General features: G+C 58.9%; 56 protein-coding genes and 5 tRNA genes (1 of these 61 running past the window's edge). 28 read left to right on the top strand and 33 right to left on the bottom strand.

Features of this window, described 5'->3' with window-relative positions:
- Positions 1-1,257: the 3' portion of a uracil-xanthine permease family protein gene (locus ACOX7T_RS02765; protein ID WP_433439676.1), read on the top strand. Its footprint begins 99 nt before the window's first position; 1,257 of the gene's 1,356 nt are visible here — the last part of the coding sequence; its start codon lies beyond the left edge, outside the window; the stop codon is at positions 1,255-1,257.
- Positions 1,258-1,321: 64 nt separating this feature from the next.
- Here the strand turns inward: ACOX7T_RS02765 and ACOX7T_RS02760 are convergent, their stop codons facing one another.
- The 6 genes from ACOX7T_RS02760 to ACOX7T_RS02735 all read right to left on the bottom strand — a co-directional run bounded on the left by ACOX7T_RS02760 (position 1,322) and on the right by ACOX7T_RS02735 (position 2,919).
- The gene (locus tag ACOX7T_RS02760; RefSeq protein ID WP_433439674.1) at positions 1,322-2,152 is read right to left on the bottom strand and encodes a TrmH family RNA methyltransferase; all 831 of its coding nucleotides are present in this window, start codon (positions 2,150-2,152) and stop codon (positions 1,322-1,324) included.
- 271 nt (positions 2,153-2,423) lie between these two features.
- Positions 2,424-2,497: transfer RNA gene (locus ACOX7T_RS02755), tRNA-Cys, on the bottom strand.
- Positions 2,498-2,546: 49 nt separating this feature from the next.
- Positions 2,547-2,622 (bottom strand) — tRNA-Gly (locus tag ACOX7T_RS02750).
- A gap of 42 nt (positions 2,623-2,664) precedes the next feature.
- Positions 2,665-2,740 (bottom strand) — tRNA-Phe (locus ACOX7T_RS02745).
- A gap of 3 nt (positions 2,741-2,743) precedes the next feature.
- A tRNA-Asp gene (locus tag ACOX7T_RS02740) sits at positions 2,744-2,820 on the bottom strand.
- 23 nt (positions 2,821-2,843) lie between these two features.
- A tRNA-Val gene (locus tag ACOX7T_RS02735) sits at positions 2,844-2,919 on the bottom strand.
- A gap of 429 nt (positions 2,920-3,348) precedes the next feature.
- Here ACOX7T_RS02735 and ACOX7T_RS02730 point away from each other — a divergent pair.
- The gene (locus tag ACOX7T_RS02730) at positions 3,349-5,136 is read left to right on the top strand and encodes a Na/Pi cotransporter family protein (protein WP_433439672.1); all 1,788 of its coding nucleotides are present in this window, start codon (positions 3,349-3,351) and stop codon (positions 5,134-5,136) included.
- Between the two features lie 111 nt (positions 5,137-5,247).
- On the opposite strand, the gene ACOX7T_RS02725 is transcribed toward ACOX7T_RS02730, so the two are convergent.
- Complete coding sequence (locus ACOX7T_RS02725; protein WP_433439670.1) at positions 5,248-6,051, bottom strand: hypothetical protein; 804 nt, start codon at positions 6,049-6,051, stop codon at positions 5,248-5,250.
- A gap of 327 nt (positions 6,052-6,378) precedes the next feature.
- Between ACOX7T_RS02725 and ACOX7T_RS02720 the strand changes: the two genes are divergently transcribed.
- Complete coding sequence (locus ACOX7T_RS02720; RefSeq protein WP_433439668.1) at positions 6,379-7,659, top strand: polysaccharide deacetylase family protein; 1,281 nt, start codon at positions 6,379-6,381, stop codon at positions 7,657-7,659.
- A 93-nt stretch (positions 7,660-7,752) separates the two neighbouring features.
- Here the strand turns inward: ACOX7T_RS02720 and ACOX7T_RS02715 are convergent, their stop codons facing one another.
- From ACOX7T_RS02715 to ACOX7T_RS02695, 5 genes are all read right to left on the bottom strand, one after another.
- Positions 7,753-8,223: a CD1247 N-terminal domain-containing protein gene (locus tag ACOX7T_RS02715; RefSeq protein WP_433439666.1), complete on the bottom strand. Its 471-nt coding sequence runs from the start codon at positions 8,221-8,223 to the stop codon at positions 7,753-7,755.
- A gap of 93 nt (positions 8,224-8,316) precedes the next feature.
- Complete coding sequence (gene efp, locus ACOX7T_RS02710; RefSeq protein ID WP_006574863.1) at positions 8,317-8,880, bottom strand: elongation factor P; 564 nt, start codon at positions 8,878-8,880, stop codon at positions 8,317-8,319.
- Positions 8,881-9,003: 123 nt separating this feature from the next.
- Positions 9,004-10,068, bottom strand: coding sequence for a M24 family metallopeptidase (locus ACOX7T_RS02705; protein ID WP_433439664.1), 1,065 nt, complete (start codon positions 10,066-10,068; stop codon positions 9,004-9,006).
- Between the two features lie 272 nt (positions 10,069-10,340).
- Entirely contained in the window at positions 10,341-11,189 is an 849-nt protein-coding gene (locus ACOX7T_RS02700; RefSeq protein WP_433439662.1) for a TIM barrel protein, read from the bottom strand.
- The gene (locus tag ACOX7T_RS02695; protein ID WP_433439660.1) at positions 11,186-11,707 is read right to left on the bottom strand and encodes a YqeG family HAD IIIA-type phosphatase; all 522 of its coding nucleotides are present in this window, start codon (positions 11,705-11,707) and stop codon (positions 11,186-11,188) included. The genes ACOX7T_RS02700 and ACOX7T_RS02695 overlap by 4 nt, the downstream gene beginning before the upstream one ends.
- 160 nt (positions 11,708-11,867) lie before the next feature.
- On the opposite strand from ACOX7T_RS02695, the gene ACOX7T_RS02690 reads away from it, so the two are divergent.
- Entirely contained in the window at positions 11,868-12,644 is a 777-nt protein-coding gene (locus ACOX7T_RS02690) for a hypothetical protein (RefSeq protein WP_433439658.1), read from the top strand.
- A gap of 95 nt (positions 12,645-12,739) precedes the next feature.
- Positions 12,740-14,098 carry an 8-oxoguanine deaminase gene (locus ACOX7T_RS02685; protein WP_433439656.1) on the top strand — a complete coding sequence of 453 codons (1,359 nt, stop codon included), beginning with the start codon at positions 12,740-12,742 and terminating at the stop codon, positions 14,096-14,098.
- 60 nt (positions 14,099-14,158) lie between these two features.
- On the opposite strand, the gene ACOX7T_RS02680 is transcribed toward ACOX7T_RS02685, so the two are convergent.
- The 3 genes from ACOX7T_RS02680 to ACOX7T_RS02670 all read right to left on the bottom strand — a co-directional run bounded on the left by ACOX7T_RS02680 (position 14,159) and on the right by ACOX7T_RS02670 (position 16,455).
- Complete coding sequence (locus ACOX7T_RS02680; RefSeq protein WP_433439654.1) at positions 14,159-15,358, bottom strand: DUF4179 domain-containing protein; 1,200 nt, start codon at positions 15,356-15,358, stop codon at positions 14,159-14,161.
- Positions 15,339-15,836 carry an RNA polymerase sigma factor gene (locus ACOX7T_RS02675; protein ID WP_433439652.1) on the bottom strand — a complete coding sequence of 166 codons (498 nt, stop codon included), beginning with the start codon at positions 15,834-15,836 and terminating at the stop codon, positions 15,339-15,341. The genes ACOX7T_RS02680 and ACOX7T_RS02675 overlap by 20 nt, the downstream gene beginning before the upstream one ends.
- A gap of 154 nt (positions 15,837-15,990) precedes the next feature.
- Positions 15,991-16,455 (bottom strand): DUF2798 domain-containing protein, encoded by a 465-nt coding sequence (locus tag ACOX7T_RS02670; RefSeq protein WP_433439650.1) that lies wholly within the window; start codon positions 16,453-16,455, stop codon positions 15,991-15,993.
- 348 nt (positions 16,456-16,803) lie between these two features.
- On the opposite strand from ACOX7T_RS02670, the gene ACOX7T_RS02665 reads away from it, so the two are divergent.
- The 5 genes from ACOX7T_RS02665 (at position 16,804) to ACOX7T_RS02645 (ending at position 22,255) form a co-directional block, all read left to right on the top strand.
- A complete protein-coding gene (locus ACOX7T_RS02665; protein WP_433439649.1) occupies positions 16,804-17,817 on the top strand; it encodes an anion permease in 1,014 nt (337 codons plus the stop codon).
- A gap of 74 nt (positions 17,818-17,891) precedes the next feature.
- The gene (locus ACOX7T_RS02660; protein WP_433439647.1) at positions 17,892-19,046 is read left to right on the top strand and encodes an aldo/keto reductase; all 1,155 of its coding nucleotides are present in this window, start codon (positions 17,892-17,894) and stop codon (positions 19,044-19,046) included.
- A 66-nt stretch (positions 19,047-19,112) separates the two neighbouring features.
- Positions 19,113-19,943: a MerR family transcriptional regulator gene (locus ACOX7T_RS02655; RefSeq protein ID WP_433439645.1), complete on the top strand. Its 831-nt coding sequence runs from the start codon at positions 19,113-19,115 to the stop codon at positions 19,941-19,943.
- 109 nt (positions 19,944-20,052) lie between these two features.
- Positions 20,053-21,972, top strand: coding sequence for an FAD-dependent oxidoreductase (locus tag ACOX7T_RS02650; RefSeq protein ID WP_433439644.1), 1,920 nt, complete (start codon positions 20,053-20,055; stop codon positions 21,970-21,972).
- 118 nt (positions 21,973-22,090) lie between these two features.
- On the top strand, positions 22,091-22,255 hold the full coding sequence (locus tag ACOX7T_RS02645; RefSeq protein WP_433439642.1) for a hypothetical protein: 165 nt from the start codon (positions 22,091-22,093) through the stop codon (positions 22,253-22,255).
- 73 nt (positions 22,256-22,328) lie between these two features.
- Here ACOX7T_RS02645 and ACOX7T_RS02640 read toward each other — a convergent pair whose 3' ends face one another.
- The 3 genes from ACOX7T_RS02640 to ACOX7T_RS02630 all read right to left on the bottom strand — a co-directional run bounded on the left by ACOX7T_RS02640 (position 22,329) and on the right by ACOX7T_RS02630 (position 26,069).
- Positions 22,329-23,840, bottom strand: coding sequence for a PepSY domain-containing protein (locus tag ACOX7T_RS02640; RefSeq protein ID WP_433439640.1), 1,512 nt, complete (start codon positions 23,838-23,840; stop codon positions 22,329-22,331).
- Entirely contained in the window at positions 23,837-24,421 is a 585-nt protein-coding gene (locus tag ACOX7T_RS02635) for an RNA polymerase sigma factor (RefSeq protein WP_433439638.1), read from the bottom strand. Before ACOX7T_RS02635 ends, ACOX7T_RS02640 begins: the two co-directional genes overlap by 4 nt.
- A 283-nt stretch (positions 24,422-24,704) precedes the next feature.
- Positions 24,705-26,069, bottom strand: coding sequence for an MATE family efflux transporter (locus ACOX7T_RS02630; protein WP_433440111.1), 1,365 nt, complete (start codon positions 26,067-26,069; stop codon positions 24,705-24,707).
- A gap of 216 nt (positions 26,070-26,285) precedes the next feature.
- Between ACOX7T_RS02630 and ACOX7T_RS02625 the strand changes: the two genes are divergently transcribed.
- Entirely contained in the window at positions 26,286-26,561 is a 276-nt protein-coding gene (locus ACOX7T_RS02625; RefSeq protein ID WP_433439636.1) for a hypothetical protein, read from the top strand.
- A gap of 64 nt (positions 26,562-26,625) precedes the next feature.
- Here the strand turns inward: ACOX7T_RS02625 and ACOX7T_RS02620 are convergent, their stop codons facing one another.
- The 3 genes from ACOX7T_RS02620 to ACOX7T_RS02610 form a co-directional block, all read right to left on the bottom strand.
- Positions 26,626-27,033: a NifB/NifX family molybdenum-iron cluster-binding protein gene (locus ACOX7T_RS02620; protein ID WP_433439635.1), complete on the bottom strand. Its 408-nt coding sequence runs from the start codon at positions 27,031-27,033 to the stop codon at positions 26,626-26,628.
- Entirely contained in the window at positions 27,030-27,392 is a 363-nt protein-coding gene (locus ACOX7T_RS02615; RefSeq protein ID WP_433439633.1) for a DUF134 domain-containing protein, read from the bottom strand. The genes ACOX7T_RS02620 and ACOX7T_RS02615 overlap by 4 nt, the downstream gene beginning before the upstream one ends.
- A gap of 65 nt (positions 27,393-27,457) precedes the next feature.
- A complete protein-coding gene (locus tag ACOX7T_RS02610) occupies positions 27,458-28,090 on the bottom strand; it encodes a thiamine diphosphokinase (protein WP_433439631.1) in 633 nt (210 codons plus the stop codon).
- A 229-nt stretch (positions 28,091-28,319) separates the two neighbouring features.
- Between ACOX7T_RS02610 and acpP the strand changes: the two genes are divergently transcribed.
- From acpP to catA, 15 genes are all read left to right on the top strand, one after another.
- Positions 28,320-28,550 carry an acyl carrier protein gene (gene acpP, locus ACOX7T_RS02605; protein WP_148319689.1) on the top strand — a complete coding sequence of 77 codons (231 nt, stop codon included), beginning with the start codon at positions 28,320-28,322 and terminating at the stop codon, positions 28,548-28,550.
- 10 nt (positions 28,551-28,560) lie between these two features.
- Positions 28,561-28,986, top strand: coding sequence for an acetyl-CoA carboxylase biotin carboxyl carrier protein (gene accB, locus ACOX7T_RS02600; RefSeq protein WP_433439629.1), 426 nt, complete (start codon positions 28,561-28,563; stop codon positions 28,984-28,986).
- 3 nt (positions 28,987-28,989) lie between these two features.
- Positions 28,990-30,372 (top strand): acetyl-CoA carboxylase biotin carboxylase subunit, encoded by a 1,383-nt coding sequence (accC, locus tag ACOX7T_RS02595; RefSeq protein ID WP_433439627.1) that lies wholly within the window; start codon positions 28,990-28,992, stop codon positions 30,370-30,372.
- Positions 30,369-31,229, top strand: coding sequence for an acetyl-CoA carboxylase, carboxyltransferase subunit beta (accD, locus tag ACOX7T_RS02590; RefSeq protein ID WP_433439625.1), 861 nt, complete (start codon positions 30,369-30,371; stop codon positions 31,227-31,229). Before accC ends, accD begins: the two co-directional genes overlap by 4 nt.
- Positions 31,226-32,047 carry an acetyl-CoA carboxylase carboxyltransferase subunit alpha gene (locus tag ACOX7T_RS02585; protein ID WP_433439623.1) on the top strand — a complete coding sequence of 274 codons (822 nt, stop codon included), beginning with the start codon at positions 31,226-31,228 and terminating at the stop codon, positions 32,045-32,047. The genes accD and ACOX7T_RS02585 overlap by 4 nt, the downstream gene beginning before the upstream one ends.
- A complete protein-coding gene (locus tag ACOX7T_RS02580; protein ID WP_433439621.1) occupies positions 32,044-33,003 on the top strand; it encodes a beta-ketoacyl-ACP synthase III in 960 nt (319 codons plus the stop codon). The genes ACOX7T_RS02585 and ACOX7T_RS02580 overlap by 4 nt, the downstream gene beginning before the upstream one ends.
- A 37-nt stretch (positions 33,004-33,040) precedes the next feature.
- Positions 33,041-33,973, top strand: a complete 933-nt coding sequence (locus ACOX7T_RS02575) for a nitronate monooxygenase (protein ID WP_040647805.1) — start codon at positions 33,041-33,043, stop codon at positions 33,971-33,973.
- Positions 33,970-34,908 (top strand): ACP S-malonyltransferase, encoded by a 939-nt coding sequence (fabD, locus tag ACOX7T_RS02570; RefSeq protein ID WP_433439619.1) that lies wholly within the window; start codon positions 33,970-33,972, stop codon positions 34,906-34,908. The genes ACOX7T_RS02575 and fabD overlap by 4 nt, the downstream gene beginning before the upstream one ends.
- Complete coding sequence (gene fabG, locus ACOX7T_RS02565) at positions 34,908-35,651, top strand: 3-oxoacyl-[acyl-carrier-protein] reductase (RefSeq protein ID WP_433439617.1); 744 nt, start codon at positions 34,908-34,910, stop codon at positions 35,649-35,651. Before fabD ends, fabG begins: the two co-directional genes overlap by 1 nt.
- 37 nt (positions 35,652-35,688) lie before the next feature.
- Complete coding sequence (gene fabF / locus ACOX7T_RS02560) at positions 35,689-36,933, top strand: beta-ketoacyl-ACP synthase II (protein ID WP_433439615.1); 1,245 nt, start codon at positions 35,689-35,691, stop codon at positions 36,931-36,933.
- Entirely contained in the window at positions 36,933-37,370 is a 438-nt protein-coding gene (fabZ, locus tag ACOX7T_RS02555) for a 3-hydroxyacyl-ACP dehydratase FabZ (protein WP_433439613.1), read from the top strand. The genes fabF and fabZ overlap by 1 nt, the downstream gene beginning before the upstream one ends.
- 362 nt (positions 37,371-37,732) lie before the next feature.
- Positions 37,733-38,197 carry a MarR family winged helix-turn-helix transcriptional regulator gene (locus ACOX7T_RS02550; RefSeq protein ID WP_040647801.1) on the top strand — a complete coding sequence of 155 codons (465 nt, stop codon included), beginning with the start codon at positions 37,733-37,735 and terminating at the stop codon, positions 38,195-38,197.
- A gap of 161 nt (positions 38,198-38,358) precedes the next feature.
- The gene (locus tag ACOX7T_RS02545; RefSeq protein WP_433439611.1) at positions 38,359-38,910 is read left to right on the top strand and encodes a helix-turn-helix transcriptional regulator; all 552 of its coding nucleotides are present in this window, start codon (positions 38,359-38,361) and stop codon (positions 38,908-38,910) included.
- Positions 38,907-40,265 carry an NAD(P)H-dependent oxidoreductase gene (locus tag ACOX7T_RS02540; RefSeq protein ID WP_433439609.1) on the top strand — a complete coding sequence of 453 codons (1,359 nt, stop codon included), beginning with the start codon at positions 38,907-38,909 and terminating at the stop codon, positions 40,263-40,265. Before ACOX7T_RS02545 ends, ACOX7T_RS02540 begins: the two co-directional genes overlap by 4 nt.
- Entirely contained in the window at positions 40,262-40,885 is a 624-nt protein-coding gene (catA, locus tag ACOX7T_RS02535; RefSeq protein WP_433439607.1) for a type A chloramphenicol O-acetyltransferase, read from the top strand. Before ACOX7T_RS02540 ends, catA begins: the two co-directional genes overlap by 4 nt.
- Before the next feature lie 79 nt (positions 40,886-40,964).
- On the opposite strand, the gene ACOX7T_RS02530 is transcribed toward catA, so the two are convergent.
- The 10 genes from ACOX7T_RS02530 to ACOX7T_RS02485 form a co-directional block, all read right to left on the bottom strand.
- A complete protein-coding gene (locus ACOX7T_RS02530) occupies positions 40,965-42,458 on the bottom strand; it encodes a recombinase family protein (protein ID WP_433439605.1) in 1,494 nt (497 codons plus the stop codon).
- Between the two features lie 97 nt (positions 42,459-42,555).
- Positions 42,556-42,933 carry a recombinase family protein gene (locus ACOX7T_RS02525; protein ID WP_433439603.1) on the bottom strand — a complete coding sequence of 126 codons (378 nt, stop codon included), beginning with the start codon at positions 42,931-42,933 and terminating at the stop codon, positions 42,556-42,558.
- Complete coding sequence (locus tag ACOX7T_RS02520) at positions 42,920-44,512, bottom strand: recombinase family protein (RefSeq protein WP_433439601.1); 1,593 nt, start codon at positions 44,510-44,512, stop codon at positions 42,920-42,922. The genes ACOX7T_RS02525 and ACOX7T_RS02520 overlap by 14 nt, the downstream gene beginning before the upstream one ends.
- Entirely contained in the window at positions 44,505-46,211 is a 1,707-nt protein-coding gene (locus ACOX7T_RS02515; RefSeq protein WP_433439599.1) for a recombinase family protein, read from the bottom strand. Before ACOX7T_RS02515 ends, ACOX7T_RS02520 begins: the two co-directional genes overlap by 8 nt.
- Positions 46,212-47,861 (bottom strand): recombinase family protein, encoded by a 1,650-nt coding sequence (locus tag ACOX7T_RS02510; protein ID WP_433439598.1) that lies wholly within the window; start codon positions 47,859-47,861, stop codon positions 46,212-46,214.
- 158 nt (positions 47,862-48,019) lie between these two features.
- Positions 48,020-48,283 (bottom strand): DUF6870 family protein, encoded by a 264-nt coding sequence (locus ACOX7T_RS02505; RefSeq protein WP_022512905.1) that lies wholly within the window; start codon positions 48,281-48,283, stop codon positions 48,020-48,022.
- Positions 48,284-48,373: 90 nt separating this feature from the next.
- Complete coding sequence (locus ACOX7T_RS02500; RefSeq protein WP_433439595.1) at positions 48,374-50,632, bottom strand: ATP-dependent DNA helicase; 2,259 nt, start codon at positions 50,630-50,632, stop codon at positions 48,374-48,376.
- Positions 50,633-51,151: 519 nt separating this feature from the next.
- Positions 51,152-51,649, bottom strand: a complete 498-nt coding sequence (locus tag ACOX7T_RS02495; protein ID WP_022512908.1) for a sigma-70 family RNA polymerase sigma factor — start codon at positions 51,647-51,649, stop codon at positions 51,152-51,154.
- Between the two features lie 447 nt (positions 51,650-52,096).
- Positions 52,097-52,783 carry a response regulator transcription factor gene (locus ACOX7T_RS02490; protein WP_433439593.1) on the bottom strand — a complete coding sequence of 229 codons (687 nt, stop codon included), beginning with the start codon at positions 52,781-52,783 and terminating at the stop codon, positions 52,097-52,099.
- 62 nt (positions 52,784-52,845) lie between these two features.
- Positions 52,846-53,109 carry a TIGR04076 family protein gene (locus ACOX7T_RS02485; RefSeq protein WP_022512910.1) on the bottom strand — a complete coding sequence of 88 codons (264 nt, stop codon included), beginning with the start codon at positions 53,107-53,109 and terminating at the stop codon, positions 52,846-52,848.
- Positions 53,110-53,205: 96 nt separating this feature from the next.
- Here ACOX7T_RS02485 and ACOX7T_RS02480 point away from each other — a divergent pair, with 96 nt between their 5' ends.
- Positions 53,206-53,637, top strand: coding sequence for a Crp/Fnr family transcriptional regulator (locus tag ACOX7T_RS02480; RefSeq protein WP_433439591.1), 432 nt, complete (start codon positions 53,206-53,208; stop codon positions 53,635-53,637).
- Positions 53,628-53,867, top strand: a complete 240-nt coding sequence (locus tag ACOX7T_RS02475; RefSeq protein ID WP_433439589.1) for a Crp/Fnr family transcriptional regulator — start codon at positions 53,628-53,630, stop codon at positions 53,865-53,867. Before ACOX7T_RS02480 ends, ACOX7T_RS02475 begins: the two co-directional genes overlap by 10 nt.
- Before the next feature lie 27 nt (positions 53,868-53,894).
- Here ACOX7T_RS02475 and ACOX7T_RS02470 read toward each other — a convergent pair whose 3' ends face one another.
- Both ACOX7T_RS02470 and ACOX7T_RS02465 read right to left on the bottom strand, forming a co-directional pair.
- Positions 53,895-54,383: a hypothetical protein gene (locus tag ACOX7T_RS02470; RefSeq protein ID WP_022512912.1), complete on the bottom strand. Its 489-nt coding sequence runs from the start codon at positions 54,381-54,383 to the stop codon at positions 53,895-53,897.
- 26 nt (positions 54,384-54,409) lie between these two features.
- On the bottom strand, positions 54,410-55,217 hold an 808-nt coding region (locus tag ACOX7T_RS02465), incomplete at its 5' end, for an FprA family A-type flavoprotein (RefSeq protein ID WP_433439587.1).

Genomic DNA, 55,217 nt, shown 5'->3' with positions numbered 1-55,217 from the left:
ATTCTGGTGCCCATCATTGTCAGCAAGCAGTACGGCCTGCCCCTGAGCATCCAGACCACCCTGTTCTTCGCCGGAATCGGCACCCTCTTCTTCCACCTCTGCACCAAGCTGAAGGTCCCCGCCTTCCTGGGCTCCTCCTTCGCCTTCCTGGGCGGCTTTGAGATGGTTGGCAGCCTGAACACCGGCATCTACGCCACCATGTCCGCCTCCGACAAGCTGGCACGGGCCTGCGGCGGCATCGTCATCGCCGGCCTGCTGTACCTGATTCTGGCTCTCATCATCAAGCTGGCCGGCGTGAAGAAGGTCATGCGCTTCCTGCCTCCCGTGGTCACCGGCCCCATCATCGTGTGCATCGGCCTGTCCCTGGCCCCCAGTGCCATCTCCAACGCCTCCACCAACTGGCCCCTGGCCCTTATCGCCCTGGCCATCATTGTGGTGTGCAACATCTGGGGCAAGGGCATGGTGAAGATTATCCCCATCCTGCTGGGCGTTGTGGGCGCCTATCTGGTGGCCCTCATCATGCACATGAGCGGTATGACCAATCCGGACGGCAGCGCCATTCTGGACTTCACCGAGGTGGCCAGCGCCTCCATCCTGGGCCTGCCCCCCTTCCAGCTTGCCAGCTTTGACCTGACCGCCATCCTGGTCATGGCCCCCATCGCCATCGCCACCATGATGGAGCACATCGGCGACATGTCCGCCATCTCCGCCACTGTGGGCGCCCGGTTCATTGAGGACCCCGGCCTCCACCGCACCCTGGTGGGCGACGGCATCGCCACCGCTCTGGCCGGCATGTTCGGCGGTCCCGCCAACACCACCTACGGCGAGAACACCGGCGTACTGGAGCTGTCCAAGGTGTACGACCCCCGGGTCATCCGCATCGCCGCCTGCTTCGCCATCGTCCTCAGCTTCATCCCCAAGGTGGCTGACATCATCGGCTCCCTGCCCGCCTCCATCATCGGCGGCATCTCCTTCATCCTCTACGGCATGATTTCCGCCATCGGCGTGCGCAACATCGTGGAGAACCAGGTGGACTTCACCAAGTCCCGCAACCTGATTATCGCCGCTGTCATCCTGGTGTGCGGCCTGGGCTTCTCCTCCGGCATCACCTTCGTGATGGCTGGCACCTCCATCACCCTCACCGGCCTGGCCATCGCCGCCCTGGCCGGCATCATCCTCAACGCCATCCTCCCCGGCAATGACTATGTCTTCGGCGCCAACCCCGCCGGTGACCAGAACCGGGGCATCCACCAGTAAGCATCCATACATATAAAGAGCGCCCCGGCCGCAGATGCGGCCGGGGCGCTCTTTTTTCATTCTCTTATTCTCTTGCTCTCAGCTGCCAGAAGGCCACAGCACTGGCGGCGGCCACGTTCAGCGAGTCCACGCCGTGGGACATGGGGATGCGCACCGTGTAGTCGCAGTGGGCAATGGTGGTGTGGGACAGGCCGTCCCCCTCGGTGCCCAGCACAATGGCCAGCTTGTCCTCAGCCATGAGGGCCGGGTCGTCAATAGACACCGAGTTGTCGCTCAGGGCCATAGCCGCGGTCTTGAAGCCCAGGGCGTTGAGCCGGGAGAGGCCCTTCTCCGGCCAGTCGGCGGGACTGTCGCCGATGCGGGTCCAGGGAATCTGGAACACAGTGCCCATGCTCACCCGCACTGCCCGGCGGTACAGGGGGTCGCAGCAGGTGGGGGTGACCAGCACGGCGTCCATGTGCAGCGCCGCAGCGGAGCGGAAGATGGCCCCCACATTGGTGGAGTCCACGATGCCCTCCAGCACCGCCACCCGGCGGGCTCCGGCGCACAGCTCCTCCACCGTGGGCAGCACGGGGCGGCGCATGGCGCACAGAATGCCTCGGTTCACCTGATAGCCGGTCAGGGCGGCCAGCAGGTCGTTGTCCCCGGTGTACACCGGGATATCTCCGCAGCGCTCCATGATGTCCCTGCCCTGGCCCTCCAGGTGCTTGCGCTCCATCAGCAGGGACAGGGGCTGATATCCGGCCTCCAGCGCCCGGGCGATGACCTTGGGGCTCTCAGCGATGAAGATTCCCTTCTCCGGCTCCAGCCGGTTGCGCAGCTGGGCCTCTGTCAGCCGGGTAAAGACCTCCAGCTCGGGCAAATCCAGACTGGTGATTTCGATCAGCTTTGCCATTGCGCTTCCCTCCGCAGCTTGCACGTTTCTTTGTCAGCAGTATAAAAGGAAAAATCCCGACCGCTTTCGCAGTCGGGACTTCAAGCCATCCCGACACGACAAATGCCAGCCGGACCGGGGCCCCACACGGTGGGGCGGCGCTTTTGCGCCGTACAAGCGTTTTGGACGAAGGCCAAAACCTTGGCGCAGGGGGCGGCTTCGCCGACCCCGAGCATTCAAATTCCCCAGGTATCCAAAAAGAAACACCAGCCTGTCGGCTGGTGTTTCTTTTTGGAGGCGCCACCCAGACTCGAACTGGGGGTAAAGGTTTTGCAGACCTCTGCCTTACCACTTGGCTATGGCGCCGATTACAGATAACAGGAGCAAATTACTTGCTCCTGTTATCTTCTGTTTCTGGAGCGGGTGACGAGGCTCGAACTCGCTACCTCCACCTTGGCAAGGTGGCGCTCTACCAGATGAGCTACACCCGCGGGGTTATCTCTCTGAACCACTCTATGCAGTTCAGAGAGATTTGGTGCCTCCGGTCGGAATCGAACCAACGACACGGGGATTTTCAGTCCCCTGCTCTACCAACTGAGCTACAGAGGCAAATGGCGACGCGGAAGGGACTTGAACCCTCGACCTCCGGCGTGACAGGCCGGCGTTCTAACCAACTGAACTACCGCGCCATTTGACGTTGGGTCAAGACCCATGGTGGGAACAACAGGGCTCGAACCTGTGACATCATGCTTGTAAGGCATGCGCTCTCCCAGCTGAGCTATGCTCCCCTGTTGGCCGCTTGCGTTTTTGTTTATCTCTCGCTCGCGACGAAGGTTATTATACTAAAGCCCCCCTGAAATGTCAACCCCTAAATTTATCTTTTTTATTCTTCTGTTTTGCCCGCCCCACTTCTGTGCCGATTTTGTTGCGTTTTCTTTTTATAAATCCAATATTTTTCATCTTTTGATTTAAAATGTTTGAAAAATATTTTTCAGTTTCCGACATTTTCCCTTTTATAGTTTCATAAAATTACCTTATTCACCTTATATTCTCTCTTTCCGAAAAAAAGAGGCAAAAAACTTCACTTTTATCGTTTACGAACAAAATAATGAGGTTTATAATCTATAATAGATTGGCTCCTCTGCCGCTTGGCACGGAGCTTCCATTATCTTACGATGTTCTGAATTTATAATCCTATCATATCTGGAGGCAGACTGGTGAGTATTTACGATGTAATCTCCCTTCTGGGCGCTATTGCCACCTTTCTCTTTGGCATGACCACCATGACAAGCGGATTGGAGAAGCTGTCCAGCGGACGGCTGGAATCCATTCTGGAACGGCTGACCAACAACCTGTTCATGAGCGTCCTCATCGGCGCCCTTGTCACCGGCCTGGTTCACAGCTCGGCCGCCACCACCATCATGTGCGTGGGCTTTGTCAACTCCGGTATTATGAAGCTGGAGCAGACAGTGGGTATCATTATGGGCGCCAATATCGGCACCACCATTACAGCCCAGATTCTCCGCCTGGGAGACATCTCCTCGGACAATCTGCTTCTCTCCATGATGCGCCCGGAGTATTTCGGCCCCATTATGGCAGTGGTAGGCATTGTGCTCTATATGTTTATCAAGAGCGGCAAAAAGCGGATTGTAGGCCAGCTGCTGCTGGGTCTGGGCCTGCTGTTTATCAGCATGCACACCATGACCGCCTCTGTGGCGCCGCTCCAGGACGTCCCCGAGTTCCGCAACCTCTTCGTGGCCTTCTCCAATCCCCTGCTGGGCATCCTGGTAGGCGCCCTTGTCACCGCCCTGCTCCAGAGCTCCACCGCCTCGGTGGGTATCCTGCAGGCCCTCACCTCCACCGGCGTCATCACCTTCAACATCGCCTTCCCCATCATTATGGGCCAGAATATCGGCACCTGCATCACCACGCTCATCTCCTCCATCGGCGCCAGCCGCAACGCCAGACGGACGGCCATGCTCCACCTCTACTTTAATGTTATCGGCACTCTGGTCTTCCTGGCAGGTATCTACGGCGCTCAGCTGGCCCTCACTCCGGCGGGCGGCCTCCCCTTCTGGTCGGCCACCATGAACATGGGCGACATCGCCTCCTTCCACACCTTCTTCAATATCGGCTGTACCCTGCTCCTCCTCCCCTTCCATAAGCAGCTGGTCCGCCTGGTGGAGCGCACAGTTCCCGGCGACGAGAGCAACGGCTTTACCATGCTGGATGAGCGTTTCCTGGCCACACCCGCTGTGGCCCTGGATCGGGCCCATGACGCAGTGGTACATATGGGTACGCTGGCCCGGGACAACTACCGTATCTCGGTGTCTCTGCTGAGCCAGTATGACACCAAGAAGGCAGAGCTGCTGCGTGAGAACGAAAACACGCTGGACAAGCTGGAGGGTACGCTGGACAACTACCTGGTCCGCCTGTCCGACCACTCCCTGTCAGCCGCAGAGAGCACCCAGGTCTCCGAGCTGCTCCACACCCTCTCCGATTTTGAACGAATGGGCGATTACTCCGTCAATATCTCCGAGAGTGCCTCCGTCCTCCGGGAGCGCAGCATCTCTTTCTCTCCCACGGCCCAGCGCGAGCTCACCGCCCTCACCGATGCGGTGGGCGAGGCGCTTGACAAGACGCTGGAATGCTACACCAGCCGCTCCAGAGAGCTTGCCCTTGAGGTGGAGCCGCTGGAGGAGGTGGTGGATCTTCTGCGGGATGAGCTGAAGAGCCGTCACATCGAACGCTTCAAGACCGGCGCCTGCACCATTGAGCAGGGTACTCAGTTCCTGGAGCTGCTTATCAATCTGGAGCGTGTGTCCGACCACTGTTCCAACGTGGCGCTGCAAATTCTCCGCCGTACAGCCCCCAAAAACGACCTGGTTCTCACCGATACCCATGCCTATCTCCACCAGCTCCATCACGGCTCCAGCCGGAGCTTTGACGAGCTCTTTTCCGCCTACCGCGCCAAATACCTGGCTCCCATCGACGCGGACAAATAAGCACACTGAGAAGCCCCGGCAGCACGGTTGCTGCCGGGGCTTCTTTCTCCATCCACGCTTTTCTACTTGCAAAAATTAAAAGCCCGGCAGCACATTGCTGCCGGGCTTTTCTTACATGAGCTTCACAGTGTAGTAGACAGCCATGATCAGCACCCACGCCGTAGGCACCGCATAGTAGACCATCTCTCCCACGCTGGTACCGATAATCAGGGAAGCAATCAGGACCAGCGCCATCAGCGCACAGCTGACGTAGATGAGGATATAGTTGGCAGTCTTGGGCAGGAGCCGGACGCTCTTCTCCTTCACAGTCAGCACACCCTGGCCGCGCTGGGCTGCCGCCGCCAGAGCCGCCACAGCAGCCAGGAACACCACCAGCAGAGCCATAATCACATAGGTCCGCATACCAGTACCCAGCGCGAAGCGGATATAGATGCCCAGTACACCGGCCGCACAGGCCGCAGCCACAGCGAAGAACTCGGTCTGGTAGATATAGTATACAAAGGCAAGCACCGCAAACACTACGTTGGCAAAAATCAGGAAATCCACACCGGTGGCGTTAAACTGCCACACGATGGCACTGTATACGCCCAGCATAACCAGGAACGCGCCGATAGCCCACAGGAAGATTCCCTTTTTTCCCTTCTTCCACTGGCTGACCGCCAGGAAGAGCACTGCCGCACCAGCAATAATGCCCGCGAAGGTGATGATCTTCAGCGCAGAGGCAATGCCAACCGCCAGGCTGATACCAAAGCCATCCACCGTAAAATCAATATAATATTTCTGCGTCATCAGCAGCAGGAACTCCAGAACCACCGCTCCTACAATCCAGTAGAGAACTTTGGTAAGCGCGATGTCCTCCTGGCGCTGCTTCTCTGCCTTCAGCCGCTGCTTTTCCAGTCTTTCTCTGCTATCCATTTATCCATCTCCTATGGAAATTCTCCTGCGCCGCCGGCAGGTGCGAGGAACCAATCCTCTGTATTTTACCAGAAAGTTACCTGCTTTGCAACTAGAAAAACCATCCGCCTGCCTGTTTCAAAAAATTTCGTCTTTTTTCTGCCGCTTAAAACTTTTTTTGCGCTTTCTCCGTCTAAGCATTATCTTTTGCACTCCTTCAGAAACCTGAAAAAATTTTAAGGAATTGTAACCCCTTTGTTATCTACTTTTCGATTTTTTTGTCGTATGATAGTAGTCACTGGCAAGGCACTACACACAGAGAACTATCTTGCAGGAGGAACGCTTTCCATGAGAACAAAAATCAACCGCTTTCTCGCGTTGGGGCTGGCTCTGGCCCTGATGCTGCCCCTGGCTGCCTGTAAATCCACCGGCGACGGCGGACAGTCCCAGGCGCCCCAGCCCTCTCAGAGTGAGACCCAGCCTTCCGCTACCCCCACGCCCACACCCACTCCCGAGCCCGTGGACCCCTACGACGCGGTGCGCAACTACTGGAGCGAGGACCAGCTCACCCAGGCCTGGGGTCCCAACCAGCCGGTGGAGCACCTGTTCTTCCACCCCGTCATCGCCTATCCGGAGTACACCTTCTCCAGCGCCATCTCTGAGAAGCGTCAGAAAGGCCTGGACGACTGGATGGTAACGGTGGACGAGTTCAAGAAGATCATTCAGAACGTCTATGACAAGGGCTATATCCTGGTGAACATGGGGGATGTGTGGAGCGAGGTCACCGACGAAAACGGCGTGACCCGGATGCAGCGCAACACCCTCATGCTCCCCGAGGGCAAGAAGCCCCTCATCATCTCCTTTGACGACGTGAATTACTACCAGTACATGCTGGAGGAGGGCTTCACCTCCAAGCTGGTGCTGGGAGACGACGGCCAGATCTGGGCCGAGACCCGGGACCCCTTCACCGGTGAGGTCTCCCTTACCCAGGACCTGGACGCCACTCCCATTCTGGACAACTTCGTCCTGGAGCACCCCGACTTCTCCCTCAACGGCGCCAAAGCCATCTACTCCCTCACTGGCTATGAGGGTATCTTCGGCTACCGCACTCAGAACGACCGGTATATCGCCGCCGACGACCCCGCCCGCCCCGCCTTTGACGCCAAGCGCGCCGCTGAGATTGAAGCGGTCAAGCCCATCATCGAGCGTCTGAAGGAGACCGGCTGGACCTTCGGCTCTCACACCTGGGGCCACTGTAATCTGGACACCTGGTCCCTGGAGAAGATCCAGATTGACACTGAGCGCTGGGCTGAGGAGGTTGGCAGCCTGGTTGGCCCCACCAACATCCTCTTCTACCCCCACGGCGCCCGCCCCGACGGCAACGACTGGCACAAGACCGGCCCCAAGTTCCAGTACCTCCAGAGCCAGGGATTCCGCATCTTCGCCAGCGTGGGCACCAACTCCTTCTCCTATATCAAGGATGACATCTCCGCCGTCATCTGCGACCGGCTCCATCCCGACGGAACCACCCTCCGCTGGGCCCGCAGCCGCTACCTCCAGTTCTACGACGCTCAGGAGATCATCGACCTGTCCGTCCGCCCCGACCGTGGCTACGATTTCAGCAAGTAACACACAGCGGGACCTGCTTTGTGTAGGTCCCGCTTTTTTTAGAGCACGCAAAAAAGCCCGGAGCATTTTGCTCCGGGCTTTTGTTGTTGGATTTTACTCCTCGTCGCCGTGGTCGTGATCGTGGTCGCAGCCACAGCCGCAGCCGCAGTCATCATCCTCGCAGTCGCCCACGTCGATGACAAACTTGCCCTTGCAGTTGGGGCACTCCACGGTGCCGGCCTCCAGCACGGCCTCGTCGATGACCAGGGAGTCGCCGCAGTTGGGGCACTCGACCTCGAAGAAGTCGTCGTCGCCGCAGCAGTCGCACTCGTCCTCATCGTCGTCCTCATCCTCGTCGTCCTCGTCGTAGACAACCTTCTCCACGTCGGAGAGATCGTCGGAAATGGCGTCGATCTCCTCGCCCATGGCCTCCATGTTGTCCTCCATGTCCTCGATGGACAGGCCGACCTCTTCCAAGATGCCGATCATCACGCTGATGAGCTTGCCCTCCTTGGACTCCTCGGTGTCCAGCTTCATGCCCTCAGCCAGGCCCTTCAGGTACGCGACCTTCTCAGAAATCGTCATGTTAATCTCCTTTCACACTCATCCTCTTGGGACCGTTCGAAAGTGGATCGTTCTCATGGCTCACCCGTGCGGCACTGTGCCGCCAGGTATTGCTCAGGCCTTGCAGCGCTCCAGGTACTCGCCGGTGCGGGTGTCGATCTTGATGCGGTCGCCGGGGTTGATGAACAGGGGCACCTTGATCTCCGTGCCGGTCTCCAGGGTGGCGGGCTTGGTCACGTTGGTGGCGGTGTCGCCGCGGAAGCCGGGATCGGTCTCGGTGACCTCCAGCTCCACGAACGTGGGGGGCTCCACGGAGAAGATCTTGCCCTTGTAGGAGTTGATCTTGCAGGACATGTTCTCCTTCACGAAGCGGAAGTTGTCGCCCAGTACGTGGCCGTCGATGGGCACCAGATCATAGGTCTCGGGGTCCATGAAGTAGTAGAGATCGCCGTCGTTGTAGCTGTACTCCATGTCCTTGCGCTCCACGAAGGCCTCCTCGAACTTGGCGGTGGGGTTGAAGGAGGTCTCGGTCACGCCGCCGGTGATGACGTTCTTCATCTTGGTGCGGACAAAGGCCGCGCCCTTGCCGGGCTTCACGTGCTGGAACTCGACCACCTGCATAACCTGGCCGTCCATCTCAAAGGTCATGCCGTTACGAAAATCGCTTGCACTAATCATGGGTATCGTCCTCCAAAAATTGGTATCTTGTGGGGGTTCACATATTATCAAGTCATTTTACCGTATTCTGCCCGCTTTTGCAAGAGCTTTTCCCCTTCGCGGGCAGAATTTTAAGGAAACTGCTCAGAGTACGATGAGATCCTTGGGGGCTTTGGTGATATTGATGCAGCCGTCCTCGGTCATAATGGCCACGTCCTCGATGCGCACGCCGAAACGGCCGGGGAGGTAGATGCCGGGCTCTGCGGACACGGCAGCGCCCACAGGCATGAGGGACTCGTCCCGGGTGTTGGCGTTGGGGGACTCATGGATCTCAATGCCCACGCTGTGGCCGTAGCCGTGGCCGAAGTAGGCGCCGTAGCCGGCGTCCTCGATGACCTTGCGGGCTGCGGCATCGATGCTCTTGCCGGGGACCCCCGCCTTGGAGGCGGCCAGACCGGCCAGCTGGGCCTGGAGCACCACGTTGTACACCTTCCGCATCTCCTCAGTGGGCTCGCCCAGGGCCACGGTACGGGTCATGTCGGAGCAGTAGCCGTTGTAGATGCAGCCGAAGTCCATGGTGATGAACTCACCGTTCTCCACCTTCTTGTCGCTGGGCACGCCGTGGGGCAGGCTGCCGTTGGGGCCGGACACCACGATGGGGTCAAAGGACATCTTCTGGGCGCCGAAGCGGAGCATGTCGTACTCCAGCTTGGCGGCAATCTCCTTCTCCGTGACGCCGGGCTTGATGAACTTGAGAATCTCGTCAAAGGCCCGCTCGGCAATCCGCTGGGCCTGCACCATGGCGTCGATCTCCTCCTGGTCCTTGGCAGCCCGCAGGCCGTTGACCAGGCCCTGGGCGGGCACCAGCTCCACCTGGAGGGCGTTGTCCAGGTACCGGTACTGGGCCACGGTCATATAGCCGTCCTCAAAGCCCAGCTTGTGGATGCCCAGCTCGTCGATGGCCTGCTGGAGGAGGGCGGGATAGTTCCGCTCCCGGTTGGTCATGGTGATCACCGCGCCGGTGACGGTCTTCTCCGCCGCCTCAATGTAGCGGGAGTCGGTGAAATAGCGGCACTCGCCGGCGGTCACCACCACATAGCCCTCGCCGTGGAAGCCGATGCCGTAGTACTCGCCCGGGGCGCTGGAGAGCAGCATGGCGTCGATTCCATATTCGGGCAGCTTGGCCCCGATCTGTTTCAGATGGTTCATCACAATCTACTTCCTTCTCTATAAGTTGGCGGCTGAATCCTCATGGAGGAGCCGTCCGTATGGCGGCGTTACAGCGCCGCCTGATACAGCTTTTTCATGGTTATGGCGTTTCGCCCCAGCGGACCACGGTCCGCCGGGGACCCCATTCCATTTTCATCTGCCTGGGCGGAATAAATCCGCCCGGCATCAAGGTTTTTTCTCCGAAAAAACGCTTGTACGGCGCAAAAGCGCCGCCCCGCTGTGCGGGGCCCCTGTGAAAGTACACAGGGCAGTCAGCCCTGCGCCGCCTGATACAGCTTTTTCATGGTCACCGCGTCCTCGGCCTGTGTTCCGGCCGATTCGCAGATAAAGGTGGGATTCCAGCCCCGGCGTGCAATCTCGGCCATCAGGGGCGCCGGGTCGGGGCCGAACTCGTCCTGGTCAAAGGTCAGGTGCATCTTCTCTCCGCCATTGGGGGTGAACTGAATCTTGGAGAAGTGGCTGTGGAAGTGGGACGCCCGCTCCTCGCCCAGCACCTCAACCACCCGGTCCAGCATGCGGACACAGGCCTCATGGCCCTCCAGCTCCCCCAGGGTGCGGGCGTACAGGTGGCCGAAGTCGATGCAAGGCGTGAGCCGCTCATCCAGCGTGCACAGCTCCAGCACCTCGTCCAGGTCCCCCAGCTGGTTGATCTTGCCCATGGTCTCAGGGCAGAGGGTGATATGGCCAAAGCCCTCGCCGTCCACGGCGGAGACAATTTCCTTGAGGGAGTTCAGGGCGATGTCCTGGGCCTCCCGGCGGGTGCGCTTCATCAGCGCCCCGGAGTGGATGACCACCCGGGTGGCCCCCATCCAATCCGCCGCACGGCAGGCAGCAATGATATAGCCCGTGGTCTTTTTCAGACTCTCCGGGTCGGGGTTGGCCAGGTTGATGAAGTAGGGCGCGTGGAGGGACAGCGCTACGCTGTTTGCCGCGGCGGCGGCGCCCAGCTTCCGGGCCGTCTCCTCCCCCACGTTGACTCCCTTGCCGCACTGGTACTCATAGGCGTCCAACCCCAGAGTGCTGAGCCAGCGTGGGGCGTCCACCGAGGATTTATAAGGGAATGATTCCGCGTTTCCCGCGGGTCCGAATTTTGCGCTCATAATGCTCTCCTGTTGTTTCGTCTTCCCAGGGCACGGAAGGGCTCCTCCACCGCGTAGCGGAGGTAGCGCCCCGGGTTGCCCGCCAGCTCAATGGGCTCCACCATCAGGGCCTTCACCCCGGAACGCCGGGCCCCCAGGATATCGGTAAAAATCTGGTCTCCCACCATGGCGGTCTGATCCGGCTTCCGGCCCATGCGCTCCATGGCTCTGAAGTACCCCGCCGTGCCCGGCTTGCCCGAATGGCCCTGATAGGGGATGTCAAGGGCCTGGGCAAAATGGCTGGCCCGGGTGGGCTTGCGGCTGTTGGACAGGAGGTAGAGCTCCACCCCCGCCGCCTCCAGCGCTGTCTTCCAGTCCCGCAGTGCCTGATCCGGCTCCGGCTGGCCGTACTTGGCCAGGGTGTTATCCAGATCCGCCAGGAGAAGGGTGATACCCGCCTGCCTCAGGGCGGCGGGTTCGATGTCGTAAATGCTTTGATACACCCGGTCGGGTATCAGGGAAAAAGGCAAACCGTTCACCTCGTTTATTTGCTATGCAAAAGCATAATGCACCGCAGAACTCTGCCTGTTTTCGCGGCGCACGCTCGGCGCATAAAGTTCTGCTTCTGAGCCTTAGGATGTCCGCATAGACTGCATTATAACATTTCGGCAAAACATGGACAAGGGGGTACCATCCATTATGCGTTCCAAAACCCAACTGATTCTCACCGTTCCGCCCGCTGACAGCCGTGCCGCTTCCCGGCTGGGGCTGCCTCTGGCACACACAGCCTACCGGGTAGGCGGCGGCCCCCATCTCTTCCGCGCCAATATGCCGGTGGCGGTCCGGGGCGGGCTGATGGTCATTGACGATGCGGGCTTTGACGGCCTGGGCCAGGCCCTGCCCTTCTGCCACGAGGTCATGCGGGAGTGCTCCGCCCGGGGCTTTGACGGGGTCATCTGCTCCTTCCGTTCCCGGCCCCTCACGGTACTGGGGCAGATTGTCTCCCAGCTGGGGGAGCTGATGCACAAGCGGGGCTGGCCGCTGTACGTCCCCGAGGCCTACGCCCGGTTCTCTGACACGGCCCGGGTGCTCATCCCCACCGCTCTGTCGGGTGGCTCCCTCCGCCAGCGGCTGACCGAGGCGGCGGCGGAGTACGGCCCGGGCCGGGTAGCCCTGGACGTGGAGCTGGTGCGGCAGGACTTCTTTCTCCCCTCCCCCACCGGCCAGGGCGTGCCCATGACCAGGGAGGAACTGGAGAAAAAAATTGAGGAGCTGAGTCCGTCGGTGTTCTTCTCCAACGAGCTGTGCGCCCACTACTTCACCTACATGTCCCCCAAGACCGGCGCACACTTCGTCCTCTTTGACGACGCGGGGAGCATCCGCAAAAAGCTCCAGCTTGCCCGCAGCCTGGACATCGGCTACGCCGTCCTCTCCTACCCGGACACCTCCGATCTGCTGCTCCAGATTCTCGCCTGACCGCCCCCTGCGGCTTGCCTTCCGACACGCCCCATGGTATGATGAATTCAAGGGGATTTTCCCCATTCTATTCTCAAAAAAGGGGGCGCCGCTCCATGTCCACCCTGCTCATCCGCAACGCGCGCTATATCGTCTCCTGCGATGACTACGACACCCTCCACGAGAATGTCAACCTCTTCATCCGGGACGGCGTGGTAGAGTACATCGGACCCAAGCTGTGCCATGCCGAGGCCACCATAGACGCCTCCCGCATGGCGGTCTATCCCGGCCTTATCAACACCCACCACCACCTGTACCAGATTTTCTCCCGCAACCTGCCCGAGGTCCAGCGGATGGAGCTGTTTCCCTGGCTGGTCACCCTGTACGAGGTGTGGAAGAACCTGGACGAGGACGTGGTGTACCACTCCTCCCTCACCGGCATGGGGGAGCTGCTCAAAAACGGGTGCACCACCTGCTTTGACCACCACTATGTGTTCCCCGACAGGGCCGGGGATCTGATTGCTGCCCAGTTCCGGGCGGCGGACACCCTGGGCATGCGGTTCCACGCCTCCCGGGGCTCCATGGACCTGTCCAAGAAGGACGGCGGCCTGCCGCCCGACAGCGTGGTCCAGTCCATCGACGCCATTCTGGCCGACTCGGAGCGGCTGGTGAAGGTGTGGCACGACAACAGCCGCTATTCCATGCACCGGGTGGCTCTGGCCCCCTGCTCCCCCTTCTCCGTGACCGGCGACCTGCTCCGGGAGAGCGCCAGGCTGGCCCGCAGCCTGGGTGTGCGGCTCCACACCCACCTGGCCGAAACCAAGGACGAGGAGAAGTTTACCCTGGAGAAGTTCGGCATGCGCCCCCTGGCCTACATGGAGTCCCTGGGCTGGCTGGGCAACGATGTGTGGTACGCCCATGGCATCCACTTCAACGACGATGAGCTCCGTCTCCTGGCCGAGACGGGCACCGGCGTGGCCCACTGCCCCATCTCCAACATGAAACTCGCCTCCGGCGTCTGCCGCCTCCACGAGATGCTGGACATGGGTGTGCCGGCGGGTCTGGCGGTGGACGGCTCCGCCTCCAACGACGGTTCCAATCTGCTGGAGGAGATGCGGGTGGCCTACCTGCTCCAGCGGCTGACCTACAGCCAGAAGGCCCCCACCGGGTACGACATCCTCAAGCTGGCCACCCGGGGCTCCGCCGCCCTGCTGGGCCGGGACGACATCGGCTGTCTGGCCACCGGCATGGCCGCCGACCTGTTCCTGGTGAACCTGGACCGGATTGAGCTGGTGGCCGCCCAGTTGGACCCCAGATCCATGCTGGCCACAGTCGGCCTCAAGGGTCCGGTGGACTACACGGTTGTCAACGGCAGGGCCGTGGTACAGAACGGCCAGCTGGTCACTGTGGACGAGGCCGAGGAGGCCGCCGCCGCCAACGCCTGCGCCGGGCGCTACCTGGGCCGGGTACTGTAAGCACAGGAAAATACAGCGCGCCCGGGAACCCTAAGGTTCCCGGGCGCGCTTCATTTTATCTCAGCCTGCCTGGCTGGCTGCCTCCGGCTCCTCTGCTGTGTTGCCGCCGGTGTTCCAGGTCCGGTTGACCTGGTTCCAGTAGGTGTCGTTCCAGAAGGTGCCGGGGGTGAACTGGAAATACACTACCTTGCCGGGGGTAGATGTGTCGTCGTTGTCCCCCACGAACACAATGTCCGCAATTTCCGCCACGTCAATGACCTGCTCCAGCTCCAGGTACAGGTGGTCCGCCCGGAAGAAGGTGTCGCCGTTCTCGTCCAGGAAGCGGTCCATTCTGCCCGTCGCCTTCTCCGGGAATGCAGCCTGCACCTTGGTGCCGTCAGACAGCAGGATGTATACGCTCTGTCCGTCATAGGTCTGGCTGTCAGAGAGAATCAGGTCCATGGTAATGGAGATGGGGGACACGGTCAGGTTCTCCACCACGGCCATGGTGGTGCCCCCCAGCTTCACGGCGCTTCGGCCGCTGAAGGCGTAGTATTCAGTGGCGCTCTTAAAGGGGATGACCACGTCAATGTCCAGCCCCTCCGCAACGGTCACCGCCTGGCCGTCCACCCACATGCCCAGCTCGCTGATGCCCCGGAGCATGCAGTAGGCCGCGCTGTCGGAAAAACCCCGCTCCGTGGACAGGGTGAAGAGCAGCTCCACCCGGTTGTCCGTGGGGTCGTCGTCCGCCAGGTACTCAATGCCGTAGGCCCAGCCGGAAGGCGGGTTTGCGGATTCGGTACAGTCCTCGTCGGCGTAGAAGGCGCAGGCATACCCGGTCTCGCCGTTGAACCAGCACCGGTTCTTCCCCTCCTCCGCCTGGTCAGGCACCGGCACCACGGTGCCCTCGGGGGCGGCAAACTCCAGGCGCAGGTAGAGCCGCTCCTGGTCGGCCACCACCTCCTTTATGGTGATGGACGCGCCGGAGCCGTTCTGGTCCTCAAAGACCTGGTCCAGAATCCGGGCGCCCAGCTGTTCCTCCTGTCCGGCACTGTCGATGCCGAACAGTTCCCGGAACTGGGGCGACAGCCCTGCCAGGGAGGTGGCCCCAGCCGCCCCAATCAGCAGGGATACCGCCGCCACTGCCGCCACAAGGCCCCGGTAGTGGGGCCTGACCGCCCGCCGTTTTTCCGCTCTCTTCTCCAGCAGGCCCCGCCGGAGGGCCTCCTGTTCTGCTGCCGTGAAGCGCAGCTGTTCCAGTTCATCCTGATATTGTGTCATAGCCCTGTCCCTCCAGTTCTGTTTTCAGCTTGTCTCTGGCCCGCTTCATCCGGGCCCGCACCGCCTCGGGCCGGAGGCCCAGCAGCGCGCCGATCTCATTGGTGTCGTAGCCCATGTAGTAGTAGAGCACCAGCACCTCCCGGTACTTGGCGGGCAGCTTCTGGACCTCCTCCAGCACGCCGCCCTCCTGGGGCTGAAAGGCCGCCTGCTCCGCCAGTTCCTCCAGCGCCACGGTCCGGCTGCGCCAGGGGCTGCGGCGCAGATTGCGGCACTGGTTCACCGTCACCTTCACCAGCCAGGCCCGCTCGTGGGCCGGGCTGTCAAAGACGCCGTCATACTCCAGCCGCTTGAGCAGCACCTCCTGGCACACGTCCTGGGCGTCCGGCACGGAGTTGAGAATGGAGTAGGCCACCCGCAGCAGCTGGTTGGAGTAGGTCTCCACCAGCCGTCGGGCCAGCTCCTCCGCTTTTTCTGCCATGCTCTCCCCTCCTCTGTATCCGTTTGGAACGCGTTCACCCTTTATACACCTGGGCAAGAAGAAACGTGACGCTTTTCTCCGATATTTTTCTCAGAATAGCACATGAGACCCGCACCGTCCATGGACGGCGCGGGTCTCGGCCTTTTGAAGGATATTACTTTGCCTCTGCCGGCTGCCGGCGGAACAGGGTCCGGAAAATCAGCCGGACCAGGGGGCCACAGTAGAGCATCTGCCACAGCATGGCCATGGGCATATTGCAGCCGAAGGTATGAATCCAGGTGCCGAAGCTGGGCTCCTTGAAGAGCAGAGTGGCGATAAGGCTCATGGTGGGGCACATGATGCACACGATCATGACGGAGATGGCGTAGGTAATCAGCTGCGGGCGGTCGGTGGGGCGCATGAAGCTGAAGGCCAGCCGGGTGGCCAGCTTCTCCACCACAAAGAACTCCAGCACAAAAGCGATGGGCGCCATGATGGGCAGCTCGTGGAGGGCCATGACAAAGGTGGCGTTGGTGACGCCGCCGGTGTTCAGGGCCACGTTGTAGACGATCATCCCGTAGACCATAATGACGGCCATAATAATGGTAAAGACCACATTTTCCAGTTTCGTTTTCGGCATTGAAATGCTCCTCCCATAAAATACATGCTGATGGCAGCGCTTTGATTCATGGCCGCGCCGCTGAAAGCGACACAGGGCCAATTTTGCTATGCTCCTGCACAGCAAAAAAGAAGCAGCGAAACTTTCGTCTCGCTGCTTCCGCTCACTGCGACTACCATTCATTGCTTTTGATTATAGCGTGTTTTTTCTCCCCTCGTAAGCGTTATTTTTATTTCGTAGGAATGGACAAGTTCAAGCCGTTCCGACAGCCGTTGCTTTTGAGCAATTTCCCCTCTCCTTCCGTCTGAGGAGTGCTATTTTCCCGCTGCGGACCGTACACTTTCCCATAGTATGCCGGGAGGTGGGTCCATGCCCCTGTCCTTTTTCGACTTTCTCCGCCACACCGCCGCCAGCCCCGCCCTGGCGGTCACGGTGCTTCTGCTGCTGGCCGTTATCCTGGTCAACGGCTGGACCGACGCGCCCAACGCCATCGCCTCGGCGGTGGTATCCGGGGCCCTGCCCTTCCGGCGGGCCGCCTGGCTGGCGGCGGCCTGCAACCTGCTGGGAAGCCTGTGGGCGGCGGCAGCCGGCGGGGCGGTGTCTGAGACCATCTTCTCCATTGCCGATTTCGGCCGGAGCACCTCGGGCGCCCTGACCGCCCTGTGCGCCGCCATGGCGGCCATTGTGTGCTGGGCGGTTCTGGCCTGGCGGCTCGGCATCCCCACCAGTGAGAGCCATGCCCTGGCGGCGGGGCTGTCTGGGGCAGCTGCGGCGCTGCCCGGCGGGCTGTCCAACCTGCGCTCCGGCCCCTGGCTGCGGGTGGCGGCGGGGCTGTTCCTGTCTGTGGCCCTGGGGGCCGCCCTGGGCCGGTCTGCAGCCAGGCGGATGGCGCGGGTGAAGGCGTCCCCCGCCCGCCTGGCCAGGGGGCAGATCTGGGCCGCCGGGGCCATGGCCTTTCTCCACGGCGCCCAGGACGGGCAGAAGTTTATGGGTGTCTTTCTCCTGGGTGCGGCCCTGGCCCAGGGGCGGCAGGACTGGGAGACCTTCCCCCTCCCACTGTGGCTCTCCCTCCTCTGCGGGGGCGTGATGGCCCTGGGCACCGCTCTTGGCGGAAAGCGGATTGTGGCGTCTCTGGGCCGGGCCGCCCCCCTCACCCCCAGAACCGGCCTGGCCGCCGACCTGGGCGGCGGCATCTGCCTGCTGCTGTGCACCCTGCTGGGTCTGCCTGTGTCCACCACCCACGTCAAGACCGCCGCCATTCTGGGTGCGGGACAGGGCGGCGACCCCCGGCCCATCGGGGCCATGGTTCTGGCCTGGGTGCTCACCTTTCCCGGCTGCGCCCTCCTGGGCTTTGCCGCCGCCCGGCTGTTCCTGATGCTCTGACACGGTCCATCTTGCGGCCTCTCCCGGCGGGTATTATAATGGAAATAACGACAACCGACAGGAGGGGTCCCCATATGAAATACCGTCCCTTGGGAAGCACCGGCCTTCAGGTCAGCGAGGTTGGCCTGGGCGGCGAGTATCTGGAGCGTGAGAACGCCGAGACCGTCTGTGCCGTGGTGGATGAGGCCATGAAGCAGGGCATCAATATTCTGGACATCTTCATGTCCGAGCCCAACGTGCGCACCAACCTGGGCGCGGCTCTGAAAGGCCGCCGGGAGAAAATGATTCTCCAGGGCCATATCGGCTCTGCCTGGAAGGGCGGGCAGTACTGCCGCACCCGGGACCTGGACGACGGCAAGCGGTTCTTTGAGGACTTTCTCACCCGGCTGGACACCGACTATGTGGACATCGGCATGATCCACTTTGTGGACACCCAGTCGGGCTACGAGGAGCTGCTGCGCAGCGGACAGCTGGAGTATGCTCAGGAGCTGAAGGCCCAGGGAATCATCAAGCACATCGGCCTGAGCTCCCATGAGCCCTCCGCCGCCCGCCGGGCCGTGGAGGACGGCTGGGTGGAGGTGCTCATGTTCAGCGTCAACCCGGTCTTTGACCTGGCCCCCGAGGGCACCGAGCTGACCAGCCTGCTGGGCCCCGACGGCCCCAAGGGAGTGGTGCTCTCCAGCATGGACCCGGCCCGGGAGGCCCTGTACCGTCTGTGCGAGGCCAGGGGCGTGGGCATCACTACCATGAAGACCTACGCCGCCGGTACCCTGCTGCGGGCGGAGTCCTCCCCCTTCGGCGCGGCACTCACTCCCATTCAGTGCATCCACTACGCCCTCACCCGCCCCGCGGTGGCCTCCACCCTCATCGGCTGCCGCTCGGTGGAGCAGGTGCGCCAGGCCGTGGCCTATGAGACCGCCGGCGAGGCCGCCAAGGACTACGCGTCCGTCCTCTCCTCCGTCTCCCTCTACGCGGGCGCTCAGGGCCGGTGCATGTACTGCAACCACTGCCTGCCCTGCCCAGTCCATCTGGACGTAGCCCAGGTGAACAAGCTGCTGGACCTGGCCCTGGCGGGGGACGAAGTGCCTCCCACTGTCCGTGCCCACTACGCCGCCCTGGACCACCACGCCGCCGAGTGTCTCGCCTGCGGCGCCTGCGAGAGCCGCTGTCCCTTCCACGTACCCGTGTCCGACCGCATGGCCAAAGCCGCCGCGCTGTTTGGACAGTGAGCCCCTCCGGCCCGAGGCCATGACAGCGGCCACCCGAAAAACACAGATGGAAAGGCGGCGGCAGCCATGAAAAAATACAAAGTAAGCAGTCTGGCAAAGGAGATGGGGGTCTCGGCCGATCTGCTGAAGCTGTACGAGGAGCACGGCCTGCTGGCTCCCCATCGCGACCCTCAGTCCCGCTACCGGTACTACGACATCTATGACGGCGGCCGGGTGGTCAGCTCCATGACCCTGCGGAATATGGGCTTTTCCGTCCGCCAGACCGGCACTCTGCTCAGCAGCGCCTCTCTGGCGGACCTCCGCACCGCCCTGGAGGACCGGATCAGCGGGCTGCGTGAGGAGCTCTCCCGGCTGGAGCGGCTGATCCCGGCAGTAGAGGAGTACGCCGCCCTGCTGGAGAACTTCTCTCTCCCAGTTGTCCCCACCCCCTGCATGCGTCCCGGGTACTACTTTCTGGCCCAGTCCACCCAGGAGGAGTTCCGGCAGACTGAGCGGCAGAAGCAGCTGGCCCGCCGCCTGCTGGAGGAGCTTCCCTACTCTGAGCGGTTGCTGGTTATTGACCGGAATTCCTTTACTGAGGGGGAGGAGTTCCGCTTCCAGTGGGGCCTTGCCATCCGGGAGGACCGTTCGGAGGGCTGGCCGGTGGAGGAGATGCGCTATTTCCCGCCCCGGCCCTGCCTCCGGCTGCCTGAGCTCCATTCCGCCTCCTGCCTGGTGAGCCGGGAGGCCTTTGTCCCCCTGGCCCGCTTTCTGCGGGAGGACGGCAGAGCTCTGGAGGATGACATCCTCTGCCAGGTGCCCGTCACCTCCGTGGAGCAGGGCGAGCGCACCGCCTACCGGATGATCTTCCTGCCGGTTGCCCTGCGGGCAGAGGAAAATTTTGCAGAAGATTGTTAAATTTTTTTCGTTTTCCTCTTGACTTGGGTGTTACACCCGGCTTTATACTCTCTCCCGTTAAGAACTTCACAAATTATTTTTGGGAAGAAAAAGAGGAGAGAATGAACCAATGAACGTCAAGAAGCTTGTCAGCCTGCTGCTGAGCGGCGCCATGGTCCTGTCCCTGGCCGCCTGCTCCAATCCCCAGACCGGGGAGAGCGGCACCCCTGCTCCCAGCGTCTCCGCCAGCCCGGAGAACACCCCCGCTGCCAGTGCCGCCTACACCGCCGGCACCTACACTGCCTCCGCCGTCGGCAAGAACGGCGACGTGACCGTGGAGGTTGTGTTCAGCGATACCGCCATTGAGAGCGTCACTGTCACCGAGCACCAGGAGACCGCCGGTCTGGCTGACCCCGCCCTGGAGCGCATCCCCGAGGCCGTGGTGGAGGGTCAGACCCTGGCCGTGGACACGGTGGCCGGCGCCACCATCACCAGCGAGGCCATTCTGACCGCCGTGGCCGACTGCGTCACCCAGGCCGGCGGCGACGTGGCTGCCCTCCAGACCCCCGCTGAGAGTGAGGGCTCCGGCGAGACCGTCAGCTACGAGGCCGACGTGGTCATCGTGGGCGCCGGTGCGGCCGGTATGAACGCCGCCGTTGAGGCCGCCCAGTCCGGCCTGAAGGTCATCGTCCTGGAAAAGGGCGCCAGCATCGGCGTGTCCAACGGTGCCGTGGCCGGCGGCCCCAGCGCCTGCGAGACTGTGATCCAGGAGCAGGAGGGCCAGGATGTGTCCGTGGAGACCCTGTTCAACTACATGTACGATTACAGCCACTCCCTGTCCAACGCTGCCCTGCTGCGCAACGTGCTGTCCGTCTCCGGCGAGACCATCAACACCATGGTGGAGCTGGGTGTGGGTATCTACCTGCGGCCCGACAACTACGGCGCCGGCTTCCGCGCCCGCCACGGCTTTGACGTGAAGGGTGAAGAGCGCTTTGCCCCCCTCCGTGCCGAGGTGGAGGCCAATGGCGGCCAGTTCCTGCTGGAGACCACCGGTGAGGAGGTCATCATGGAGAACGGCACCGCTGTGGGCGTGCTGGCCAGCCAGCCCGGCGGCGTCACCGTGGAGGTCCGTGCCAAGGCCGTCCTGGTGTGCACCGGCGGCTATCTGGGCAACGAGGACATGATCCACGAGCACTTCGGCAATGTGACCGTCAACCCCCTGGGCAACACCCTGTCCGACGGTGCGGGTATCAATATGGTGGTCAATGCCGGCGGCATTCTGGACCGCAACTGGTCCATCATCGCCAATGAGTTCACCGGCTCCAACCAGAAGGCAGGCGCCTGGAACCGCAACACCCAGAACCTGACCTACGCCGTGTACGGCGGCCTGATGGTCAACCGTGAGGGCGAGCGCTTCTTCAACGAGGAGACCATCGCCACCATGGCCCTGTCCGAGGGCGGCGAGGCCACCCTGCGCGAGGGCCTGTACTACTCCGTTATCGACCAGGCCTACTTTGACGCCTGCCGTGAGGAGGGCATTTACAGCTACCTGGGCAGCCCTGAGAGCTGGTACGTGGGCAAGATGACCCTGGCCGACAAGGTGCTGGACCAGAACGAGGCTCAGCTGCAGGAGGCCATTGACCAGGGCTGGGCCTGGAAGGCCGACACCATTGAGGAGCTGGCTGAGATCACCGGCCTGGAGCATCTGCCCGAGACCGTGGCTGAGTACAACGCCATGTGCGAGGCCGGCAAGGACACCCAGTTCTACAAGGACCCTGTGTTCCTCACTCCTGTCAGCGAGGGCCCCTTCTACGTCTTTGAGTACGAGCCCAGCGCCTGGGGCACTCTGGGCGGCGTGAAGGTGGACAGCCACCTGCGCGCTCTCACCGCCGACAACGAGCCCATCCCCGGCCTGTACGTGGCCGGTGTGGATGCGGGCAGCATGTACACCGCCCCCTACTACTCCAACGAGGGCGCCGCCCTGGGCCTGGCCATGGCCAGCGGCACCTGGGCTGCCAAGGAGATCTCCTCCTACGTCAGCGGCAACTAAATTGAGACAAAACGAGCCTCTCTCCGTGCTGCGGAGAGAGGCTCGTTTTTATTTTCATCACATGTTTTCCCTCCGTGGGGCAACACTAAGGGATAGCTTCAAAAGGAGGTGTACTGATATGGCCAAAAAGGGTATGTCCCGTCCGGAGCGGACCCACACCCAGCCCCGCAACGACCAGCCCCCTGTCCCTGAGCTTCAGGGAAAGGAGAAGCGCAGTAAGGACCACGCCAAGCCCATTGTCCCCGGAACCGGCGGACCGGATCTGAAGGTATTCCACCGCTGACCCTTACAGCCAGACGCAAAAAGAGGCAGGCCGCCGATAACAGCGGTCTGCCTCTCTTTTTCTCGACGGGATATCAGCGGTTGTCCGCTTCCCACTTGATGAACTCACCGGCTGTGGCGTCGATCTCAAACTCATACTCCCAGCCGTCCAGCACCGCCTCGCCCTCATAGTAGACCCGACCGTCGTCGGTGTCCCGCTCAATCTCCACAATGGTGGCCCCGGGAATTCGGGCCAGAACCAGGGCGCGGGCGCCCTCCTCATCCAGAGCTGTCTGGGCCGCCTGACCGGAGGAGGTACCGCCACCCGTATGCCAGCCCTCGTCCGCATCGTCGGCGTCCCACTCCAGGAAGGAGCCTGTGGCGGCGTCAATTTCAAACTCGTACTCCCGACCCTCCAGCACTGCCTTTCCGTCGTAGACCGTACGGCCGTCGTCTGTATCCCGTTTAAATTCGACTATGGACGCGCCGGGAATCTGGGCCAGCACCAGGTCCTTGGCCTCCTGCTCGGTAATCAGGGCCGTCTGCTGCTGGCTCTGGGAGGGCTGGGGGGTGGCCGTTCCCTGCCCGGTTCCGGTCACCGGCTGCCCCACAGTGCCGCTCCAGTGGTCATCCAGCTCGTAGTCAAATTTGACCACTGCGCCGGTCAGGGCGTCAATCTCAATGTCGTACTCGTAGCCATCCAGAAGGAGCTCGGCCTCGTAGACCATGCCGTCGTCGTAGTCAAACTCAATCTCCTTCAGCGTGGCCCCGGGAAGCTGGGCCAGGGCAATTTCGGTAGCCTTATCCAGACCGATATAGGCCTTGTCGCTGGCCTGGCCGGTCACCGTCAGGCCGCTGGTGTCCGCCTGCTTGGCCTGGAGCAGCAGGCTCAGGTCGTTGACCGACAGCCCCGCCAGGGACTCAAAGGTCAGGGTGGGGTCGGTGTCCAGAATCCGCTGGATCAGCGCCGCCTTTCCCTCGGAGATGCCGTAGGTCTCCGCCAGACTGGACAGGCTCTGGTCCCGGCTGGTGATGGTCTGCCCCATCACCGAGGCCTCCACCGATTCACCGGCCAGCAGTCCGTTGACGTCCGCCATCAGGCTCTCCTGAAGGGCCTGTGCTTTGGCTGCATCCTTATTCTCCACTGTGATGAGCACCGAGTTCTTCAGGTCGTCAATATAGCCGTGCTGCACCATGGAGCCGATGAGGGCGTTGACCGCCACGTTGAGCGGGGTACCCTGCAGATCCATACCGTCAATAATCTCCGTGCCGTCTGCGTTCAGCGCTTCGCAGTTGAGCACCTTTTCGTTCCGGCTCACCGTCAGCTGCACGCTGGGGTTGACGTCAATGCCCACCAAGGAGTCGGGGGCGTTGGCGTACCGCCAGCCGAAAAAGCTGCCGCCGCCGATAACCAGCACCAGCGCTGCCGCCACCGCCGCCGCAAAATTCTTCCATCCCCGCCGTTTCCTTTTGGGCGGGGCGCTGATGTCCACAATCTTCTCCTGCCGCCGGGCCTCCTCCCGGACCTCCAGAAGCTCGTCCAGGCGGTTGGGGGCCGCATCCTCCATGGCGCGGGCCAGGCGGGCCTCCGCATCCTGTTCCTTCATGTCGCCTCACGCTCCTCCAGATAATCTCTCAGCTTGATCAGGGCTCTGCGGTACTTGGAGAGCACCGTGGCCAGGGGCATGTCAAGCAGGGCCGCAATCTCCCGGTGCTTCAGTCCGCTCATGGCGTGGAGGGTGACCACCTGCCGCTCCTCGTTCCCCAGGCACTTCATGGCAGCCTCCAGCGCCAGCTTATCCTCCTGGGCACGGGTGGGGTCCACACTGGCCCACAGGTGCCAGTCCTCCTCCTGCTCCAGGGGTACATCCCGCCGCTCCCGCAGCTTCTCCAGGGCCAGATTCCGGGTGATGGTGAGCACCCAGGCCATGGGCTTGCCCTTGGGCTGGTAACCTCCGGCGGCGGCATCTATTTTTAAAAAGGTATCCTGCATGATGTCCTCCGCGTCGTGCTGGTTCTTCACAATGGACAGCGCGAAGCCGTAAACCGCCTTGTGGGCGCGGAGATAGAGCTCGGAAAACGCCTGCGTCTCTCCCTGGGCTACGCGCAGGATCAGGCTGTCCTCCAGGGCGGGCGCCTTGGCCGGGCGGAGCTCCTGCTCGATTGCAGACAAGCCAAACAGCAGCATATGTCTTCTTCCCCTCTCATAGGAATAACGAAACAGACAGGGATTTTATTGCGTCTGTGAGAAAAAAATTCCCTGCGTCCGGGGCCATTATACCATCTTTTCCCTGTTTCTTCAATCTTTCCAATTTTACCTGTTTTTTACATCTTCTTTACACTTCCAGCCCGTATTTATTACATTACCATGTTCATCTGCTTTCCGCAATCTTTTAAAAAACATCTTATTGATGTGGAAGGCCGGAGCACTCATTATGCTCCGGCCTTCCTTTTCTGTATTCCTGTCACAGTCACACACGGGCCCCACGTTCAGCCTCAGGACCGGGGCTGGTCCCTGCCCGCATCCAGTTTCCCTTCTTATAATACAGGAAAAACGGAATGCAGCTCAGGCCCCATGTAAGGGGATATACCCAATATACCATCTGGATGCTGTGGGTAAGCGGAATGGTAATGGTCAAAAATCCAACCCGCACGCCGCACCAAATCACCATCATAATCACCATCGGGACGATGGCCTTTCCGGCGCCGCGCATGACGGCGGCAACCGCGTGTGCGAAGGCCAGCAGGCAGTAGAACAGCGCCGCCGTCCGCGCCTTCTCAATGCCGAACCGCACCACCTCCGGCGTGGGATCGAATATGGCAATCAGCTGTGGGGCAAAGATGAACACCAGGACGCCGATGGACTCCGCCAGCAATACGGTGGCCAGAATGCCGAACCGTGTCCCCTTTTTGGTGCGCTCATACTGCGCCGCGCCCAGATTCTGCCCCACAAATGTGGTCAGCGCCATGGCAAAGCTGTTGATGGGAAGGAAACCGAAGCCCTCCACCTTGCTGTACGCTCCATAGCCCGCCATTGCCATCTCTCCGAAGGCGTTGACATTGGACTGAACGATTACATTTGCAAAGGAGATGATAGAGTTCTGTATGCCGGAGGGCAGGCCTACGCGGATAATCTGCCCCAAAATGTTCCGGTCAAACCGGATCTCCCTGAGCACCAGCCTGTAATCCTCCCTTGTCAGCATCAGCTGGCGCATGCAGAGCGCCGCGCTGGCCACCTGAGAGATCACTGTGGCCAGCGCCGCGCCGCCCACGCCGGCGTTGAACCCCTCAATAAACAAGAGGTCCAGCACCAGATTGATAACAGAGGAGGCAATCAGGTAGTACAGCGGGTGGCGGCTGTCGCCTACCGCCTGCAAAATACCCACAAAAATGTTATACATGACAAAGCCGATGGAGCCGCAGAAGTATATCTGCAAATATACGGTAGACTCCGCTATCACGCTGTCCGGCGTATCCATCCACACCAGAATCTGAGGAGTAAACAGAATACCGGCTGCCGTCATCACCACCCCTGCCGCCAGGCCGAAGGCCGCAATCGTATGGACCGTGCGGCGGAGATTTTCCCCGTCCTCCGCGCCAAAATACCGGGCCACGATAACGCCCGCACCGGAGGAGATGCCGCTGAGAAAACCGATCAGCATAAAAATCAGACTGCCTGATGAGCTGACCGCCGCCAGCGCGCTGCTCCCTACAAAATTTCCCACAATTAGCGAATCCACAGTGTTGTACAGCTGCTGAAACAGATTGCCCAGCATGAGCGGAAGTGCAAACATGGTCATTCTCTTCCAGATCGACCCGCTGGTCATTGGCTCCATGGTCCGTACCACAAGCTCCCTCCTCGCACAGTGAAACACAGCATTTCCAAATTATATCTCTCTTTTGTCGCTTTCACAAGTACACCCGCTGGTTTTCCCTGCAAGAAAAATTTCTGTCCTCCCCGTTCCCCATGTCCACACACTCTTTACACGCTCCACCCACGCCCTTTACGCTTGTGTGCTATCATATCCGCAGAAGCCGAGGAGGTATGGACTATGAAGCGTTCTGTTTTGAAGCGGTGGGATCTGGCCGTCAGCCTTTTGTTCCTAGTGGGAGCCGCAATATTCGGCGCGTCTGCCTACCAGACCGGAACCCTTGGCGCCCTTTCCGCCCTGGGGCTGATTCTCTGCATCGTCAGCATTATCCTGGGACGGGTCAAGCTGCGCTGCCCCTTCTGCCATCATTTTCTGGGCTTTTTCGCTGCTGGCAGCTATCCCTTCTGTCCCTGGTGCGGAGACCAGCTCACCGGCTCAGACACAGACGAGATGTGACGGACAGCAAAAAACGGACGGACCGCTTCCGGCGGTCCGTCCGTTTTCTCCTCTTGTGCGCTTCTCAGCCGCCGCAGTGGCCGCCGCAGGTGTGGCCATGGCCGTGGTCATGACCGTGGCACTCATGGTGGCCGTGGTCGTGGTGGTGGCAGGTGGGCTCCACATTGCGGGCCAGATTGCCGCCCAGCAGGGCCTCCACAGCCGCGTCGGCGTCGCCGGCCACGCCAGCGTAAAGGGTGATGCCGGCCTCGTTCAGGGCAGCGATGGCGCCGCCGCCGATGCCGCCGCAGATCAGGGTGTCCACGCCCAGGCCCACCAGGAACCCGGCCAGAGCGCCGTGGCCGCTGCCGTTGGTGGGCTCCACGGCGGAAGCGGTCACAGCGCCGTTCTCCACGTTGTACACCTTAAACTGCTCGGTGTGGCCAAAGTGCTGAAAAATCTGTCCGTTCTCGTAGGTTACCGCGATTTTCATCTGTTTTCTCCTCCAAAACACTGTTTTTTCCGGCAGCCGCCCCGGCGGTGGCAGCAGCCCGGTCCGTCGCACAGGCGGTAATTGCCTCCGGCGATGACCAGCCGCTTTCCGTTGACCAGCGCGTCGGCCAGCTTGCGGCGGGCGCTGTCACAGATGCCAGTGACCGTGGTGCGGGCGATCTCCATCTGTGCCGCACAGGCCTCCTGGGTCAGCCCCTCCAGGTCCAGCAGGCGGATGACCTCGAACTCATCCACCGTCAGCACCACCGGCTCCTCCGGGCCGGGCCGCTCCCCCACCGGGGTAAAGCCCGCCCAGCCGGGCAGCTGGCACACCCTTCTGCACTTCTGGGGTCTGGGCATCTGTTCTCCCTCCGTTTCTGACTTATGTCAGTTATTATACTCCGTTTCTGACATATGTCAAGTATTCAGAGGCGCGCTTCTCGCCGCTCCCATACAATTAATAAGGTACCGTCCTCCACGGACACACAGGAAGGCACACCGGTGAACTCGTTGCTCACCCCCAGAGAGAAGCCGTTGTCCAGCTCCGCATTGGACAGGCTGTACTTCAATCCCTCGATGGTCACGCCCCGGACGCTGTCCGAGTGGGCGAACACCGAGATCATGCCCCGGTGCTCCGGGCCGAATTCCAGCGCTCCGCCGGTGATGGCGGTGGCGGTCCAGTCGGGTCCGTACAGCCACCCCTGTTCCCCGCGGCGGGACAGCCAGGCCAGCAGCTGCAGATTGGCCAGTGTGTGGTCAAAACGTCCACCGGTGCCGCCGAAAATGTGGAACCGGCGGTACCCCCGCTCCTGCCCCAGCCGCACGGCGGCCATGGTGTCGGTGTCGTCCTTCTCCTTGGGCAGGCGCACCAGATGGGCCACGCCGGAGGGCTCGGCCATGGAGTCAAAGTCCCCCACCACCAGGTCGGGCTCCAGTCCCTTCTCCTTCAGCCAGGCGTAGCCGCCGTCGGCGGCGATAAGCAGATCCCCCTGCTCCGGCGCAGGCAGAATATTTATCCGCTCACCCGCGCCAATAATATAGCAATTTCCACAAGTCATGGCTTTTTCCTCACTTTGTGCCGTTATACACGGGTTTTATCCCGTTTTTTGTGCGTTCGGCTCATGCTCTTTATCCTAGCATACTCCGCTCAAAGGCGCAAGCCAACCTATTTTTTGGTAAAAAAATACTTGACAGACAGGGGGCTTGTGGATAAAATAACGCTTAAATTATTTTACTTAAAAATTTTTAATTAAAATAATTGAATAAAATAATGAGGAGTATGTTGTTATGACTTTCGAAGAAATGCGCGATATCATTGTGGAAACCCTGAGCTGTGATGCTGAGGACGTGACCATGGAGGCCAAGCTGTCCGAGGACCTGGGCGCCGACTCCCTGGCCGCCGTGGAGCTGTCCATGGCTCTGGAGGAGGCCTCCGGCGTGACCATCGAGGACGACGACCTGCCCAACATGAAGACCGTGGGCGACCTGATGTCCTACATCGAGTCCCACAAGGCCTGAGGCACGGCCCATGAGCAATCAGGACGTGTTTGAGCTGATGGCCCGCTTCGAGGGCAGCGCCGCCGTCAGCATGAAGTTCACCTGCAAGGACTTCTCCCTGGAGCTGAGCAAGGCAGCCGGGACCGCTCCCGCAGCCGCCCCTGTGGCGGCTGCCCCTGCGGCCGCCGCTGCACCTGCCGCTCCCGTGGAGGAGGAGGGCAGCGTCATCACCGCCCCTCTGGTGGGTACATACTACGCCGCCCCCTCCCCCGGCGCCGCCCCCTTCGTATCCGTGGGCGACCAGGTGAAGAAGGGGCAGACGGTCTGCCTGATGGAGGCCATGAAGATGATGAACGAGGTCACCGCTCCCTGCGACTGCGTCATTGAGGCGCTGCTCCAGGAGGATGGCGCCCTGGTCTCCTTCGGCGCTCCCCTGCTGCGCTATAAGGCGGTCTGAGCCATGTTCAAGCGGGTTTTGATTGCCAACCGGGGGGAGATCGCCCTCCGGGTCCTGCGGGCCTGCCGGGAAATGGACATTGATACCGTGGCGGTCTACTCCCAGGCCGACGCGGACGCCCTCCACGTCCAGTTTGCCGGCAGCGCCTACTGCGTCGGCCCGGCCAAGGCCGCCGACAGCTACCTGAACATGGACGCCATTCTCACCGTGGCCAAGGCCGCAGGCTGCGACGCCATCCACCCGGGCTACGGCTTCCTGTCTGAAAACGACGCCTTTGCCGACGCCTGCCAGGAGGAGGGCATCGCCTTCATCGGCCCCTCCGGCGACGTGATCCGGGCCATGGGCAACAAGGCCTCCGCCCGTGCGCTGATGCAGAAGGCGGGGGTGCCCGTGGTGCCCGGCTCCGACGGCCCGGTGCCCGACGCCCAGACCGCCAAGGCCGTGGCCGACTCCATCGGCTACCCGGTGCTCATCAAGGCCTCCGCCGGCGGCGGCGGCCGTGGTATGCGCCGGGTGTACGACGCCGACAGCTTCATCTCCCTCTTTGAGGAGGCCCGTGCTGAGTCCGTTGCCTGCTTCGGCAGCGGCGAGATGTACCTGGAGAAGCTGATTCTGGACCCCCGGCACATCGAGTTTCAGATTCTGGCCGACCGCCACGGCAATGTGATCCACCTGGGGGACCGGGACTGCTCCATCCAGCGCCGCAACCAGAAGATGCTGGAGGAGGCCCCCTCCAAGGCCCTCACTCCCGAGCTGCGGGAGCAGATGGGCGCCGCCGCCGTAGCCGCTGCCAAGGCGGCAGGCTATGAGAACGCCGGCACCATTGAGTTCGTGCTGGACGGCGAGGGGCACTTCTACTTCATTGAGATGAACACCCGGATTCAGGTGGAGCACCCCATCACCGAGATGGTCACCGGCACCGACCTGGTGCGGGAGCAGATCCGCATTGCCGCCGGTCTGCCCCTGTCCCTGACCCAGGAGGACGTGAAGCTCCAGGGCCACGCCATCGAGTGCCGCATCAACGCCGAGGACCCGGCCAACGGCTTCCGTCCCTGCCCGGGCAAGACGGAGTTCCTCCATCTCCCCGGCGGCTGCGGCGTGCGTGTGGACTCCGCCCTCTACACCGGCTACGAGCTCTCCCCCTTCTACGACTCCCTGGCCGCCAAGATCATCGTCCACGCCCCCACCCGGCTGGAGGCCATCCGCCGGATGCGCCGGGCTCTGGAGGAGCTGATCGTGGAGGGGTACGCCACCAACGCCGAGCTGCTCCACCAGATTCTGTACCACCCGGACTTTGTCCGCGGAAGCTGCACCACCGGTTTCCTGGACCGTGAGCTGAAAGCGCTCCTGTCCTGGAGCCGCTGCGGAAGCGAGGAGAAGCAATGAGCAACGTATTTACCCGCCGCCGCGAAAAGCTGCTGGCCCTCAAGAGCCTGCGCAGCGGCGGCCCCCGCTCCGCCCCCGCCCCGGCCTGCCCCGCCTGCGGGGCCGAGGTGCCCAGGGGCGAGCTGCACAAGAACCTCTATGTCTGCCCCCGCTGCGGCCATCACCACGCCGTCAGCGCCTACTACCGGCTCAGCCTCGTCCTGGACCCGGGCACCTTCCGGGAACTGGACGAGCGTCTGGCCTCCGCCGACCCTCTGGCCTTCCCCGGCTACGCCGGGAAGCTGGCCGATGCGAGCCGGCGCACCGGCCTGAGTGAGGCCGTGGTCACCGCCACGGGCCGTATCGACGGCCGCAGGACGGCTGTCGGCGTGCTGGACAGCCGCTTTTTCATGGGCAGCATGAGCGCCGCCGTGGGCGAGAAGGTCACCCGCCTGGTGGAGTACGCCGAGAAGAACCGCCTGCCCCTCATCCTGTTCTCCGCCAGCGGTGGAGCCCGGATGCAGGAGGGTATCCTCTCCCTGATGCAGATGGCCAAGACCGCCGCCGCTCTGGAGCACTTCTCCTCCGTCGGCGGGCTGTACATCTCCGTGCTCACCCACCCCACCACCGGCGGCGTCACCGCCAGCTTTGCCAGCCTGGGCGACTACATGCTGGCCGAACCGGAGGCCCTGGTGGGCTTCGCCGGTCCCCGTGTGGTGGAGCAGACCATCGGTCAGCCGGTGCCCGAGGGCTTCCAGAGTGCGGAGTACCAGCTCAGCCACGGCTTCTTGGACGCGGTGGTGCCCCGCAAGGAGCTGCGCGCCACGCTGAGCCGCCTGCTGCGGCTCCATGACCCGAAGGGAGGCCGCGACCGATGAACCAGACCCTTACCCCCGCCCAGCGGGTGGCCCTGGCCCGCAATCCCCAGCGGCCGGGCACGGCGGACTTTATCTCCGCCCTCTTTACCGACTTCTTTGAGCTGCGGGGCGACCGCCACTTCGGCGAGGACCCCAGCATTCTGGGCGGCGTGGCCCTGTACCACGGCCAGCCCGTTACCGTCATCGGCCACCGGAAGGGCCGCACCCTGGAGGAGAACCTGAAGTTCAACTTCGGCATGCCCAGCCCCGAGGGGTACCGGAAGGCCCAGCGGCTGATGGAACAGGCGGACAAGTTCCGCCGCCCCGTCATCACCTTTATCGACACCCCCGGCGCCTACCCCGGCCTGGAGGCCGAGGCCAGAGGGCAGGGCGAGGCCATCGCCAAGTGTCTGTCCATCCTCTCCGCCCTGACGGTGCCCGTCATCTCGGTGGTCACCGGCGAGGGCGGCAGCGGCGGCGCTCTGGCCCTGGGCGTGGGCAACAGCGTGCTCATGCTGGAGAACGCGGTGTACTCCGTCCTCTCCCCCGAGGGCTTTGCCGCCATCCTGTGGAAGGATTCCTCCCGCAGCAGCGAGGCCTGCGACGTGATGAAGCTCACCGCCGCCGACCTGAAGGAGCTGGGTGTCATCGACGAGATTATTCCCGAGCCTGAGGGCGGAGCTCACACCGCTCCCGGCGCCGTGTTCACCGCCGTGGACGCCGCCATCAGCCGTCAGCTCGCTCCCCTGCTCAAGCTGAGCGGCTCCGCTCTGGCCAAGCAACGGTACAAAAAATTCCGGGCCATGGGTACCCAGGCAGTCAGGAGGGATCGGGGATGAACGGTATCAAGCTCTGCGGCACCGGAGCCGCAGCCCCGGCCAGGATCGTCACCAACGACGACATGGCCGCCATGGTGGAGACCAACGATGAGTGGATCACCACCCGTACCGGCATCAAGGAGCGTCACTACTGCACCGAGGAGACTCTGCTCTCCCTCTGCGTGGACGCCGCCCGTCAGGCCATGGAACGCTCCGGCGTCTCCCCTGACGACCTGGGGGTGTGCCTGGTGGCCACCATCTCCCCCGACTTTGTCACCCCCGCCGTCTCCTGCCTGCTCCAGCGTGAGCTGGGCCTGCCCGAGGACTGCCTGTGCATGGACCTGAATGCGGCCTGCTCCGGCTTCCTCTACGGGCTACACACCGCCCAGTGCCTGCTGGACGCCTGCCCCAGAAAGTACGGCCTGGTGGTGGGCGGCGAGGCCTTCACCCGCATGGTGGACTTCACCGACCGCACCACCTGCATCCTCTTCGGCGACGGCGCAGGCGCCGCTGTGGTCCGCTCCGGACCTGACTGTCCCGTGCTCCACACTGTGGTGGGTGCCCGGGGAGACGACAAGGTCCTCTATGTCCCCGGCGCAGGCACCGGCGCCCCCCAGTACATCCACATGGAGGGTACCGCCGTGTTCAAGTTCGCGGTGGAGACCGTGCCCAAGTGCATCACCCAGGTGCTGGAGCAGGCCCACATGACCGCCGACGACATCGACCTGTTTGTGCTCCACCAGGCCAATGAGCGCATCATCGACCGGGTGGTGAAGAACCTGCACCTCCCCCCGGAGAAGTGCCCCAAGAACATCGCCAGGTACGGCAACACCTCCGCCGCCAGCATCCCCCTGCTGCTCCATGAGCTGTGCGCCTCCGGCGCCCTCAAGCCCGGCATGCGGGCCCTGCTCTCCGGCTTCGGCGGCGGCCTGACCTGGGGCGGCGCCATCCTGGAGCTGGACGGGGAAGCCCACTGAAAAATCTGAACGCGCCGGCAGGCGCATGGAGGTCTCTATGAAACTCAACGAGCTGCTGGGAACGGAGTTTCCCTTTATTCAGGGCGGCATGGCCAACATCGCCACCGGCGAGTTTGCCGCCGCCGTATCCAACGCGGGCGCCCTGGGCCTCATCGGCTCCGGCGGCATGAACGCCGACAGCCTGCGTGAGAACATCCGCCGCTGCAAGGCCCTCACCGACAAGCCCTTCGGCGTCAACCTGATGCTGATGAACCCCTCTGTGGACGAGATGGCCAAGGTGGTCATCGAGGAGGGCGTGAAGGTGGTCACCACCGGCGCGGGCAACCCCGGCAAGTACATCCCTGCCTGGAAAGAGGCGGGCATCATCGTCATCCCCGTGGTGGCTGCCGCCGTGCTGGCCAAGCGTCTCACCCGGTACGGCATTGACGCCGTCATCGCCGAGGGCACCGAGAGCGGCGGCCACGTGGGCGAGATGACCACCATGGCCCTGGTGCCCCAGGTGGCCGACGCAGTGGACGTGCCCGTCATCGCCGCCGGCGGTATCGCCAGCGGCCGCCAGCTGGCCGCCGCCTATGCCCTGGGCGCCTGCGGCGTCCAGATCGGCACCTGCCTGCTGGTCAGCGAGGAGTGCCCCATCCATCCCAACTACAAGCAGGCCCTGCTCAAGGCCAGCGACACCGACACCATCGTCACCGGCCGCACCACCGGCGCTCCCGTCCGTGTGCTCAAGAACAAGATGGCCAAGGAGTACATCCGCATGGAGAAGGAGAACATCCCCCTGGCCGAGCGTGAGAAGCTGACCCTGGGCTCCCTGCGCCGCGCTGTCTTTGAGGGCGACACCGAGATGGGCAGCCTGATGGCGGGCCAGGTGGCCGGCCAGCTCCACGAGATCCGCCCCGTGCGGGCCATTCTGGAGGAGCTGTACGCCGACTATCAGTCCTGCGTGAAAGGTCTGGTGAACGATCTGTGAGCCTTGCCTTTCTGTACGCCGGACAGGGCAGCCAGCACCCCGGCATGGGCGCTGACCTGTACGAAGCCTATCCCGCCTTCCGCGCTGTTCTGGACAGCGCGGCCGAGCAGGTGGACTTTGACCTGAAGGAGGTCTCCTTCACCGACGCCAATGGCGTCCTCAACCAGACCGCCTACACCCAGCCCGCCATGGTGGCCTTTGCCGCCGGCGTCACCGCCCTGCTCTATGAGCGGGGCATCGAGCCCGACTACGCCGCCGGCCTGAGCCTGGGCGAGTACTCCGCCCTCCACGCCGCCGGTGTGTTCTCCGCCGCCGAGGCGGTGTCCCTGGTGGCCTTCCGGGGCAAGGCCATGACCGAGGCCGCCCAGGGCATGGACTGCGCCATGATGGCCGTGCTGGGTCTGGACGTTCCCACCCTCCAGTCCGCCTGCGACCAGGCCGCCGCTCTGGGCGTGGTGGAGATTGCCAACTACAACTGCCCCGGCCAGCTGGTCATCGGCGGCGAGAAGGCCGCCGTGGAGAAGGCCGCCGCCCTGGCCAAGGAGCTGGGCGCCAAGCGCGCCCTGCCCCTGAAGGTCAGCGGCCCCTTCCACACCTCCCTCCTCAAGCCCGCCGGGGACGCCCTGGCCGAGCGGTTCCGCTCGGTGGAGTTCGGCCCCATGGCCTTCCCCGTGCTCTTCAACTGCCTGGGCCATGAGATGGGCAAGGGCGACACCATCCCCGCTCTGCTGGAGCGGCAGGTCCAGTCCTCCGTCCGCATGGAGGACACCATCCGCCGCATGGAGGCCCTTGGGGTGGACACCATCGTGGAGATTGGCCCCGGCAAGGTGCTCTCCGGCTTTGTCCGCAAGACCTGCCCCGCCATCCGCACCTTCGCCGTGGAGACCTGCGCCGACCTGGACGCCCTCACCGCGGCCCTGAAAGGAGAATCCTGATGAGCCTCACCGGAAAAACCGCCATCATCACCGGCGGCAGCCGCGGCATCGGCAAGGCCGTGTGCCTGGAGCTGGCCCGCCGGGGCTGCAATATCGTCCTGTCCTTTGCCGGCAACACCGCCGCCGCCGACCAGACCGTGGCCGAGTGCCAGGCCCTGGGGGTCCAGGCTCTGGCGGTGCAGGGCAATGTGGCCGATGCCGACGCCGTCAAGGCCCTGTTCGACGCCGCCCTGAAGCAGTTCGGCGCCGTTGACATTCTGGTCAACAACGCCGGCATTACCCGGGACAACCTGCTCATGCTCCTCAAGGAAGAGGACTTCGACGCCGTGGTGGACACCAACCTGAAGGGCACCTTCCTCTGCATGAAGGCCGCCGTCCGGCCCATGATGAAGCAGCGCCACGGCCGCATCATCTCCCTCAGCTCCGTGGTGGGCCTCCACGGCAACGCCGGTCAGGTCAACTACGCCGCCACCAAGGCGGGCGTCATCGGCATGACCAAGTCCCTGGCCAAGGAGCTGGCCGGGCGGAACATCACCGTCAATGCGGTGGCCCCCGGCTTTATCGATACCGATATGACCGCCGTGCTCCCCGAGAAAGCCAAGGAGGCCATTCTGGCCTCCATCCCCATGGCCCGTCTGGGTGCGGCTGAGGACGTAGCCAACGCCGTGGCCTTCCTGGCTTCGGACGAGGCCGGTTACATCACCGGTCAGGTACTGGCAGTGGATGGCGGCATGTCCATGTGACATACTGCCCTGTGCTGTGTTGAAATTGGAGGTTATTATGGAAAAACGCCGAGTGGTCATCACCGGCCTGGGGGCCGTCACCCCCATCGGGCATACTGCGCCCGAGAGCTGGGCCGCCGTCCGCGCGGGCAAGTGCGGCGTGGCCCCTATCACCCGCTATAACACCGAGAACCAGAAGGTCAAGCTGGCCGCCGAGGTCAAGGACTGGGACCCCGAGTCCGTCCTGGACAAGAAGGAGGCCAAGCGGATGGCCCGGTACACCCAGCTGGCCATGGCCGCTGCCAAGGAGGCCGTGGCCGACAGCGGTCTGGACCTGGCCTCTGACGACCCCTGCCGCCGTGGTGTCATCGTCTCCAGCGGCATCGGCGGTCTGGATGTCACCGAGAGCGAGCACTCCAAGGGTATGGAAAAGGGCTTTGACCGGGTGTCCCCCTTCTACATTCCCATGGCTATCTCCAACATGGCCGCCGGTCTCATCGCCATCGCCCACAACTGCAAGGCCATGTGCACCTGCCCTGTCACCGCCTGCGCCGGCGGCACCAACGCTGTGGGCGACGCCTTCCACTATGTCCGGGACGGCTACGCCGACGTGATGATCTGCGGCGGCGCCGAGGCCGCCGTCACCCCCCTGGCCATCGGCGGCTTCACCTCCATGAAGGCCCTCTCCACCGCCACCGACCCGGACCGGGCCTCCATCCCCTTTGACGCCGAGCGCAGCGGCTTTGTCATGGGCGAGGGTGCCGGCATCCTGGTGCTGGAGGAGTACGCCCACGCCGTTGCCCGGGGCGCCAAGATCTACGCCGAGCTGGTGGGCTACGGCGCCACCTGCGACGCCTACCACATGACCGCGCCCGCCGAGGGCGGCGAGGGCGGCGCCCGTGCCATGGCCATCGCCCTGGCCGACGGCGGCGTGTCCCCCGATGAGGTGGACTACATCAACGCCCACGGTACCTCCACCCACCTGAACGACAGCGGCGAGACCGCCGCCGTCAAGACGGTGTTCGGTGCCTACGCCAAGGAGCTGATGATGAGCTCCACCAAGTCCATGACCGGCCATATGCTGGGCGCGGCAGGCGCTGTGGAGGCCATCTTCTCCGCGCTGGCCCTGAAGGAAGGCTTCGCCCCCGCCACCATCCACTACCAGGTCCCCGACCCGGAGTGCGACCTGGACATCGTGCCCAACGAGGGCCGTGAGGCCAATCTGCGGTACGCCATGTCCAACTCCCTGGGCTTCGGCGGCCACAACGCCAGCATCCTGCTGAAGAAATGGGAGGAAGCGTAATGCAGCTCAATTCCAATCAGATCGCCGAGATTTTGCCCCACCGCTACCCCTTCGCCCTGGTGGACCGCATCACCGACGGCGAGGAGGGCCAGTGGGCCCAGGGCATCAAGTGCGTGTCCGTCAACGAGCAGTTCTTCTGCGGCCACTTCCCCCAGAAGCACGTCATGCCCGGCGTGCTCATCATTGAGGCTCTGGCCCAGGTGGGAGCGGTGGCGCTCCTGTCCGTGCCCGAGAACCGGGGCAAGCTGGCCCTGTTCGGCGGCATCAAGAGCGCCCGGTTCAAGCGCCAGGTGGTGCCCGGGGACGTGCTGGAGCTCAAATGCACCCTGACCAAGCGGAAGGGCCCCGTGGGCATCGGCGAGGCCGTGGCCACCGTCAACGGCGAGACCGCCGCCACGGCGGAGCTCATCTTCGCCATCGCCGACGCCGAGAAGTAAGGTTGCTCTTTCCGCCCCGTTTTGGTACAATAATGTCTGACGAATAAACCGATATGCGGTTTATTCGTGCGGCATAGCCGCACAATTCTTTTAAAACGGACCGTATGAACCGTTTTAAAAGAATTCAGACATTGTTGCAATGCGTATTTCTCTCAGGGTGGAATACCCCCTGAGAGATGGTGTAAGGATTTTAAGAAAAATCCTTACACTTGAACAAAGTTACTGCACCTTGTAAAGGTGCAGCAGCTTTGTTGTACGCATTACAATAGTGCCTGTACAGCCCCCAGCGTGGTCTTTTTCCAGGCACAGAAGTGAATTTTTGTCCGGCTGCGGCCGGGCTCTGTCTGATGGAGGCGGAAATGATGCTGGAACAGCGGTTTCAGGACGTGTATACAAAATTCAAGCTGCATTTCTATCGCGAAATCTTTGAGCGCTTTCAGAGCCGGGAGGCCAGTCTCACCACGGTGGAGACCTTCTGCATGGAGGCCATTCAGGCCCTGCGCCTACCCACCATCAATGAGTTTGCCTCGTTCATGAAGATCTCTCCTCCCAACGCTGCCTATAAGGTCAACAGCCTGATTAAAAAGGGCTATGTGGAGAAGATCCAGTCCGAGCACGACAAGCGTGAGTACCACCTGCGGCCCACCCAGAAGTATATTGACTACTACAATATCAGCAACGACTACGTGCGCAAGGTGATGGGCCGCATTGCGGAGCGCTTCTCCCCCGCCGACTGCGCCAAGCTGGAGGAGATGCTGGCCATTGTCAGCGACGAGCTGATGCCGGAGATTCCTCTCCCCGCCCACGAGGCCCAGCAGGGCGCCTGACAGGCGGCCGCTCCCAAAACTACGCCATACAGCCCCATACCCCCGCGCATATGCGCGGGGGTATGGGGCTGCTTTTCTCCTGTTTCCAGCAGCTGCCCGCCTGTTGACGGGCTTCTTTTTTTATTCTATAATATCTCTATTCGATATATTTGGAGGCATCCATGGAGCATCTTATCCTGGGGCTGCTGATGCTCTCGCCCATGACCGGGTACGAGCTGCAGCAGTTCATCAAGCAGAATCTCTCCCTCATCTGCTCCCACAGCGCCGGCAGCGTACAGACCGCTCTAACCAAGCTGGAGCGGGAAGGCCGCATCACCGCCGCTGAAAGCACGGAGGGGCGGCGGCGCAAGAAAACCTTTTCCATCACCCCCGCAGGCCGCGCCGCCTTCAGTGACTGGGTCGCCCAGCCCATGCAGGCGGACAAGGTCAAGAATATGGAGCTCTCCCGGCTGTTCTTTCTGGGGCTTGCCAGTCCGGCGGAGCGTTCCGCCGCCATCCGGGACTACATCCGCCAGATGGAGGAGACGGACGCCATGCTGCGGGCCATCAAGGCCCGGTTTGAGGCCGTCCGCCAGGACCCGCTGCCGCCCGGGCAGGACTGGGACTCCATCTTCCGCTTTCAGGGATACACCATTGACTACGGCATTGCCGCAGCCCAATTTGAGCTGGACTGGTACAAGCGCCTGCTCTGCGAATTGGAGGAAAAATCATGAAAATTCTCGTTCTGAACGCCAGCCCCAAGGGTAAAAACTCTGCCACCGTCCACACAGCCCTCTATTTGCAGGCCCTGCACCCGGAGCATACATTTACCTTCCTGCCGGTTGGGCAGCGCATCAAAGCCTATGAAAAGGATTTTACTCCGGCGCGCGCGGAGCTGGAGCAGGCAGAGCTGGTGCTGTTCTGCTACCCGGTCTATACTTTTATCGCCCCCTATCAGCTGCACCGCTTCATCGAGCTGGTGAAGGAGGATGGTGTGGACCTGTCCGGTAAATTTGCCAGCCAGATCACCACCTCCAAGCACTTCTACGACGTGACCGCCCACCGCTATGTGGAGGAAAACTGCTTTGACCTGGGCATGAAGGTGGTGCGCGGGCTGTCCGCCGACATGGAGGACCTGTTGTGCCCCCAGGGCCAGAAGGAGGCCCGTGACTTCTTTGACCAGCTGATGTTCTCCTGTGAGCACGGTCTGTTCGTTACGCCGCCTGTGACGGCTCCGGCCCCGGAAAAATCCGTCTACCACCCCGTCTTGTCCGCCGGGCCCAGGCGTCAGGGCAAGGATGTGGTCATCGTGACCAACTGTGCCGCTGGCGATGAGAACCTCAAAAACATGATCGCCGACTTCCGTGCCGCTCTGCCCTATGAGAGCCGGGTGGTCAACCTGCGGGAGTTCCCCTTTGACGGCGGGTGTCTGGGCTGCTTCGGCTGTGCCGTCACCGGGACGTGTGTCTATAAGGACGGCTTTGACCAGTTCCTGCGCAATACCATCCAGACGGCCGACGGCTTTGTGTACGCCTTCACCATCTCCGACCACTATACCCATTCCAGCTTCAAATGCTTTGACGACCGGCAGTTCTGCAACGGCCACCGCACCGTCACCCACGGCACCCCCATTGCCTATCTGATCAGCGGCCCTTACCGGTACGAATCCAACCTGCGCATGATTGTGGAGGGCCGTGCCGAGGTAGGCGGCAATTACCTGTGCGGGGTTGCCACTGACGAGAATGATACCGCTGCGGATATCCGGTCTCTGGCGGAGAACCTGACCTTTGCCATGGAAAAGCGCCTCACCCGGCCTGCCAATTTCTACGGCGTGGGCGGCATGAAGATTTTCCGTGATCTGATCTACATGATGCAGGGTCTGATGAAGGCAGATCATAAATTCTACAAGGCCCACGGCATCTACGACTTCCCCCAGAAGCAGAAAAAGCGTATCTGGCAGATGCGTCTTGTAGGGGCGCTTCTCGCTGTCCCGTCCATCCAGAAGCAGGCCAAAGGGAAAATGACTGAGGCTATGGTAGGACCCTATCGGAAGGTAGTGGAGCAAGTGCAGGGAGGGAGCGTACAATGACCTTTACCAAAATCGACCTGGAGACCTGGCCCCGGAGGGAATACTTCAACCACTATTTCACCCAGGTTCCCTGCACTTACAGCGCGGTGTTCAAGCTGGACATCACACGGCTCCGGCAAAGCCGGAAAAAGCTGTACCCCTCGCTGCTGTACGGTCTTTCCACCGTGGTAAACCGGCATCAGGAGTTCCGCATGGCCCTGGATGAGGACGGGGCGCCGGGCTTTTATGACCTGGTCCATCCATGCTACACCATTTTTCATAAAGACACCGAAACCTTCTCCAACCTGTGGACCGCCTACACCTCTGATTATGCAGAATTCTGCGCCGCCTGGGAGAAGGATATGGCCGACTATGGTAGCCGTCCGGGCATACTGTCCCGCCCCGATACCCCTGCCAACACCTTCCCGGTATCCATGATTCCCTGGGCCACCTTCGAGGGGTTCAATCTGAATCTGCAGAAGGGCTACGACTATCTGCCGCCCATCTTCACTATGGGACGGTTCTATGAGGAAAACGGCAGGACACTGCTGCCTCTGGCGGTACAGGTACATCATGCGGTGTGCGACGGTTTTCACCTGTGCCGCCTGGTAAATGAGTTGCAGAAATCGCTGGAGGTATAGCTTCTTTCTCTTTTTATCCCATGGCCTGCTCCAGCTTCTGCAGCGCTTTTTTCTCAATGCGGGATACATTCCGCCTGAACTAATGCAAGCATTCGCCGGTGAAAAACGGCGCCGCTTCAGACGGCGCAAACCCTTGCAACTGCTGGCTTTGGGCCACTTCGTCCAGCTGGGCGAAACGGAACTTGATGATGATTTCCTTGTCCTCGGTGAGCTCCACCCGCTCGATGAGGCTCACCAGCAGTTCCCGGCTCTCTCCCGCGGTCTGGATAAACCGCTCCACCAGTTCTCTCGCCCGGTCATCCACAGTGACCGGGCTCTTTTTCTGCAGCTCCATCTCCTGCCGCCGCTCTTCCAGCAGCTTGCGATCCAGCTTCAACCGGTTGAAGAGCCGCTGAAAGTCCTCCTCGGGCAGCAGGCCGCTGAGCCGGTCGGCGTACACCCGGTCCATGCTGGCGGTGAGGCTGTCGATTCTGGATTGAAGGGCCTGGAGTTCCGCCTCCAGGCTGCTCTGCTTCCTGGCCTCCTCTACCGCCTCCCGCGCCATGGGCAGCAGCTCCTCGGGGTTCAGAAAGCCCCGGCACACCTTCTGCACTCTGGCGATTACCGCGTCGGTCACCGTCTTCTCCTTGATGGAGTGGCAGGTACACACCCCCGCCTTGGTGAACCGCTGGTAGGTCCGGCAGACGAAGTAGAGCACGTCCTCTCCCCTAGTATTCTTCCGGTTGATGACCGCCAGCGGATAGCCGCACTCGTGGCAGAAGATCAGGCCCTTGAGGAGGAAGTCGTAGGTCCGGCTTCTGGTGTGCTTGCGGCTGTTGAGCAGCATCCGCACTCTGTGGAAGGACTCCGCGTCCACCAGGGGCTCGTGGGTGCCCTCCACCACCACCCAGTTGGCCGGGTCCTGCTTCAGGCACTTCTTGGACTTGTAGCTGATTTTCACGCTGCGCCCCTGCACCATATTGCCGATGTAGGTCTCGTTCTGCAGCATCTCGGAGATGCGCTCGCTGCTCCACAATCCGGTGTAGGGGCCTGGCTTTGCCACCGGCAGATTGGCGTAGGTGGCCGGGGTAGGTATCCCCTCCCGGTTGAGGAGCACCGCGATGTTCCGGCAGCTCATGCCACCCAGGGCCAGGGCGAAGATCCGCCGCACAATGGGAGCCACTTCCTCGTCAATGACGATTTTGTTTTTCTCCGTGGGGTGCATCTTGTAGCCGTACACCGGCTTGCCGCCGATGAACTCCCCCTTCCGCTGCTTATCCCGCTTGACGCTCTTAATCTTCTTGGAGATGTCCTTGGCGTACATATCGTTCATGATGGCCCGGAAGGGCGTGATGTCGTTGGCGGTGGAGTCCACGCCGGTGTCGATGCCGTCCAGCAGGGAGATGTACCGCACCCGGTGCTCCGGGAAGTACCGCTCCATGTAGTGGCCGGTCATGATGTAGTCACGGCCCAGGCGGGAGAGGTCCTTGGTGATGACCATATTGACCTTCTTCGCCTCAATGTCGGCGATCATCCGCTGGAAGCTGGGGCGGTCAAAATTCGTGCCGCTCCAGCCGTCATCTGATAGTGTCAAGTAAGGACGTAAAAAAAGTTGAAGTTTTTTAAAATATTTTGCCGAAACGCAGAAAGAGCAGGCGGCTGGCAACAATCCAGCGGCCTGCTCTTTCGATTTAGCTTTCTTCCTGTGCCAGTCTCATATACATGGCTACGCGCATTTTTCCTATGTTTCCATCAGATTCAGTTACCAGTTGTACACCTTGCCGGTGAAGCCTTTCTGCGCACGCAAGAAGTTCAACCGTATTCCGGGCAATCCTGCTACTGTTGATTGCTAAAACCGCTCCGACTTGATGTGCGGTAATGGCCTGCTCAACCTCTTTCCACCCCGGACGTTCCATGGTCAGCCCGGAGCCTGTATCTTTAGACACACCGGCTATTGCATAACCCTTTCTTTCCGCAAAATCAATCAGTCTTTTTTCCTGATTCTCCAACGCCGTTTTATCGTCCCGCGCCACCCGGCAGTATAACCATACCTTTTCATTTCTGTTCATTTCGGAATCCTTTCTCGTCAAAAAGCCAATCAATATGAATTGACCTATCACTATGGACATAGATACAATCCACGAACACCTCAACCATTTCACGGGTCAGGCAGTCGCTGGAAAGATACGTTTCAAACACCTCGATCTGTGGGGTATCGCCGTTCTGCTGTTGCTTTAAGAGTTTGATTTTCGCATTCATTTCCTCAATCTTCTGCTCTAAATCCTCCTGCTGTGCGGAAAGCTCATCCCTCTTTACAATATACTGTTCCTTACTGATTGCACCGTCCAGCTTGCTGTCATACAGGAGTGCTTTTCGTTCCTCATAGCCCATAACCGCTGACTGGTATTCCTCCACTTGCTTTTGCAGATTGGGGACACTCTCAACTCTTGCCGCTTTTTTTACCCGTTTCTGCTTATCCAAAAGTGTTTGGCAGTATAAAAGGATGGCCTGAAAAACCACTTCTGCTAAATCTGTCTCTTTGATATGCCCTTTCATGCAGTCAAAACCAGAGGTACGGTATCGTGTCGTGCAGGAATACCTTGGCGTCGGAGTTTTTTTTCGCGTTAAAGCGTAATGGCATACCCCACAGCGCAATTTTCCGCTGAAAAGATGCGGCTGTAAAGCGGGGGCATCTTTCTCCACATACTCTTTCAGCATATCTTTAGCCGCCTGAAATTCTTCCGGCGTCACCAGTGGTTCATGGCAGTCCTCTACAATAATCCAGTTGTCTTTCCCGCTCTTTTTTGTCTTGTGGTTTCCCACCTCCGGGCGGTAGCGCCTGCCATAAATGTTCTTCCCAAGATAGCGTTCATCCCGTAGTATGCGGACAATTGTCTCGTCAAACCACTGCTTTTCTCCGCCGATTCCATCCCACCATTTATGCCGAAGCCCCTGCTCATTTTTTAAAGTGCTGGGGGTGGGAACTTTTTCCGCATTCAGCAGTTGGGTAATCTGTATCACGCTCATGCCCATGCCTGCCAGACGGTAAATACGCCGGACAATCCCGGCAGATGCTTCATCAATGACGAGGTGGTTCTTATCCTTTTCATCTTTCCGGTATCCGATTGGGGCGAATGGGCTTAAATATTTGCCCTTTTCCGCCCTGATTCTTTTCCCGCTTCTGACTTTCTCGGAAATATCCTTGCTGTAATAGGCATACACCACATTCCGAAACGCCATATCCACGCCGCTGGTCATGCCGTTATAGTCCGCACTGTCGTAACCGTCATTGATGGAAATAAAGCGGACTCCCAAAAACGGGAATATCTGATCCACATAGTCGCTTACGGTCAGATAATCACGGCCAAACCGGGAAAAGTCCTTTACAATAATACAATCCACGGTTTTCGCCTTTGCCATTTCCAGCAGTTTCTGAATTTGAGGACGATGGAGATTTGTACCAGAGTATCCGTCATCGCAAAGTTCTATGATTTCGCAGCCCTGAAATTCCTCACGTCCTGCAACAAAATCCCGTAAAATATTCCGCTGTGCGGTAATGCTGTTGCTTTCGTCCTGCTCTCCGATCCGGGCGTCATAATCCTCCACAGACAGCCGCAGATAAAGCACAACTACCATGGTTTCATTCATTGGCGGCCACCTCGTACTGTGGCATTACCAACTCTAACAGCCTTTGATATTCCTCCTGAAAGCGTAAATTCACGGCAATGCGGGTCTTGCTGTACACCACCACGCTGTCAATCAGTTCCAGCGCCATGGGCCGGGTCAGTAACGGTTCACTTTGAAATTGCAGAAATGCTTTCAGCCACGGGTTTTCTCCCGTTTTTTCCTGACTATGTACCCGCTGCTGTTCCTCCAGCTCCCCAATCTGCTGACGAAGCGATTTTGCCTGTTCCTGATAACGGTTCTGCGCATATAGATAGTCTCTCTCCGACATGAGCTGCTCCGAGTAATCATCGTAAAGTGTTTCCTCGTGCCGCCTGATACTCTCAAGGCTTAACTTTGCCTGTGCGATTTGCTGTTCCAGCTTTCTTTTCTCTGCCGATGCCGTGCTGCGGAACCGTGACTTTTTCATCAGCTTATCCATATCCAGCGCCGCTAAAAACTGTACTCTTATTACATCATAAACCAAAGCAAGTAAGTCCTGCTCCGGTATGCTGATAAAAGAACAAAGATCAGCCGAGGTAGCGTGTACCGGGCAGATATAATTATACCAGACATGGAATTTAGGCTCTTTGTGCTTATTCTCCCGGACATTCTTGTACCGGGTCAGCTTTGTGCCGCAATTCCCACAGTACACAAGCCCTTTCAGGATATTTTCGGTATTCTGGATATGGTCAAACCGCTTTTTCTTTTCCCAATATTGTTCGTTTGCCTGCCGGTTCATTTCCTGCACGGCATAAAACAGTTCTTCCTCCACTATCGCCTCATGGGTGTTTTTTACGATAACCCACTGATTCTTAGGAACCCGTGACTGCTTTTGCCCTTTCCATAGGGCTTCCTGCTTGCGCCCCTGAACCATATGCCCTAAATACACTTCATTAGACAATAGCTGCTTAACCGTTGCAATTTTCCATGGAACCTGCGCCAGCCGCCCGTCTTTTACCAGCCCTTTTGAAAAGCGGTACTGGCTCGGTGAGGGGATATTCCTCTCCCGCAGCATTTTAGCAATCTCCTGAAAACTCTTGCCCATAGCCCGCCATAGAAAAATATCACGAACCACAGGGGCGGTTTCTTCATCCACCACAAGGCGGTGCTTATCCTCTGCGGACTTCAAATAACCATAAGCCGCCCACGCCCCTATAAATTCCCCCCGTTCCTGCTTTGCACGGAGTACCGGGCAGATTTTGTGGGATATATCACGGGCGTAAACGTCATTGACCAGATTCTTCAGGTGCATGGTCAGGCTGTCGGAAGTGGATGGATCAATGCTGTCATAACGGTCATTGATGGCAATAAACCGTACTCCCATGAAGGGGAATACTTTTTCTAAGTATTCGCCGGTTTCAATATAATTCCTGCCAAATCGGGAAAGGTCTTTTACAATAATGCAGTCCACGCGGCCGCTGCGGACATCTTCAAGGAGACGCTCAAATTCGTCCCTTTCAAAGTTTACCCCGGTCTGTCCGTTGTCAACGTATACTGAAACGAGGGAGAAATACGGCTTTCCCTCTATGAACTGACGCAGGATTGCTTCCTGTGTTTCTACGGTGTCACTGTCCTTTTTGCCGCTGTCCAGCACGGAAAGACGGACATAAAGGCCAACCTTATAAATCCGTTCCAGCAGGGAAAGCGGCGGATGTTCTGTAATTCTGCTTTTTCTCGCCATTTATCCCACCTCCTGTTCAGAGGGGCGGGTCTGCCGCAGCGTATTTACAAAAGCAGCCAACCGGTCATACTCTGCCTGAAACTTAAATTCAATCCGGATTCGCTGTCCGGTATAGACAAAAACCCGGTCAATCAATTCCACCGCCAGTTTCCGGTTCAAGTGGTCAATGTTTTGGTGTTCCTTAAAATAAGCAATCCACTGTTGTTCGCCAGAGTTGCCATTTGCCAGCCGGTCAATTTCCTGCTCCAGCTTGAATACGGCTTCCTCGGCTTCTTGTATTTTGTCCTCATACCGTTTCCCAAAGGCACGGTAATCCTCGCGGGAAATCACGCCGTCCGCATAATCCTCATGCAGCCGGAGTTTGCGTCTCTGGTACTTCTCAATTTCCTCACGTTTCGCCGCAAGGCGTTCATCCGTTTTCTTTACCGCCTGTGTCGTATAGGGGAGGTTGTGGATTGATTGCAGGGTTTCCTCCACATCCAGCACGCTGCGGATATGCTCCTGCACCGCACATAATACCGCTTCTTCTAAAAGCTGGTCACGGATGCTGTGGCTGGTACAGCCGGTTTTCTGTTTATAGCCGGAGCAGATATAATAGTAATACGGTTTTGCGCCGGATGCGTTGTTTTTCCGCACCATGCTCCGTCCGCAGTCCCCACAGTACACAAGCCCGGAAAGGAAAAATACCGTATCTTCCTTGGGAGATGTGCGGGTGTCTGCCAACAGTATCTTTGCCACGTTATCAAAGGTTTCCCTGCTGACAATCGGCTCATGGCTGTTTTCTACCGTTACCCACCGTTCCCTTGGAACCTCCATCTGCTTCTTAATTTTATAGTTTGGCGTACTCCGTTTCCCCTGCACCAGCGTTCCTATGTAAACTGGATTTTTCAAAATACGCAGGATAGAAACCGCTGTCCAGCGGGATTTTGCGTTTCTCTTGAACGGGCTGGAAAAGCTGCTCCCCAAATAGCGTTTGTATTCTATGGAGGAAAGTATATCCTGCTCATTCAGCCAGTCTGCAATCGCCTGTGCGGAATAGCCATCCAGTTTTCTCTTAAAAATATCCTGTACAACGCTGGCCGCCATTTCGTCCACAATCAGCCGGTTCTTATTTTGCGGGTCTTTCAGATACCCATAAACGGCAAACGGGGCGATACACTCACCCTTTTTCCGTTTGATTGCAAGCTGGCTGCGGATTTTGATAGACGTGTCCCGGCAGTAAGCGTCATTCATCAGGTTTTTTACCGGCAGCAACAGGTTATCCGAAGATTTTTTCGGTTCCGCGCTGTCGTATCCGTCATTGACTGCTATGAACCGAACGCCCATGAACGGAAACAGGCGCTCCACATATTTCCCCGTCTCAATGAAATTTCTTCCCAAACGGGATAAATCCTTGACAATGATACAGTTGATTTCTTTGTTTTTTACGGACTCCATCATTTTGATAAAGTCCGGGCGGTCAAAATTGACCCCGGAATACCCGTCATCCACCCTGATCGAGTGGAGACGGATTTCCGGGTGCTTCTCTAAAAAAGACAGCAGGAGATCCCGCTGACCGGCGATGCTTTCACTCTCCGCCTTGTCGCCGTCCTCACGGGACAGGCGCAGATAGAGGTCTGCATCATAAAGTATTTGGTTGTTTGCTTCCATACGATATACTCCTAATCATTTTGGATTTCAGAAAGCCAATTTGATGTTGGAGTTTTACCGCAAGTCCTATTTTGTGTCCCAGCTTACCACAAAAAGAACTGCGCGTCCAGATTGATTTTCAGAAAATCCACGGTCGTTTTTCATATCCATAAGCCTCTTTACAATGTTTGCAGATAGTGTTCCATCCGCTGTTCAAAAGTCACGCCGTCACCGGAATACCCCACGCTGACGGCGACCTTTCCCACCTTGAAACAATAGGGGTTCTTTACCTGACGGACAAACTCCGCCATCCGCTGCTCCCTCGGCAGGGTCTTATCAATATCCAGTTCCTTTATATCCACAAGGGTGTCCGGGTCAACCGTCCGCACATCCACTTGCCGTAACGCCTCAAAATCCACCTGAGATAAATCAAATTCGCCCACTGACAGCCCTCCTTTTCGTTTTTACATCTATATGAAATGTTGTCTTGTCCTATGCTCCGGGAACTGCCACTGGCAGTTCCCTCCACACGCTTAGGCGTCAAAGTAGCTCTCGTCCTTATGGGACAAAAGAAACCGCCCCACATCATCAATCCGGTCTGTGACCGGCATATCAGGCAGGGCGGCCAATATGTCATTTTTATAGCGTCCGGCGGCGCGGCTGTCGAGGATAGAGAACACACAGGTGTCCGTCTCCCTGCGGATGCCGCGCCCAATCCACTGGCGCAGTTTGATGAGCATATCCGGTACGATGCGTTCCGACAGGTAGCTGTAAAAATCATCATGGAGGGTGCGTTCATATTCCGATACCGGGTCGGGAGTGGGGAACGGCAGACGTACCACCACCAATGAGGACAGAATATCCCCCGGAAGGTCAATGCCCTCCCCGGCGCTGTCGCTTGCCAGTAGCACGCCATTCCCACTCTTTCTGAAAGAATCAATGGTTTCCAGCCGCCCCTTGCCCATGCAGAACAGCGGATAAGCCACCGCCTGTGGCTTGGACAATTCCTGATACACAAGCTCCATCATGCGGTAGGACGTAAACAGTACCAGTGTATGTCCGTGGCTCTGCCGGATCAGTTCTGTAAGCCGTTCCAGCACCGCCGTCAGATAGGCGCCATTCTTCCTATCCGGGAACGGCATATCCTCCGGCAAGTACAAAAGGGCATGGTTCTCATAGTCAAAAGGGGATGCCTTGCTGACTGTCAGGAGCCTACGCTGTTCTAACAGGTCGATGCCTGTCTGGTGCATGAAGTGGCTGAAATTCCCGCCAATGGACAGCGTGGCCGAGGTCAGCACACAGGGTGTTTCCTGATTCCAAATATCCTCGTAGAGCAGGAAGTCCAACGCTTTCGGCAGGGTACAGAGCCGGTACGTTGATACGCCCGTGTACTCCAGCCAGCAGATGGACTCCGAACTGTCCAAAAGCACCGAAAGTTTTGCCTGTTCCTGCTCCATACGGTTCAGGAGACGTTTATGTGCGTTTCCCGCCCTTGGCAGATAAAAACACACAGACAGCCTGCCGAGCGCGGCCGCCAGTGCGTTCAAAATGCGTATGCTGCCCGTGGTAAAGTCAAATGCCTGACAGCCTTTGTCGTAATGTACCCCTGCTTCATGCCGGATGACATCAAATAGCAGGCTGTTCAGCCGGAGCAGCTCCCCACATAGCAGGGACGCTTCCTTACGATTAGAAATACCGCTCACGCTCCGGTATGCGCTGGACACAAGCTGCTCCAGCTCCGCAGCGTCAAAGTTCATGCCGTACATCTGCCTTGCGGCGTCCAGCAGCTTATGGGCTTCATCAAAGATCAGGATGCCGCTCTGCGGAAGCAGACGGTTCCTGCCGCCTTTCTGACTTAAAATGTCCGCCAGCACAAGGTTGTGGTTGGCAATCTGAAAATCATACGCCATTGTCTGCGTCTTTCGCAGGAAGTCCCGGTATCGGCAGACTGCGGACAGATCACAGTGGAAATGGCAGTGGTTTACGCAGATACGCCCTTTTACATAGTCCGTCAGCGGCAGTCCATCTAAATCAATGGGACAGCCGCCGCTAAAAAGCGCGGTCAGGGTTTCCATGAGTGTTTCATCCGACCGCCGGTTATTGTGCCGGATCGAGGACAGGTAATTACGCACCCTGTCATCACAGGCATAATGGGATTTCCCCTTGCGGATTGCAAAGGTCAGCGGACGGTTGATGATCCGGTGTTCCAGCAAAACAGTGGAAATCTGCGGTATATATTCCTCTGTCAGCGCCTTTTGCAAAGCGATGGTCGAGGTGGAAATCACGGTCGGGCGCATACTGCCCTTAAAAAGCCGGTACACAATGGCGGCAAGGATATAGGCATGGGTCTTTCCGGTTCCCACTTCGGCCTCGCACAGCGCCAGCTTATTCTCCCACAGGGCGTCCAACATCGTCAGGGAAAGAGAAAGCTGGTTATCCCGCAGCACCATTCCATGCCTTGGCAGTATTTCGCTGAAAATATAGGCCAGCAGTTCCTTTGACCTTTTCCGCCCATCATTTTCTGCCGGGGTTTCCGGCTCCGGCGCCTTTGCCAGCATTTTTTCGATTGCACGCTGATACCCCTCCTGTGTGAGCGGCTTCTGCCGGGAAAACAGGCGTTTCGCCTTTAACGTGTTCAAATCTACCATACGGTAGCTGTATGTCTTGCCCGTGAAATATTCCAGCAGTACACAACCTTTGGTGGCAAGCACGACCTTTTCCTCCGGCCGGAACAGTCCGGCCTCATAAATTTTATTCTGAATGTCCGCCATGCAGACAAGTTCTTCATTCATAGCTTTCAGCCTCCTTTGCAGCCTAAAGGAGCGACACAAGCATAGGTTGGAGCTGGGCTTGGTTGGTTGTCTGTTGACAAAAATGCCTGCTCCAACCCATGGTTTCTATCGCTCCAATAGCCGATAGATTGTTCTGTATTGCAAAGGTGTGGAAAGCGTTCCGCTTGGTTTGCGGACACCATAAAAGCCGCCCCCTGTTCTTTCTCAAACAGGGGTGTGCGTTTTCCCGTTTTTCAGGGCTGCCGGTTCTCGGCAGAAGTACCATGATTGTGACAGGGGTTATCGCAATCCATCCCACCACGGGATGTCATCACTGCAAACGGTATCGCTCGGATCGGCAAGGTTCTCTGACCATCTTACTGTCGTCTTGGCGCGTTCCAGTGCGTCGCTTCCGGTTTCCCGGCCTGTCATCGCTGTGCCTCCACACCCGTATTCACTTGTCAAGGAACCGATGAAAGGCGGCTGTAAACTTGCCTTTCACCTAATGTCCAAAAACAAGGGGGGTGTAGGGGTATTCAGCTAAAAATTTTTCAAATATTTTTTCATTTTGCGCACGGCGCCCTCAATGCTCTCCTGTACCGAGGTGAAATGTACACTTTCCTGACTGGCAATCTGCCGGTAGGACTGTCCCTCAAAGAAATGCCTGATGAACCTCCGCCGCTGTGTCTCGGTCAGATCGCTGCTCTCTAAAAGCAGTCTGGCGGCTTTCAAGGCTTCGTCTTTCTCGCTGTTATGTATGAGCAGGGTATCAACGGACGGCGTAGCAAACTGTTCGGAATCCTCCAGCTTGCCGAGGGACTGTTTTTGTTTCCCGTACCGGGTGTCCTCTAAAGCCTGTTCATAGTAAATGCCATCCGACAGAGCCTTCAGCTCCATGAAATCCTGCTCTGTCTTGTCGGGATTGACTTGTAAATATTCCGCAAGGGAGATTTCTATTTCGCTTCCATCAGCAAACTGATAGACAATCCCCTTGCGGTCTTTGTTGACAGCATAATCGCTTGTCCAATATTTCCGCATTTTCCTTTCCTCCGGTTGAAATTTTTTGAATTTCAAACCGGAAAGGGCGGACCCCGGCAATGCGGCCATAAATGCCGGACGCAGAAACAGCACCCACAATAAAACCGTGGATGCCGGAAAGCTGCCCTTGGCAGGAAAATATTGTCATATCCTGTCGAACAAAAAAAGACTGCAACCCCAGCGTTGGGAATTACAGCCTTAGAGCAATCGTTATTCTGTTTTGTACCTAAACCATAATTTGGTTTCTTCTGATTGTGTGTGCTGATGTAATGCCCCTCCTATGTATCAAGAGGGACATTTTCATTCTTTCTGTCTGCGTCTGTCATTTCCTCTCGTGTTTTGACCGAGGGAAATTTTAGCAAACAATACTAAGAACACGCTTAGAATATGCAAAGGACATTCTTAGATATTTCGCATTTTACGACAAATTTCGCACAAATGATAAAATTAAACTTCGCTGGGGTTATGAATATAATAGCCCACGCCATATTGGGACTCTATCCAATCGGCTTTTATCTTTTTTCTAAGATTCCCGACATGGTAGAAGATGGTCGAGTTATCCATTAGATATTCCTCATGCCATACCGTGTTATATATCTGCTCAAATGTTAATACACGATTACTGTTCTTTATGAAATACAGCAGGAGATCATATTCTTTCTTTGTCAGGATAATTTTTTCATTTCCTACGGTAACTTGCCGCCGTGCTGTATCTAACATCAAATTTCCATGGCTGACAAGGGCATAATTGCGGCCGCTTATATGGTTAAGCTGGGTGTATCGCCGCATAAGCGCCTGCGCTCTGGCAAGACATTCCTCCAAATCATAAGGCTTGTTCAGAAAATCATCTGCACCACATTTGAGCGCCGCCACCTTATCCGCTGTACTGGCGGTTTCAGAGAGGGCAAGGATAGGGAGAGGGTTCATTTGCCGGATTTGTTGAATGAGCGTCGCCCCACCATATTGAGAAAGGCAGGCGTCCATAATCACAAGTGAATAGGATTCTTTTTGCAACATATGTATCGCTTCTTTGACAGATTGCGTATAATACACGTCCGTTATATCATCCTGCAAACTGTATTTTATTTCCTTGCAAGTTAATAAATCCTTATCTATTATCAACACATGATTCATGTTACCCCTCCCCTCAAATTGATAGTATCAACCTATTTATTGAGCACAGCTATCACACTTTTCTAATTTTTGTCATCTATCTCCACACGAAAGATATTCAACACATCAGCATCCGGGCAGCAGAAGCGAATATCACCAGACTTTCCTACCGGCAAGGAGCCTCCATATCGCAGAATGTCAATATAGGGAAATGCAACGTGAATTGCCATTGGGCAAATCTCACCTCTTTGGGTGTCAAAATCAAAACTATCTCCAACTTTATGCCCGTAATGACAGCCGCAGTTTCCGAGCTGTGCAACCAATGTGATTTTAATTTTAGGTTTCATACAATTCTCCTTTCCGCTTTCTTCGATTAAATAAACTGTTGCCTTTATGTTGCGTACGCAACATAAAGGCGGTATAATCAAGATGGAGGTAATCACATGAGAGACTATATTGATCAAATATGTAAAATGCCTATGTTTCATGGAATTCAGCCGTCCGAGTTGGATAATATGCTTTCTTGCCTAAACAGCTATACCAGATCATTCCAAAAGGGAGAGTATATTCTGTTGGCCGATGAGCCGGTACCATGTATCGGTGTTGTTTTAACAGGGACTGTTCAGTTAGTCAAAGAAGATATATGGGGGAATAAAGCTATTCTCGCTATTACATACTCTGGAGATCTGTTTGGCGAAACATTTGTATGCAGCAACACCTCATCTACAAGCATTTCATTCTGGGCAGCCTGTGACACAGAGGTATTGTTTCTTCCTTTTGAGAGGGTATTGCATACCTGCGGCATGGCGTGTGTTTTTCATCATCGTCTCATCGAAAATATGATGATTATGGTGGCACAAAAAATATGCAGTTGATGGAAAAAATTGATGTTACATCAAAAAAGACGCTGCGGGAAAAAATCCTTACCTACCTTTCACTACTGGCTCAGCACAAGGGGAGCACCTATATTGAAGTCCCCTTAGGCCGAGTGGAGCTTGCTGATTACCTTTGCGCAGATCGAAGTGCATTAACGCGTGAGTTATCCAATATGAAACGTGACGGATTATTAGATTACGATAAAAACACGTTTCATTTACTAAAATAGCGCGTGGTATATGGATACTCACAACATCTAAATCAAAACTTTCCGCAACAGCATACTGCCCTTTTCAATTTCCGTGAGCAAAGATGGGATGTTGTCCTCTTTCCCAAGCCAGTAAAGGGCATCATATAGAAAACTTAGAATCTCTGCATCCGTGTCCGTCATTTTCTTACAGTTAATGATGCTCCCCAGCGTTTGCGCCAAAGCCAAAAGTGCATATTTCAAAACTACAATCTGCCCTGATTCTGCTGAATCTTTCCACAGATTATAATCATCGTTGCGACCGCATTGCTTTTTGCAAGTCAAACATCGGTCAACTAATCGATATTTTTGCTCATGTAGTAGAGCAATCTGATTTTTCATTTCGTTTTCTGTAATGGCGGCGTTGCCCAGCATCTTAAGACCTGATAGGAGGGCTTGGTGCGTCTGGATGTCAGGACGGTTCTTATTCCCTTCCGCAGACCGTCCAAGTCCAATTAAAGCCGCCAAAAGAGTGGATTTTGTGCAGGATTCACTCAAGGCTGTTTCACCTCCCCTTTCATGATTCAAATTGCAATGACACACTCCTGCCGGTAAAAGGAGAGGACTGTTTCAAAATGCTTTTCCAAAATGACACCGTGTCCGGGCGCAATGCACTTTGTCGGTAATTCTAAAATTGATGCAAGAATCCCGCGTTCTTCTGCTGAAGCCGCTTGAAATACTTTCTCAAAATAGGATGTCACTCCGCTTAGGATTTCTTCTTTCGTGAAGCCACGATCCACCGGCGGCTCTGCCCCCAAGTACTGCCCAAATAAATCGTTGGAGAAAAGAGTTTCATCTTCTTCAAGAAACGTCACCATATTATCCTCCCAATGCAGTCCGGGAGTATGGATAAACCGGAAGGTGTACTCACCGAGTTTAATAAAAGAACCATGTTCCACCGGGATAAAATTTGCTTTGGGATAATCTCCGGACAGCCTTACCTTGCAGGCAGGAGTACAATAAATTGGCAGCTCTGGTTTTTGTGCGAGCAGCAGTCCTAACGCTCCGCTATGGTCATTCTCAGAATGGTTTAAGATCAGGGCATTCAAAGAAGATAGGGGAAGCTGATCTGTGAGCTCCTTCATAAATAATTCAGATGAACGCTCAGGAACCGTATCAATTAGGACATTGTTTTTCCCTTTCAACAAATATGCCAAGAAAGAAAAACTGCGATCCGGTTTTTTTATAACTTTTCCAATGACAGAACAGTGCTTTGATAGATCATAATACATCATAAATGCCTCCTTTTCATCTGTCTGTATTGTAAAATGGAAAGCGCCCCCTGTATGTTGCGTACGCAACATACAGGGGGCGCTTCTCTTTGTATCATGA

Source organism: Pseudoflavonifractor sp., assembly GCF_050943825.1.
Lineage (GTDB): Bacteria > Bacillota > Clostridia > Oscillospirales > Oscillospiraceae > Pseudoflavonifractor.
This window is presented reverse-complemented; position numbering and strand designations above follow the sequence as displayed.

Coding starts and splice junctions, on each gene's coding strand:
- ACOX7T_RS02760 (WP_433439674.1), bottom strand. CDS start 2,152: ATGGCAAAGCTGATCGAAATCACCAGTCTGGATTTGCCCGAGCTGGAG.
- ACOX7T_RS02725 (WP_433439670.1), bottom strand. CDS start 6,051: ATGGATAGCAGAGAAAGACTGGAAAAGCAGCGGCTGAAGGCAGAGAAG.
- ACOX7T_RS02720 (WP_433439668.1), top strand. CDS start 6,379: ATGAGAACAAAAATCAACCGCTTTCTCGCGTTGGGGCTGGCTCTGGCC.
- ACOX7T_RS02715 (WP_433439666.1), bottom strand. CDS start 8,223: ATGACGATTTCTGAGAAGGTCGCGTACCTGAAGGGCCTGGCTGAGGGC.
- efp (WP_006574863.1), bottom strand. CDS start 8,880: ATGATTAGTGCAAGCGATTTTCGTAACGGCATGACCTTTGAGATGGAC.
- ACOX7T_RS02705 (WP_433439664.1), bottom strand. CDS start 10,068: ATGAACCATCTGAAACAGATCGGGGCCAAGCTGCCCGAATATGGAATC.
- ACOX7T_RS02700 (WP_433439662.1), bottom strand. CDS start 11,189: ATGAGCGCAAAATTCGGACCCGCGGGAAACGCGGAATCATTCCCTTAT.
- ACOX7T_RS02690 (WP_433439658.1), top strand. CDS start 11,868: ATGCGTTCCAAAACCCAACTGATTCTCACCGTTCCGCCCGCTGACAGC.
- ACOX7T_RS02685 (WP_433439656.1), top strand. CDS start 12,740: ATGTCCACCCTGCTCATCCGCAACGCGCGCTATATCGTCTCCTGCGAT.
- ACOX7T_RS02680 (WP_433439654.1), bottom strand. CDS start 15,358: ATGACACAATATCAGGATGAACTGGAACAGCTGCGCTTCACGGCAGCA.
- ACOX7T_RS02675 (WP_433439652.1), bottom strand. CDS start 15,836: ATGGCAGAAAAAGCGGAGGAGCTGGCCCGACGGCTGGTGGAGACCTAC.
- ACOX7T_RS02670 (WP_433439650.1), bottom strand. CDS start 16,455: ATGCCGAAAACGAAACTGGAAAATGTGGTCTTTACCATTATTATGGCC.
- ACOX7T_RS02665 (WP_433439649.1), top strand. CDS start 16,804: ATGCCCCTGTCCTTTTTCGACTTTCTCCGCCACACCGCCGCCAGCCCC.
- ACOX7T_RS02660 (WP_433439647.1), top strand. CDS start 17,892: ATGAAATACCGTCCCTTGGGAAGCACCGGCCTTCAGGTCAGCGAGGTT.
- ACOX7T_RS02655 (WP_433439645.1), top strand. CDS start 19,113: ATGAAAAAATACAAAGTAAGCAGTCTGGCAAAGGAGATGGGGGTCTCG.
- ACOX7T_RS02650 (WP_433439644.1), top strand. CDS start 20,053: ATGAACGTCAAGAAGCTTGTCAGCCTGCTGCTGAGCGGCGCCATGGTC.
- ACOX7T_RS02645 (WP_433439642.1), top strand. CDS start 22,091: ATGGCCAAAAAGGGTATGTCCCGTCCGGAGCGGACCCACACCCAGCCC.
- ACOX7T_RS02640 (WP_433439640.1), bottom strand. CDS start 23,840: ATGAAGGAACAGGATGCGGAGGCCCGCCTGGCCCGCGCCATGGAGGAT.
- ACOX7T_RS02635 (WP_433439638.1), bottom strand. CDS start 24,421: ATGCTGCTGTTTGGCTTGTCTGCAATCGAGCAGGAGCTCCGCCCGGCC.
- ACOX7T_RS02630 (WP_433440111.1), bottom strand. CDS start 26,069: ATGGAGCCAATGACCAGCGGGTCGATCTGGAAGAGAATGACCATGTTT.
- ACOX7T_RS02625 (WP_433439636.1), top strand. CDS start 26,286: ATGAAGCGTTCTGTTTTGAAGCGGTGGGATCTGGCCGTCAGCCTTTTG.
- ACOX7T_RS02620 (WP_433439635.1), bottom strand. CDS start 27,033: ATGAAAATCGCGGTAACCTACGAGAACGGACAGATTTTTCAGCACTTT.
- ACOX7T_RS02615 (WP_433439633.1), bottom strand. CDS start 27,392: ATGCCCAGACCCCAGAAGTGCAGAAGGGTGTGCCAGCTGCCCGGCTGG.
- ACOX7T_RS02610 (WP_433439631.1), bottom strand. CDS start 28,090: ATGACTTGTGGAAATTGCTATATTATTGGCGCGGGTGAGCGGATAAAT.
- acpP (WP_148319689.1), top strand. CDS start 28,320: ATGACTTTCGAAGAAATGCGCGATATCATTGTGGAAACCCTGAGCTGT.
- accB (WP_433439629.1), top strand. CDS start 28,561: ATGAGCAATCAGGACGTGTTTGAGCTGATGGCCCGCTTCGAGGGCAGC.
- accC (WP_433439627.1), top strand. CDS start 28,990: ATGTTCAAGCGGGTTTTGATTGCCAACCGGGGGGAGATCGCCCTCCGG.
- accD (WP_433439625.1), top strand. CDS start 30,369: ATGAGCAACGTATTTACCCGCCGCCGCGAAAAGCTGCTGGCCCTCAAG.
- ACOX7T_RS02585 (WP_433439623.1), top strand. CDS start 31,226: ATGAACCAGACCCTTACCCCCGCCCAGCGGGTGGCCCTGGCCCGCAAT.
- ACOX7T_RS02580 (WP_433439621.1), top strand. CDS start 32,044: ATGAACGGTATCAAGCTCTGCGGCACCGGAGCCGCAGCCCCGGCCAGG.
- ACOX7T_RS02575 (WP_040647805.1), top strand. CDS start 33,041: ATGAAACTCAACGAGCTGCTGGGAACGGAGTTTCCCTTTATTCAGGGC.
- fabG (WP_433439617.1), top strand. CDS start 34,908: ATGAGCCTCACCGGAAAAACCGCCATCATCACCGGCGGCAGCCGCGGC.
- fabF (WP_433439615.1), top strand. CDS start 35,689: ATGGAAAAACGCCGAGTGGTCATCACCGGCCTGGGGGCCGTCACCCCC.
- fabZ (WP_433439613.1), top strand. CDS start 36,933: ATGCAGCTCAATTCCAATCAGATCGCCGAGATTTTGCCCCACCGCTAC.
- ACOX7T_RS02550 (WP_040647801.1), top strand. CDS start 37,733: ATGCTGGAACAGCGGTTTCAGGACGTGTATACAAAATTCAAGCTGCAT.
- ACOX7T_RS02545 (WP_433439611.1), top strand. CDS start 38,359: ATGGAGCATCTTATCCTGGGGCTGCTGATGCTCTCGCCCATGACCGGG.
- ACOX7T_RS02540 (WP_433439609.1), top strand. CDS start 38,907: ATGAAAATTCTCGTTCTGAACGCCAGCCCCAAGGGTAAAAACTCTGCC.
- catA (WP_433439607.1), top strand. CDS start 40,262: ATGACCTTTACCAAAATCGACCTGGAGACCTGGCCCCGGAGGGAATAC.
- ACOX7T_RS02525 (WP_433439603.1), bottom strand. CDS start 42,933: ATGAACAGAAATGAAAAGGTATGGTTATACTGCCGGGTGGCGCGGGAC.
- ACOX7T_RS02520 (WP_433439601.1), bottom strand. CDS start 44,512: ATGAATGAAACCATGGTAGTTGTGCTTTATCTGCGGCTGTCTGTGGAG.
- ACOX7T_RS02515 (WP_433439599.1), bottom strand. CDS start 46,211: ATGGCGAGAAAAAGCAGAATTACAGAACATCCGCCGCTTTCCCTGCTG.
- ACOX7T_RS02510 (WP_433439598.1), bottom strand. CDS start 47,861: ATGGAAGCAAACAACCAAATACTTTATGATGCAGACCTCTATCTGCGC.
- ACOX7T_RS02500 (WP_433439595.1), bottom strand. CDS start 50,632: ATGAATGAAGAACTTGTCTGCATGGCGGACATTCAGAATAAAATTTAT.
- ACOX7T_RS02495 (WP_022512908.1), bottom strand. CDS start 51,649: ATGCGGAAATATTGGACAAGCGATTATGCTGTCAACAAAGACCGCAAG.
- ACOX7T_RS02490 (WP_433439593.1), bottom strand. CDS start 52,783: ATGAATCATGTGTTGATAATAGATAAGGATTTATTAACTTGCAAGGAA.
- ACOX7T_RS02485 (WP_022512910.1), bottom strand. CDS start 53,109: ATGAAACCTAAAATTAAAATCACATTGGTTGCACAGCTCGGAAACTGC.
- ACOX7T_RS02480 (WP_433439591.1), top strand. CDS start 53,206: ATGAGAGACTATATTGATCAAATATGTAAAATGCCTATGTTTCATGGA.
- ACOX7T_RS02475 (WP_433439589.1), top strand. CDS start 53,628: ATGCAGTTGATGGAAAAAATTGATGTTACATCAAAAAAGACGCTGCGG.